Source organism: Wolbachia endosymbiont of Chrysomya megacephala, from assembly GCF_008245065.1.
Lineage (GTDB): Bacteria > Pseudomonadota > Alphaproteobacteria > Rickettsiales > Anaplasmataceae > Wolbachia.
Genome location: NZ_CP021120.1, coordinates 288,356 through 346,026, shown reverse-complemented (window position 1 = coordinate 346,026; position 57,671 = coordinate 288,356). Strand labels below are relative to the sequence as shown.

Annotated in this window: 47 protein-coding genes, 2 tRNA genes and 1 pseudogene (2 of these 50 running past the window's edge); 18 read left to right on the top strand and 32 right to left on the bottom strand. The window is 33.7% G+C overall.

The genetic code is table 11. The annotated features are described in order from the left end of the window. A protein-coding gene (locus CAI20_RS01565) for a hypothetical protein (RefSeq protein ID WP_149168719.1) crosses the window boundary here: on the top strand, positions 1–636 show its 3' portion. 42 nt of this gene lie to the left of the window's left edge; 636 of the gene's 678 nt are visible here — the last part of the coding sequence; the start codon falls outside the window, past its left edge; it ends in the stop codon at positions 634–636. Positions 637–690: 54 nt separating this feature from the next. On the opposite strand, the gene ribD is transcribed toward CAI20_RS01565, so the two are convergent. Together ribD and CAI20_RS01555 are read right to left on the bottom strand one after the other, a co-directional pair. After that, the gene (gene ribD / locus CAI20_RS01560) at positions 691–1,941 is read right to left on the bottom strand and encodes a bifunctional diaminohydroxyphosphoribosylaminopyrimidine deaminase/5-amino-6-(5-phosphoribosylamino)uracil reductase RibD (RefSeq protein WP_149168718.1); all 1,251 of its coding nucleotides are present in this window, start codon (positions 1,939–1,941) and stop codon (positions 691–693) included. Continuing rightward, positions 1,941–3,122 (bottom strand): deoxyguanosinetriphosphate triphosphohydrolase, encoded by a 1,182-nt coding sequence (locus tag CAI20_RS01555; protein ID WP_149168717.1) that lies wholly within the window; start codon positions 3,120–3,122, stop codon positions 1,941–1,943. The genes ribD and CAI20_RS01555 overlap by 1 nt, the downstream gene beginning before the upstream one ends. 47 nt (positions 3,123–3,169) lie before the next feature. Here CAI20_RS01555 and CAI20_RS01550 point away from each other — a divergent pair, with 47 nt between their 5' ends. Further along, complete coding sequence (locus CAI20_RS01550; protein ID WP_019236790.1) at positions 3,170–3,616, top strand: HesB/IscA family protein; 447 nt, start codon at positions 3,170–3,172, stop codon at positions 3,614–3,616. Positions 3,617–3,642: 26 nt separating this feature from the next. Beyond that, positions 3,643–4,317: an ABC transporter ATP-binding protein gene (locus tag CAI20_RS01545; RefSeq protein WP_019236789.1), complete on the top strand. Its 675-nt coding sequence runs from the start codon at positions 3,643–3,645 to the stop codon at positions 4,315–4,317. Positions 4,318–4,564: 247 nt separating this feature from the next. Here the strand turns inward: CAI20_RS01545 and CAI20_RS01535 are convergent, their stop codons facing one another. After that, a complete protein-coding gene (locus CAI20_RS01535; protein WP_007302230.1) occupies positions 4,565–5,263 on the bottom strand; it encodes an alpha/beta hydrolase in 699 nt (232 codons plus the stop codon). A 135-nt stretch (positions 5,264–5,398) separates the two neighbouring features. On the opposite strand from CAI20_RS01535, the gene CAI20_RS01530 reads away from it, so the two are divergent. The 3 genes from CAI20_RS01530 to CAI20_RS01520 all read left to right on the top strand — a co-directional run bounded on the left by CAI20_RS01530 (position 5,399) and on the right by CAI20_RS01520 (position 8,047). Continuing rightward, positions 5,399–6,586, top strand: coding sequence for a cysteine desulfurase family protein (locus CAI20_RS01530; RefSeq protein WP_007302229.1), 1,188 nt, complete (start codon positions 5,399–5,401; stop codon positions 6,584–6,586). Positions 6,587–6,787: 201 nt separating this feature from the next. Beyond that, positions 6,788–7,510: a Bax inhibitor-1/YccA family protein gene (locus CAI20_RS01525; protein ID WP_007302228.1), complete on the top strand. Its 723-nt coding sequence runs from the start codon at positions 6,788–6,790 to the stop codon at positions 7,508–7,510. Next, complete coding sequence (locus CAI20_RS01520) at positions 7,511–8,047, top strand: cytochrome c oxidase assembly protein (RefSeq protein WP_010407017.1); 537 nt, start codon at positions 7,511–7,513, stop codon at positions 8,045–8,047. A 44-nt stretch (positions 8,048–8,091) separates the two neighbouring features. Here CAI20_RS01520 and CAI20_RS01515 read toward each other — a convergent pair whose 3' ends face one another. After that, on the bottom strand, positions 8,092–8,793 hold the full coding sequence (locus CAI20_RS01515; protein WP_019236787.1) for an ankyrin repeat domain-containing protein: 702 nt from the start codon (positions 8,791–8,793) through the stop codon (positions 8,092–8,094). Positions 8,794–8,913: 120 nt separating this feature from the next. Between CAI20_RS01515 and CAI20_RS01505 the strand changes: the two genes are divergently transcribed. Beyond that, complete coding sequence (locus CAI20_RS01505) at positions 8,914–9,891, top strand: quinone oxidoreductase family protein (RefSeq protein WP_007302226.1); 978 nt, start codon at positions 8,914–8,916, stop codon at positions 9,889–9,891. Between the two features lie 127 nt (positions 9,892–10,018). Here the strand turns inward: CAI20_RS01505 and dapA are convergent, their stop codons facing one another. The 9 genes from dapA to elbB form a co-directional block, all read right to left on the bottom strand. Continuing rightward, positions 10,019–10,900: a 4-hydroxy-tetrahydrodipicolinate synthase gene (dapA, locus tag CAI20_RS01500; RefSeq protein WP_012481921.1), complete on the bottom strand. Its 882-nt coding sequence runs from the start codon at positions 10,898–10,900 to the stop codon at positions 10,019–10,021. Between the two features lie 9 nt (positions 10,901–10,909). Further along, positions 10,910–11,392 (bottom strand): single-stranded DNA-binding protein, encoded by a 483-nt coding sequence (ssb, locus tag CAI20_RS01495; protein WP_149168716.1) that lies wholly within the window; start codon positions 11,390–11,392, stop codon positions 10,910–10,912. 68 nt (positions 11,393–11,460) lie between these two features. Next, positions 11,461–11,534: transfer RNA gene (locus tag CAI20_RS01490), tRNA-Arg, on the bottom strand. Between the two features lie 12 nt (positions 11,535–11,546). Continuing rightward, a complete protein-coding gene (locus tag CAI20_RS01485) occupies positions 11,547–12,335 on the bottom strand; it encodes a hypothetical protein (protein ID WP_052264933.1) in 789 nt (262 codons plus the stop codon). Continuing rightward, positions 12,332–12,940 carry a hypothetical protein gene (locus CAI20_RS01480; protein WP_007302223.1) on the bottom strand — a complete coding sequence of 203 codons (609 nt, stop codon included), beginning with the start codon at positions 12,938–12,940 and terminating at the stop codon, positions 12,332–12,334. The genes CAI20_RS01485 and CAI20_RS01480 overlap by 4 nt, the downstream gene beginning before the upstream one ends. A gap of 4 nt (positions 12,941–12,944) precedes the next feature. Beyond that, positions 12,945–14,384, bottom strand: a complete 1,440-nt coding sequence (locus tag CAI20_RS01475; RefSeq protein ID WP_019236785.1) for a hypothetical protein — start codon at positions 14,382–14,384, stop codon at positions 12,945–12,947. Positions 14,385–14,654: 270 nt separating this feature from the next. Beyond that, entirely contained in the window at positions 14,655–15,581 is a 927-nt protein-coding gene (ispH, locus tag CAI20_RS01470; RefSeq protein ID WP_007302221.1) for a 4-hydroxy-3-methylbut-2-enyl diphosphate reductase, read from the bottom strand. A gap of 58 nt (positions 15,582–15,639) precedes the next feature. Then, positions 15,640–15,948 carry a hypothetical protein gene (locus tag CAI20_RS01465; protein ID WP_007302220.1) on the bottom strand — a complete coding sequence of 103 codons (309 nt, stop codon included), beginning with the start codon at positions 15,946–15,948 and terminating at the stop codon, positions 15,640–15,642. Between the two features lie 129 nt (positions 15,949–16,077). Further along, positions 16,078–16,776 carry an isoprenoid biosynthesis glyoxalase ElbB gene (gene elbB, locus CAI20_RS01460; RefSeq protein WP_007302219.1) on the bottom strand — a complete coding sequence of 233 codons (699 nt, stop codon included), beginning with the start codon at positions 16,774–16,776 and terminating at the stop codon, positions 16,078–16,080. A 141-nt stretch (positions 16,777–16,917) separates the two neighbouring features. Between elbB and CAI20_RS01455 the strand changes: the two genes are divergently transcribed. Continuing rightward, the gene (locus tag CAI20_RS01455; protein WP_149168715.1) at positions 16,918–17,931 is read left to right on the top strand and encodes a hypothetical protein; all 1,014 of its coding nucleotides are present in this window, start codon (positions 16,918–16,920) and stop codon (positions 17,929–17,931) included. Between the two features lie 578 nt (positions 17,932–18,509). On the opposite strand, the gene CAI20_RS01445 is transcribed toward CAI20_RS01455, so the two are convergent. The 9 genes from CAI20_RS01445 to CAI20_RS01405 all read right to left on the bottom strand — a co-directional run bounded on the left by CAI20_RS01445 (position 18,510) and on the right by CAI20_RS01405 (position 27,205). Continuing rightward, the gene (locus CAI20_RS01445) at positions 18,510–19,061 is read right to left on the bottom strand and encodes a 5-formyltetrahydrofolate cyclo-ligase (RefSeq protein ID WP_019236783.1); all 552 of its coding nucleotides are present in this window, start codon (positions 19,059–19,061) and stop codon (positions 18,510–18,512) included. Next, on the bottom strand, positions 19,045–19,674 hold the full coding sequence (locus CAI20_RS01440) for a ferredoxin reductase domain-containing protein (RefSeq protein ID WP_007302215.1): 630 nt from the start codon (positions 19,672–19,674) through the stop codon (positions 19,045–19,047). Before CAI20_RS01440 ends, CAI20_RS01445 begins: the two co-directional genes overlap by 17 nt. 33 nt (positions 19,675–19,707) lie before the next feature. Then, the gene (locus tag CAI20_RS01435; protein WP_012481918.1) at positions 19,708–20,835 is read right to left on the bottom strand and encodes a SurA N-terminal domain-containing protein; all 1,128 of its coding nucleotides are present in this window, start codon (positions 20,833–20,835) and stop codon (positions 19,708–19,710) included. 118 nt (positions 20,836–20,953) lie between these two features. Beyond that, positions 20,954–21,044, bottom strand: a tRNA-Ser gene (locus CAI20_RS01430). A 330-nt stretch (positions 21,045–21,374) separates the two neighbouring features. Next, a complete protein-coding gene (ppa, locus tag CAI20_RS01425; RefSeq protein ID WP_019236780.1) occupies positions 21,375–21,881 on the bottom strand; it encodes an inorganic diphosphatase in 507 nt (168 codons plus the stop codon). A gap of 80 nt (positions 21,882–21,961) precedes the next feature. Further along, entirely contained in the window at positions 21,962–23,260 is a 1,299-nt protein-coding gene (locus CAI20_RS01420) for a WD1261 family protein (protein WP_149168714.1), read from the bottom strand. 112 nt (positions 23,261–23,372) lie between these two features. Continuing rightward, positions 23,373–24,479 (bottom strand): tRNA 2-thiouridine(34) synthase MnmA, encoded by a 1,107-nt coding sequence (mnmA, locus tag CAI20_RS01415; protein WP_149168713.1) that lies wholly within the window; start codon positions 24,477–24,479, stop codon positions 23,373–23,375. A gap of 219 nt (positions 24,480–24,698) precedes the next feature. Further along, positions 24,699–25,766: a rod shape-determining protein gene (locus CAI20_RS01410; RefSeq protein WP_007302210.1), complete on the bottom strand. Its 1,068-nt coding sequence runs from the start codon at positions 25,764–25,766 to the stop codon at positions 24,699–24,701. Between the two features lie 20 nt (positions 25,767–25,786). Further along, positions 25,787–27,205 carry a gluzincin family metallopeptidase gene (locus CAI20_RS01405; RefSeq protein ID WP_007302209.1) on the bottom strand — a complete coding sequence of 473 codons (1,419 nt, stop codon included), beginning with the start codon at positions 27,203–27,205 and terminating at the stop codon, positions 25,787–25,789. Between the two features lie 274 nt (positions 27,206–27,479). Between CAI20_RS01405 and CAI20_RS01400 the strand changes: the two genes are divergently transcribed. The 3 genes from CAI20_RS01400 to ftsH all read left to right on the top strand — a co-directional run bounded on the left by CAI20_RS01400 (position 27,480) and on the right by ftsH (position 31,236). Further along, positions 27,480–27,959 (top strand): OmpA family protein, encoded by a 480-nt coding sequence (locus CAI20_RS01400; protein ID WP_007302208.1) that lies wholly within the window; start codon positions 27,480–27,482, stop codon positions 27,957–27,959. A gap of 142 nt (positions 27,960–28,101) precedes the next feature. Beyond that, positions 28,102–29,394 (top strand): tRNA lysidine(34) synthetase TilS, encoded by a 1,293-nt coding sequence (gene tilS / locus CAI20_RS01395; RefSeq protein WP_149168712.1) that lies wholly within the window; start codon positions 28,102–28,104, stop codon positions 29,392–29,394. Positions 29,395–29,406: 12 nt separating this feature from the next. Next, the gene (ftsH, locus tag CAI20_RS01390; RefSeq protein ID WP_149168711.1) at positions 29,407–31,236 is read left to right on the top strand and encodes an ATP-dependent zinc metalloprotease FtsH; all 1,830 of its coding nucleotides are present in this window, start codon (positions 29,407–29,409) and stop codon (positions 31,234–31,236) included. A gap of 124 nt (positions 31,237–31,360) precedes the next feature. On the opposite strand, the pseudogene CAI20_RS01385 reads toward ftsH, so the two are convergent. Beyond that, positions 31,361–32,231, bottom strand: a pseudogene (locus tag CAI20_RS01385) (hypothetical protein). A 236-nt stretch (positions 32,232–32,467) separates the two neighbouring features. Here CAI20_RS01385 and CAI20_RS01380 point away from each other — a divergent pair. The 3 genes from CAI20_RS01380 (at position 32,468) to CAI20_RS01370 (ending at position 35,328) form a co-directional block, all read left to right on the top strand. Further along, the gene (locus CAI20_RS01380; protein ID WP_149168710.1) at positions 32,468–32,962 is read left to right on the top strand and encodes a WBM0748 family T4SS-associated protein; all 495 of its coding nucleotides are present in this window, start codon (positions 32,468–32,470) and stop codon (positions 32,960–32,962) included. A 284-nt stretch (positions 32,963–33,246) separates the two neighbouring features. Continuing rightward, the gene (locus CAI20_RS01375; protein WP_007302203.1) at positions 33,247–34,509 is read left to right on the top strand and encodes a pyruvate dehydrogenase complex dihydrolipoamide acetyltransferase; all 1,263 of its coding nucleotides are present in this window, start codon (positions 33,247–33,249) and stop codon (positions 34,507–34,509) included. A 57-nt stretch (positions 34,510–34,566) separates the two neighbouring features. Beyond that, on the top strand, positions 34,567–35,328 hold the full coding sequence (locus CAI20_RS01370; RefSeq protein ID WP_007302202.1) for a hypothetical protein: 762 nt from the start codon (positions 34,567–34,569) through the stop codon (positions 35,326–35,328). A gap of 99 nt (positions 35,329–35,427) precedes the next feature. Here the strand turns inward: CAI20_RS01370 and CAI20_RS01365 are convergent, their stop codons facing one another. From CAI20_RS01365 to CAI20_RS01345, 5 genes are all read right to left on the bottom strand, one after another. Further along, positions 35,428–37,173, bottom strand: coding sequence for a type I secretion system permease/ATPase (locus CAI20_RS01365; protein WP_017532259.1), 1,746 nt, complete (start codon positions 37,171–37,173; stop codon positions 35,428–35,430). A 284-nt stretch (positions 37,174–37,457) separates the two neighbouring features. Further along, positions 37,458–41,084, bottom strand: coding sequence for an ankyrin repeat domain-containing protein (locus tag CAI20_RS01360; protein ID WP_149168709.1), 3,627 nt, complete (start codon positions 41,082–41,084; stop codon positions 37,458–37,460). Positions 41,085–41,195: 111 nt separating this feature from the next. Further along, positions 41,196–42,206, bottom strand: coding sequence for a tRNA (adenosine(37)-N6)-threonylcarbamoyltransferase complex transferase subunit TsaD (gene tsaD / locus CAI20_RS01355; protein ID WP_007302199.1), 1,011 nt, complete (start codon positions 42,204–42,206; stop codon positions 41,196–41,198). 72 nt (positions 42,207–42,278) lie between these two features. Next, on the bottom strand, positions 42,279–43,016 hold the full coding sequence (locus tag CAI20_RS01350) for a WD_0702 family putative metalloprotease (protein ID WP_012481913.1): 738 nt from the start codon (positions 43,014–43,016) through the stop codon (positions 42,279–42,281). A 176-nt stretch (positions 43,017–43,192) separates the two neighbouring features. Beyond that, positions 43,193–44,620 (bottom strand): sensor histidine kinase, encoded by a 1,428-nt coding sequence (locus CAI20_RS01345; protein ID WP_149168708.1) that lies wholly within the window; start codon positions 44,618–44,620, stop codon positions 43,193–43,195. 64 nt (positions 44,621–44,684) lie between these two features. Here CAI20_RS01345 and CAI20_RS01340 point away from each other — a divergent pair, with 64 nt between their 5' ends. After that, positions 44,685–45,854, top strand: coding sequence for an aspartate aminotransferase family protein (locus CAI20_RS01340; protein WP_052264687.1), 1,170 nt, complete (start codon positions 44,685–44,687; stop codon positions 45,852–45,854). On the opposite strand, the gene CAI20_RS01335 is transcribed toward CAI20_RS01340, so the two are convergent. Next, on the bottom strand, positions 45,851–49,501 hold the full coding sequence (locus CAI20_RS01335) for a DEAD/DEAH box helicase (RefSeq protein ID WP_149168707.1): 3,651 nt from the start codon (positions 49,499–49,501) through the stop codon (positions 45,851–45,853). The genes CAI20_RS01340 and CAI20_RS01335 overlap by 4 nt on opposite strands. 97 nt (positions 49,502–49,598) lie before the next feature. On the opposite strand from CAI20_RS01335, the gene rimM reads away from it, so the two are divergent. From rimM to CAI20_RS01320, 3 genes are read left to right on the top strand one after another with little or no spacing between them, the layout of a single operon-like run. Further along, complete coding sequence (rimM, locus tag CAI20_RS01330; RefSeq protein WP_019236768.1) at positions 49,599–50,099, top strand: ribosome maturation factor RimM; 501 nt, start codon at positions 49,599–49,601, stop codon at positions 50,097–50,099. A 59-nt stretch (positions 50,100–50,158) separates the two neighbouring features. Continuing rightward, positions 50,159–50,725, top strand: coding sequence for an elongation factor P (gene efp, locus CAI20_RS01325; protein ID WP_149168706.1), 567 nt, complete (start codon positions 50,159–50,161; stop codon positions 50,723–50,725). Next, positions 50,726–51,418: an inositol monophosphatase family protein gene (locus CAI20_RS01320; protein WP_007302192.1), complete on the top strand. Its 693-nt coding sequence runs from the start codon at positions 50,726–50,728 to the stop codon at positions 51,416–51,418. It abuts the gene before it with no gap. Positions 51,419–51,698: 280 nt separating this feature from the next. Here the strand turns inward: CAI20_RS01320 and hemA are convergent, their stop codons facing one another. From hemA to CAI20_RS01300, 3 genes are all read right to left on the bottom strand, one after another. Beyond that, positions 51,699–52,895 (bottom strand): 5-aminolevulinate synthase, encoded by a 1,197-nt coding sequence (gene hemA, locus CAI20_RS01315; RefSeq protein ID WP_007302191.1) that lies wholly within the window; start codon positions 52,893–52,895, stop codon positions 51,699–51,701. 64 nt (positions 52,896–52,959) lie between these two features. Next, positions 52,960–54,795, bottom strand: a complete 1,836-nt coding sequence (locus CAI20_RS06620; RefSeq protein ID WP_019236765.1) for an ankyrin repeat domain-containing protein — start codon at positions 54,793–54,795, stop codon at positions 52,960–52,962. A 150-nt stretch (positions 54,796–54,945) separates the two neighbouring features. Next, on the bottom strand, positions 54,946–57,671 hold the 3' portion of the coding sequence (locus tag CAI20_RS01300; protein ID WP_149168705.1) for an ankyrin repeat domain-containing protein. It continues 451 nt past the right edge of the window; 2,726 of the gene's 3,177 nt are visible here — the last part of the coding sequence; its start codon lies beyond the right edge, outside the window; its stop codon occupies positions 54,946–54,948.

Sequence of the window (57,671 nt, the reverse complement as noted above, 5' to 3'; positions counted from 1 at the left end):
AAAATGAGTATTGAAAGTACAGTTGCAACTGCATCTTTAGCAGCAGCAATAACAACATTATTGATTGCTACTAAAGTAATTGCTGGACCTGCGTCTTTAGCACTTATTGCTAGCCCTGCTGGAATTGCAGTTCTGTTTATTGTCGCTGTATATTTTGCCGCAGCAGCTTATGCTTCATATCAGCAAATGCATAAGAATGAAGAAATAGGAGTGAATGTTAAAGATACAGATTTCTTTGTTCTTCTTGGTGATATGGTAAAGAGTGGTGAAGTTGTTGAAGAAAATCAGAAATTAAATCTGAAACTTTCAAAAGATGATTATGAAGCATTAACAAATGGTAAAAATGTTGGTGATGAAGTAACTCTGAATGTGTTGCTAAAAAATAAATCAGTTGAAGTTAAATTTAAACACGTTGCTGTTGCTAACGATAATGATAACTATAAATTGGAATTAATTAGCGTAGATGGTGAAGGTCAGCTTGCTGAAATGAAAGAAAGGTTAGCTATGGCTCCTGATTCTAAGTCATTAACAGTTGCGGTAGGTGATAAAGATCCTGAAGCTTTAAAGAATGAAGTTCAAGCTAAATTAGGAGAGGTTGCAGTAAATGCAGCTCTATCAAAAATTGCTCAGAAGTAAGCAGTTTTAAATCGAGAAAAAAAGAGGTAGAGTTATCTCTACTTCTTTTCTCTATCATTTAGGTACGTAAGATCTATCCCACACCTCAACTACATCCTCACTGAACTCTATTATCTTTACTTTTTTGAATTTATGGCAGTTGTTTATGGATTGAATCCCTAGATCTCCTATAAAAGGAGTGGCATCATTGCCTAGAATTTTACCACTGCGACAGATTATTAATCTATCAATCAAATTATGCTTTAATAGCTCTGTAATTAATATTCCTCCACCTTCAACTAATAACCTTGTTATGCCAATTTCTGAAACAAGTTTTGATGCCATGTCTTTTAGGCAGACTTTATCGATAATGTCAGGCTCCGATGTCATTCCAGCGCGTGACCAGTTTTCATTATGCAATTGCTTGAAGTTTTCTGGATCCCAGTGTCTGGGCACTGGGATGACAGGAGAAGGTATTGGAATGACAGGAGAGTGTGTTGGGGTAACATCTGGAATAACAGGAGGTTTGTGATTTGAATTGACTATCAAATAATTAATGTTTTTTATTTTTTTCTCTATTTCTCTGTTTGTAATCACCCAAGTTGTTATTTTGTCTGCAGTTTTTGCAATATTATGCTCTTCCTTCAATTTCCCTTGGCTATCGATAATTAGCCTTATTGGCGACCTGTCTTCGAGTCCTGGTAATCTGCAAGTTAAGAGAGGATCGTCATTGATAAGGGTACTACTGCCAATCATAATTGCATCATATTTTGCTCTGAGCTCATGTACCCAATTTCTCGTATCTTCACTTGTTATCCATTTGCTATCACCTGTAAATGTTGCGATTTTTCCGTCAAGAGTTGTTGCGATTTTGCAAGCTATGAATGGTCTATGAAATTCTTTAGTGGTGAAAAAACCGACATTCAATACTTCTGCCTCTTTTTGCATAATACCTTGCTCAACTTCAATTCCTGCTTCTTTCAGAGCTTTAATTCCTCCACCTGAAACTCTACTATCTGGATCAATTGCTGCAATTACTACTCTTTTTATTCCTGATTTTATGATTTCTGCAGTGCAAGGTTCTGTAACTCCAAAGTGGCAGCATGGTTCAAGAGTGACGTACATAGTTGCACCATGAGTTAAATCTTTAGCATTTTGCAAAGCAACTACTTCTGCATGTGGACGTCCACCGATTCCTGTGTAGCCTTCACCGATCACCATACCGTTTTTTACAATGATACATCCAACAGCGGGATTTGGTGCAACACTTCCAAGACTTTTTTCTGCAAGTTTTAATGCGATCGACATGAAATAATCATCAGTCATTAGAAAGAAGTCATTTCGTATGAGGTATCAAAAATTCTTCTGTGCTCGTGTATGGCAAATCTATCTGTCATACCTGAGATATAATCACATATTATTACTGAACGCTGAGATTCACAAGCAAGTTTGTTCCACTCTATAGGTAATAACCCTGGGTTTTCATAAAAGCATTGAAAAAGCTCCTGTACTATACGTTTTGCTTTGTTCATTGTTCTGGTCAGTTTATAACTTCTGTATATTTTTTCCATGTTGAAATTTTTCATCTCTTTTGTGGCATTTGCAACTTCTGGTGAAAATGTGACTAGCATATTATTTAAGCTCCTTACATCTTCTACGCTTTTTATTTTGTAGTCTTTAATATTTCTTTCAGTCTGAAAAACGACATCATTTATCATAATTCCTATAGTTCTACTCAGTGATTCATGTATGAGTTTGCTTTGAGCCAATTCTGAATGTTCGCTTTTTACTTCTTTGAACATTTTGCCAATTAAAGGAACATCGAGCAAATCTTCGGTTATTACTAAATTTGCCCTGAGTGCATCATCAAGATCATGAACACTATAAGCGATGTCATCAGCAATCGAAGCAACTTGTGCTTCAATGCTTGAAAATTCTTCAAGTTTTAGATCATATTTTTCATTATATTTTAATAGCAGCTGATTATTTGTAGAAGACTCCGCGTTTTGACCAAGCAAGGGACCGTTATGCTTTGCAACACCTTCAATCACTTCCCAACTTAGATTCATGCCATTAAAGTCAGCATGTTTTTGTTCAAGATAAGTTAAAATCCTTATAGCTTGAACATTATGATCAAACTTATACTTCTCCTTATCAACTTGAACTAGAGCATCCTCACCTGTGTGACCAAATGGAGGATGACCAAGGTCATGTGCAAGCGCTATGCATTCAGTGATGTCCTCATCTAAGCCAAGTCTACGAGCAATGGATCTTGCAATTTGTGCAACTTCAAGGCTATGAGTTAGCCGAGTGCGATAGTAGTCATGCTCATAATTGATAAAAACTTGTGTTTTGTACCCCAATTTCCTAAACGCATTAGAGTGAATAATGCGGTCCCTATCACGCTGAAAGCAGCTGCGATTTTTGTCTTCTGGCTCTTTGAAATTTCTTCCTTTTGTTTTATTTGGAAAGCACGCGTAACTTAATAGAAAATTATTGTTTGACATGTAAAATTTCTACTATAATAGGTTATCAATAATGAACGGTGGTTGTTATGTCAACAGATTACAATATTAGCTTAACTGACAATGCATTAAGGAAAATCCACTCCCTTGTAGAACAGGAAGGAGATGAGAGTTCTGTTTTGCGGGTTGCAGTTTCAGGTGGTGGATGCTCTGGCTTCAAGTATAATTTTCTTATGGATCAAATAAATAAGAAGATGTCTTTGGGTGACGATTTTGACGATGATGAAGACGACGATTTTGACGATGACGAAGATAGCGAGGATTATAGAAGCCACTCCAGTTTTAGTGAAAAAGGTAAAGATATAGTAATTAATGATGAGAATGGAAACCCTGTGTTAATGGTTGATAATTGTTCAGCGAAATTTTTAAATAATTCAACTATAGATTATACTGAAGATCTAAGTGGTTCTGGTTTTCAAATCAAGAATGCTCTCGCTAAGTCTCGATGTGGGTGTGGTAACAGTTTCTCGGTCTAATTCTCCCTCCTGGATCTTTTTATAATATGGACAGTGATGTAGCACTAGAGCTAGCTTCTGTGAGTAAGAGCTTCAAAAAAAGTCCTGCTATTGTAGAAGATATCAATCTGAGTCTTACAAGAGGGCAAGTAGTTGCATTGATCGGCAGTTCAGGATCAGGAAAAACAACTATATTGCAAATTGCAGGCCTATTGGATAAGCCAACTTTAGGTGTAGTGACAATAGATGGAGTAAATTGTACGCAAGCCAGCAATAAATATAAAACTCATGTAAGAAGAAATTTTCTTAGCTTTGTTTATCAATTTCACTATTTATTACAAGAGTTATCAGTGTTGGAAAACGTTATGCTTCCTCAGCTTATTGCAAGAAGAAGCAAAGCTGAAGCAAAAAAAAAATCGCAAGCAATATTGGAAAAATTTGGTTTGGAAAGTAAAGCAAGTAGTATGGTATCTGAAATTTCTGGTGGAGAAAGGCAGAGGGTTGCAATTGCAAGAAGCATTGTAAACTCTCCAAAGCTTTTACTTGCAGATGAGCCAACGGGAAATTTAGACCCAACAAATTCTTTGAATGTATTTTTGCTGTTACATTCATATGTAAAGGAAAATAACAGCTCTATGCTTATAGTAACACACAACTATATCCTTGCAGAAAAAGCAGATCACATTTTTCAGTTAAAAAACCGATCATTAGTAAAGCTGTAAATGGAAGAAACAAGTACAATACAAAGCTACCTATAACTTGTACTTATTTAACCAATGGTCATTAACGGAGTATAATTCGCATGAAATGCTTTCATTATTTTTTATACACGGACTCTTTAACTTACGCTGTTTACTTAGAAAGCATCCTGACAGCATAAACATTGCTAAAACGAGAAATAATAATTGCCTAAACATAACAAGACTTTTTTTATTTATATTAATACGTTCATTTCTCTCATTTGTAAAGTTAGGCATATTCTTTTACCCTTATCTCTTTTTTAACTTTTTTGGAGGAAGTGACTGCACTGTTTAAGCGTAGTTTTATATAATTATCTATAATTTGAGCTACTTCCTCTTCTTTATCCCTTAAAAAGTGGTTAGTATCGTCTACTATATGGTATTCCATATGGTTATTTTTTACCGAATTTATTAACCTTTGTGCTAATTCTGTTACATCGCTTTCTTCTGAAATTGTATCATTATTACTTTGTATTATAAGTCCAGGAACTGGGCAAGGAGAGAGAAAAGAGAAATCGTACTTAGTTGCTGGAAGAGAAAGGGCAACAAAACTTACTATCTCTGGACGGCGCATTGTCAACTGCATAGCTACCCATGCTCCAAAAGAAAAACCGACTATCCAAATTGGAACGTTGTTAGAGTTATGCTCCTGAAGCCAATCAATAGCTACTGCAGCATCAGTTAATTCTCCTATACCCTTATCAAAAGTTCCGGTAGATTTTCCGACACCACGAAAATTAATTGTCAATGCAGAAAAGTTATTATCGATAAAAGATTCATATATAGTATGTATAATCTTACTATCCATACTACCACCATATTGAGGGTGATGATGTAAAATTAGCACAACTGGTGCATTGGTATCTTTGCTTTGATGATATCTACCTTCTATCTTTTTTGTTGCATTATTTAAAAAGACTTCTACCATGATTGCTCCTAATAAAAACCTGTTTTGACAGGGCTTGATAATGTAAATTATTTATTAATTATGTATTAATTTCACTGTTTTTGCAATAAATTTTTTATCGTGTTAAAGTTAACATACATAATTGGTTAATGGTAAGTGACAAATAAGCCTGTGAGTTTATTCTCTCTGGAAGAAAGTAGTTGCGTGTATGCTGATTATAATGCAACTGCTCCAGTGAGTAAAAATGTAAAAAAAAGTATACTTGAGATTTTGTCAAAACAAACACTAAATCCATCATCTCTGCATAAAAGAGGACAAGAAGCGAGGAAGATTCTTAAAGAGGTAAGAGATAACGTACGTGATGCTCTTAGCATTCCAGATGATAAAGAAATAGTTTTTACGTCTGGTGCAACTGAAGCAAACAACCTCGTCATGAGAGGAATGAAAGGCTATCTGCATGTAATTTCAGCTACAGAGCATCCTTCAATTCTTAATTCTGCATGTAATCCACATATAATACCCGTTAATCAAGAGGGTATTGTTGACTTTTTAGAGCTAGAGAAAATTCTAAGCGAACTTGAAGGGAATAAAGTAATAATTTCAGTGATGATGGCTAATAACGAAACTGGAGTTATCCAGCCTGTTAAGGAAATAGCTAAAATAGCACATAAATTCGGGGCAATCTGTCACACTGACGCTGCTCAAAGTGTTGGGAAAATCAAAGTAAATATGGAAGATTTAGGAGTGGATTTACTTACTTTATCTGCTCACAAATTTGGTGGTATAGCAGGTAGTGGAGTTTTAATATTTGACAAAAAGCTTGTAATAGAACCTACTATAATAGGTGGTGGGCAAGAAAGAGGATTGCGTGGTGGTACAGAAAACATTGTTGCAATTGCAGGTCTTTCTGCTGCATTGCAAAACATTCCAGATCTTCTATCAAAAATGAATGAAGTGGAGAAGCTGCGTGATCAATTGGAGTGTGAATTATTAAGTCTTGTCAGTGATATCAAGATCTTTGGCAGAAATTCTGAAAGATTGCCAAATACAAGTTTTATTTATATGCCGAGGGTAAAGAATGATCTGCAGCTCATGCATTTTGACTTAAATAATATTGCAGTCAGCAATGGTTCTGCATGCTCTTCTGGAAAAGTTGGGCCTTCTCATGTTTTGCTTGCAATGGGAGCAACAAAAGAGCAAGCAGAATGTTCAATTAGAATCAGTATAGGTCCGGAGGTTAAACCGCGAGACATAGAAAAAATAGTGGATTGTTGGTATAGTATCTATAAGAAGAATGCTTTAGTAAATGCAAAAACTACTTTCACCATTCCCCTTAAATCATGATAGAGGGAATGGTGAAAGTAATTTCTATTGCCAGAGGTTGTTATAATAGTTAAATGCTGCTGAAAACCGATTTGCTTATAGTTATGGAAGAAATTCTCTAATTGCATACCACACCATTCAATTGTAGTATGTCATTTTATACTTGATAAAAACGCTGTATTGTATTATAATATATCATCAAGAGATAATAAGGAGTTACATATGTCTTATATGAAAAACGAACAGGATATTCGCTCTCAGGGCGTTTATTATAGTGCTGGACTCAGGAGTTACCTAACTAAAGTATACAATTATATGGCTTTAGCTTTAGGTGTTACAGGGCTTGTTGCGTTTTTAACAGTGTTTTCTGGTCTTTTCCAGGTGATTTATTCCAATCCTGTTCTATCGCTTGTGGTAATGCTATCTCCAGTTGCATTGGTGTTTTATATGTCTTTTAGGCTTCAACACCTAAGTGCTCAGTCAACACTTACTGTATTTTTTCTATTCTCAGTTTTAATGGGAATTTCTTTATCTCATATTTTTATAATTTATACTGCAGAAAATATAGCGAGAGCATTTTTCATTACATCGATCATGTTTGGTTCTATGGCTTTATATGGTAATACTACAAAAAAAGATCTTACCAGCATGGGTTCTTTTTTGATTATGGGAATCTGGGGGTTAATCATTGCATCTATAGTTAATCTGTTTCTTGGAAGCAGTCCTCTCTATTTTGCAATATCGTTTGTATCAGTGATAGTGTTTACTTTAATGACCGCATACGATGCTCAGAGAATCAAAGATGTTTATTATAGATATAATGATGGCTCAGAAGTTGCAACTACTAAGCTGGCAATACTTGGTGCAACTAATCTTTACTTTGACTTCATCAATATATTCCTCAATTTACTCAGGTTACTTAACTTGTTCAACAATAAGGATTAGATGATTTCCTTTTTAAGGGGAAACAATAAAAGTTCTATAGTTTTCCTCCTAATATCTTTAGTGGTATTGATGCTGTGTCTTGCATATGCTTCAGTACCGTTGTATAGCATCTTTTGTAAAGCTACTGGATATGGTGGCACAACGAGAAAAGTAACTAATGCAACAATAAATGCAACTGACCAAAAAATCAGGGTTCACCTTAATGCTGATATAATATCAGGTCTGCCTTGGGAATTTAAATCAGAAACTAACTACATCGATACAAATATAGGGCAACAAAGTTTAGTATTTTATTATGCAAAAAATTTATCTGATCAGCCTTCTTTTGGAATGGCAGTGTATAATGTCACACCTTTTAAAGCAGGTAAATATTTCAATAAAGTTGCATGCTTTTGTTTTGAAGAGCAAATGCTGCTACCAAAACAAAAAGCGGCTATGCCCGTATCCTTTTACGTAGACCCTGAAATAATGCGTGACAATAGTACAAAAGATTTAAGTGAAATAACACTATCATATACGTTTTTTAAGCTTAAATAACAAACCTTTTCCTATTGTAATCCGAACAAGGTTGTACGATACATCTATTGAATTGAGCAGGAGCTCTTATTTGCTTTTTGCACACTGACTACTTGTGTTTCAGTGTTCGTTGTTGCTAATTCCCATCCTTCATTATTTGCTTCACAAGCATTCCAACATTGAGCCAACTCCTTATTATTTTTTACAGAATCTGGTATTTCTATGTTGGGTTTTTTTTCTAATGTATGCTCAATTAGAATTTTACAGCAATCCTTGGATTTCGTTGACTTATCTCTACCATATAATTTAGCAACATAGTCTAAAGCGGTATTTCCACCATAGTTTTCATTTGGGTTATCATTTACTCCCGCTTTTATGAGAGCTTTTAATATATCTGGAGAACGAGCCAAAACGCAGGCATGTAAATATCCTTTTTCATTTTGCACATTAGCTCCTGCTTTTATTAAAACTTGCGCTAAATTTGTTAAAGTGTATAATTTATAATTAATGGCAATAGAAAAAAGACTATCTATTGGAAAGCCATCATAATCTTTCAAGTCAAATTGGTGATTAATATCAAATCCTTTTTTTTCCCAAGAAGTATATAAATATTTACAATAATCTCTTTTTTTATCTGATTTTTGTATTCTATATTCTAACCTTTCTTTTATTTTTTTTATTACATTGTTAACATCCAAATCATTATCTTCATCCACTTTGCACAACACATTGAATAAAACACCATAAAGCCAAATTTCTCTGTTCATGATAATTTGTGCCTCAAAACTATTAACAATACGCTTATGTAGTGTATAAACTCTAAATAACATTTTGCAAAAATATTAATTGCTAGATAACATAATTAAAGTTTTTGTCTTACATTTATCATGGTTAGAGCTATACAAATTAAAAAAACTGGGGGGCCAGAAGTATTAGAATTTGTAGATAAGAGCATAGGTGAGCCAAAAGATGAGGAAGTCTTAATACGTCATACAACTATCGGCTTAAATCGTTATGATTTAGAACACAGAAAAGGTACACGCAAAATTAAAGATCTGCCATCAGTACTTGGAGTAGAGGCAGTAGGAGTTGTTGAAAAGCTTGGTAAAAAAATTAGTGATGGACTTAAGGTTGGAGATAGAGTTGGATATTGCACAGCTCCTCCAGGGGCATATTGTGAAAAGCGCATTGTACACCAGAAATATTTGATAAAAATTCCGAATGATATACCTGATGAAGTTGCTGCTGCAGTATTGTTTAAAGGTATGACAGCTCACTATTTAGTTAATCAATCTTATAAAATCAGGCCTGGTGCTTTTGTACTAGTTCATGGAGCTAATGGTGGTTTGGGGCAAATAATATGCCAATGGGCAAAGGATAAAAAAGGTATAGTGATAGGTTCTATAAGCTCTGACGAAAAAATGAAGATAGCTTTACAAAGTGGCTGCACATACGCAATAAACTACAATGATAAAGACTTCGTTTCTAAAATCATGGAGATTACGAAAAATAGAGGAGTAGGTGCAGTGTATGACCCTATAGGTTACGCTACAAGCAAGCTCTCTTTTGAATCTTTAGGTAAGTTTGGCATATATGTTTCCTATGGGCAGATATCAGGTAATGCTCCTATTAATTTCTCTTTACTTAGTTCGCGTTCGTTATTTGCAGCTGGAACTTCGATATATCACTACAAGCACAATAGACTTACGTTAGTGCTTACTGCAATGGAAATTTTTGAAATGATAAGAAAAAAACTTTTAATTGTACGAATTAATAAAAAATATAAATTTGATGAAATAATAGAGGCTCATCGTGACATGGAAAATAGAAAAGTAAGTGGGCTAAATATTATCAAAGTTTCTTAAATAACTTAGTAACCTAAAATAATTATTCATTAAGTCATATCAACAAGAATTTCACATGGTTAGTTTTCTTATAACAAGTTAGTTTATTTGATGCAGGTGTAGAAGTTGATGATGTGTGTTCCTAGCTTTAGCTATTAGTCAATTCTTTCCATCCAAGAATCATTTTATTAGCTTGCCTCAATGTTTCAATAGAAGGCAAGTCTTCTGTGCTTAGTGGTAGACGAACAGTTTTGTGTTCTATAAGCCCAATGTCATGCAAGAGTGCTTTAGTAGGTATTGGATTGCTGGCAGTAAATAGAGTTTTGCAAGCTTGTTGCCAACTGTCTGCCTGAGGGTTCTCGCCACTCATGCATTGCTTAACATATTCATGTACTACACTTGGCCAAACATTGGCAGCAACAGAAACCAGACCAGCCGCACCCTTAGCAGCCATATCGGGTATCATATTATCATCTCCGCAAAAGACCTCAATATTTGGTGCAACTTTCTTATACTGAGTTAAAGTATCAACGGTGCCACTTGAATCTTTGATAGCCCAAAATTTTTCGTGGCTGGATAAGTTGCGTACAGTTTCAGCGTGAAGACTCACTCCTGCTCTTGATGGAATATTGTAAAGCATGGCTGGCACATGTGCTTTTTCAAGCAGCTTTTCAAACCATAAAGTTTGCCCCATGATTCCAGGCTTTGCATAAATGGGAGTTGTCATTAGATAGCCATGAATAGGCATACCCTTGCAAAAATCAAGCCATTCAAGAGTCTGATATAGATTCACTCCTGGTACACCAATTATAATTTTCGTATTTAATTTTAGCTCACATACAAATTCAACTAATGTGCGCTTTTCAGAATCAGTAAGTGATAAGCTTTCACCTGTGCTACCTAGCAACACTACACCATTTTCAGTTTCAGCTTGCATTGTTAGTAAACGCTGCAAGCTTTGGTAATCTATACTATCTCCACTGCAATTAAAAGGAGTAACACAAGCAGTCCATAAAAATGTAGATTTCAATTGAAGTTATTAAAATGGTATTTCATCATCGATTAGTTCGTCTTTTATATCGTTGTCAAAACTTCCGTGTTTATCTTTTTGTTCTGTTTCATTTTGTTTGTATTCACTTGGCTTGTAATCAGAGTTTGACATACTGTTTCGTGAATCTAAAAGGGTAAGGACACTATTAAAGTTATATAGCACCACCTCTGTCGTATACCTTTCGCTACCATTTTGGTCAGTCCATTTTCTAGTTCTCAGAGAACCTTCAACGTAAACTTTACTACCTTTGCGCGCAAAATCCTTAACAATTTTTACTAATCCTTCACTAAAAATTACAATATTATGCCATTCTGTCTTTTCAGAGCGCGTACCAGAAAATTTGTCAGTCCAACTTTCAGACGTGGCTATTGAAAAACTTGCCATCTCTTTTCCATTTTGTGTAGTCCTAATTTCAGGATCTTTTCCTAGATTACCAACTAATATGACTTTATTTATAGTACCACTAGACATAATTATGCTTTAAAATAAATCTCTTTATTATCTTATGTGAGAGTATTATTGTCAAATTTAATTAAAAACGCGCTTGGAGGGATTCGAACCCGCGACCTTTGCCTCCGGAGGGCAACGCTCTATCCAACTGAGCTACAAGCGCAGATGTATTAGATTATTTAATAGATAAACTATCTAAATCAAATTTTTGTTCTGGATAAAGCGTAAACATAATACCTCCATGTCCAAAATGTACATTTTTAGAATTGCTTATCCGTTCTTTTGTTATCTTTTGGTTTACAGCCCATGAAAAAGTTACATAATTTTCAGTTACTGAGTGCACTTTTAAATCCTTAGTATTTATAAACAACTTTCCATTTACCCATATTTTCCATGTATCGGGGGAAAAGTATAAAATTGAATCTAAACTGACTACTTTACAATTGAAATTTTCTTCCTCTGTAACTCCTGAAGACTGTAAGTTAAACTTTTCCATCTCACTAACTATTCTATTAACCTGCTCTTCATCAAAAAAAATGCTTTTTATGCTACCATATTGCGATAAAGTACTCTCTGCTGCCTCTTTTATTATATCGTCTCGATCTATATAATAATTGTTGATAAAAAAACACTCCTTCGCACGCAAATTTGCTATATCAATGAAGTCATTTATTTCTTGATTTCCAACTTTTAAAATACTTTTTAAGTACTTCTTTTCTATAATCATTCCATCATTAGAATGATGACAGACCATTTCATCATTGCCTTGTCTTTCTATATATACACATAAATTTTCACTATTTAACCCTAATATTTTATGCTCAATAAAATCTTCATTACTAATATGCTGTTGGCAAGAATATTTTTTACAAATCCCTATATTTTCTACAAGATCTTCGCAATTGCAATATGCACTAACATTAAAAAACAGCAGCGTAAAAATAAAAAACAACTTTATATTCATCTACTTAATATGGTATACCAATCAAAAACTATACTAGCTCTCACTATCTCTATCATATTACCACTTAAAATCTGGTTTATAACTTTAGCATCTATATTTCTCTGCTTATTCAAGGTAAGAGATCTGATCATAACATAACCAGGAAGATTTGGAATAGACTGTAGAAATAAAAAAATATGCTTATCGCTAATTGAGCTTAAACTTAGAACCACTTCACTTCTTATTACTTTTGTATGTTCACTTTTATTGTGGAGTTCAGCTTCTTCAGGTATAGAAATTGATATTTCAGGTTCTAACATGTAGTGTTTTTTATATAGCTTGTTAAGCTCAAAATTTAAATTTGTAATGTATCTGCTACTATGTAAATTTGAAGAAGAAATTCTTTTCCATAAATCTAGGTTTTTATTTAGAACGACTTCTTTCTTTTGAATTTCAATGATCTGTAAATTAATAGAGCGTATTTCTTCAGCTGCAGTTTGATTTTTATTATAAACCTTTTTGTTATAGATAATAAAACACGTTGATAACCCTATTAATACAACAGATAACAATAAGTAATATATGCACTGAATTGTAGCTTTTCTTTTTAGTTGAGAGATAGTCATCAATCTACATTGCCTCTCCTATTTCAACATCAATAGATAGATTTTTCTCTTTAGTAGTAGGTAAGCTAGAAATACTAATATCATGAGTACGGAAATTATCGTTTAAATTTTTCTGTAGTTTCTCGTATTGATAAGAAATGTCTTTACCAGATTGAAAATTAAACCTTAAAGTTGTGGTAATATAACTTTTTGCCTCATTATAATTCCACTCAAATAATTGAAGCTCTACATCTGGTACTTTTAGCTTTTCTACATACTTAACTTGTGTGAGAGGAGAGTACTCTATTTTTGATAAAATATTATTGATATTAATAAAATCGTAAACTTCATCTATCTTTTTTACATTATAGCTTTGGCTAAGTTTTATTAGTTTGTTATTTAAAGCACTCCGCTTTGCAGATAAATTATCAGCAATATTAAAATTCGAATACAAATTCCGCAAACAAAAGGTGTTAATTACAATTAAAGTCAAAAGGAGGTATAGAAAAATCCGAGGAGAGTTTAAATAAAGGTAATTGAATAGATAAAATTCTTTAGTTTCTTTTGTATTAAAAACATCTGTTGGCTTATTCTTAAAGCTGTGAAACAAAATTGTAGTATCACAAAAGCTATCTTTTTCGCTTATAGCTAATTCTGCCCCCAATAGTTTACCCAGCTCATATGGAGTCAATATGTTCACACTATTCTCTGAAAAATTTATAACTGATAAACTAGATTTAATAGCTTCTGATACTATAATGCAGAGGTCGACAGGGTCATTTTTTTCAAATCCAAACTTAGTTAAAGATTGAATTGTATTTTTCACTTCCTGATATATTTCACCAGCAATGATTCCTGGTAAATTATCATTAGTAAATGGTATTAAACGTGTAAATATCATTTTGTTCTCTTTAAGAACCACTTGTCTATAGCCACCTGTTTTAGTTGCAGCAACTATAATTTTCCAGTTACTAGGATCTTTGTGTAGAATCTTTTTTGCTATACTGACTAGTTCTATAGGAAACATTAATATTCCTTTAAAGTTAGAGCCTATTTCAACAAACACGTCCAACCAATATTCTATTAAATGATTTGCTTTTGATGAAACAAATAGATACCACCAGTTTTGATTAAATTTATTCGGCTTTTCGACCAAGAGAATAGAATTTATATCGTTATTATGAGCAAAATGCTCTACTTTTGTTTTTGCTGATAGATAAGCACTAATCCTATTTACTCTTGGGATAGACTGTAGCAAATAGTTCTGATCAGTGTGATTGAGAACCAGATATAAGGGTGCTTTTTTATCTGATGAAAGACATGAAATTAAGTCAGAAACAGCTTTATTATTTTTGTCCTTAGCAAAATATCTTTTATTTAAAGTATCATTTTTAAAATATAGTAACATTGTGCCTTCTTTTCCTATAGAAAGCATAAACTTACTTTTGGGTTTTGACCCAAACATATTAACAAAGTGTATACTCATCTAGAATTAAAAAGGTAATTTATTGAAATTCATTAAACATTAGATGACAATATTACTTATATTATAAGTTTTTGATAAAATTAGTAGTAATATTAACCCTTTTGTATGATGAAGGTTTTTTATATTTGTGCTAGACACAACTTAACCTGACAAACGAGGATTAATTATATCTCAGCTTGATATTTTATTCTCCAACAGACTGAAAATTGAATTAAGCTAAAGACTTGATTTGACGCACGTTGTTGCACATTACCATTTAGTATACTTGAACTGAACATTTTCAGTGAATCCATCTGGCATGACTGAAACTTTTGTATTCATATTTATTTTTAAGTAATTTACTAGCTCATCAACTAATATATCAGGAGCAGAAGCACCTGCAGTAATTCCTATTTTTTCTGCGCCCTGCAACCAATTTTTGTTCATACATTTATAATTATCAATCAAATAGGCTCTTTTTCCTGTGGAAATGCACAGGTCTAATAAACGGTTTGAATTTGAACTGTTTTTGCTTCCTACAATTAACACTACGTCTGTAATTTTAGCCAATTTTTTAACAGCGTTCTGCCTATTTTGTGTTGCATAGCATATATCTTTTAAGTCGGGGCCTGTAATGCTTGGAAATCTGAGCTTCAGTGTAGCAATAATTTCTTTGGTATCGTCAATACTTAACGTGGTTTGTGTTACATAAGATAAATTATCTGGATCTTTGATTTGTAAATTGTATACGTCTTGCATAGTTTGCACTAGAGATATAGGATTACTTACTCTTCCTATAATTCCTTTAACTTCTGGATGATTTTCATGTCCAATTAGAATTAATTCTTTACCACTATCCTCATACCTTTTTGCCTCTTTATGTACTTTGCTAACTAATGGACATGTTGCATCAATCACTTGAACACCCTTTCTTTTTGCCTCATCCTCTATACTTTTCGACACTCCATGTGCACTGAAGATCAATATTCCTCTATTGTCTTTAATGTCTTCTATGCTGCTTACAAAAACCACTCCTTGTTTCTTAAAGCCCTCTACTATATATTTATTATGAACGATTTCGTGTAGTACATAAACTTGGCGTTCATTTTTGTATTTCTCTAAAGTGATTGCTAATATGTCTACAGCTCTTTTAACACCTGCACAGAAACCGCGTGGTTCAGCTAAGATAATCTCCATTTTTTAAGTAAGTATGTAAACATTGCTAAAAAGTAAGCTCCGCTCACTATGTTTCATATCATGACTGCTTTACTATAATTTCAAATTTATCATTACCAAGATTCTTATTAATATACCAGGAACCGTCATCTTTAATTACAAATTCGGGACTCTTGAGGTCTCTTTTTATTGTCTTTCCATCTTGGCCATCCATAGCAATATGGATATCGAATGTAACGATGTCTATATTTACCATGGCTTTTTTCCCACTGTGTGAATTTAGACTAAACTTGCCCAACATGACATCATTAATACTCACTTCTCCTGCATAAGTATCACACTGACCATCTACACAACACTCACTTTCAATATAAAAAAGATCTGACATATTTATATCTATAAAAAAAAGAACTAAACTTACATACTAAATATAGCTTATCATTAATAAGCAATTACAGATTACTTTGGCTACAACAATAATGCAACAGACATAATTAATTGTATAAGAAACTACACTTTAGAGAAATGGTTGTTTGGTTTTTTTATTAATTTTTTTCACCATACTGTCAATCATGTGTTTTATTCCTTGATATACAGAGTGTGTACTTTCATCACTACGCATATAAGCAGAGCAGGAAAATATATTATGCTTTTCGTCTTCTATTGATAGCTTTGTATCGCATGTTATATGTTCGCCGCCGAGCTTCTCTATCAACTGGTCTTTGTCGTCTCCTATAGTTACCTTAATCTTACTTTCTTCTTTACCTATTTTGCTACTTAAAATTAAAACAATAATGGCTGGAGATATACATATAGTTCCTATTGGCTTTTTTGCAACAAAGAACTCTGAGACTAATCTTTCAAACTCAGGCATTACTGTTTTATTTTCAGCTAAGTCAGATAAATTTTTCGCAACTCCATATCCACCAGGTACGACTAGCATGTCAAAATTTTCAGCTTTAGCTTCTCTTAGGTCATATATCTCACCTCTTGCGATTCTTGCTGCTTCTACAAGTACATTCCTTTTTTCTTTTACCGCCTCTTTTGTTTTGTGATCCATAACTTGTGTGATATTGATATCAGGTGCAAAACATTTAACATCCACTTCCTGCTGATCAAGCACAAGCAAACTTAAAACTGCTTCTCTCACCTCTGTGCCGTCGAGGTGGCCGCATCCTGATAACACCACAGCAGCTCTTAATTTTTTCTCACCCATAAAATACCTTGATTTCATATAATCTAGGTATTGTAATACAAATTCCATATTTGGAAAGGAGTAATTATTTTATGTCAATTATAATATAATTAATAATTAGTATATATAATTAGGCATATTTATAATTGATGGGAATTGAATATGGTACAAGGTGGTGCATTAGATACTGGTAACAGCGAGTACCTTGCTCAAGGTATATTTGAAATTATTCAAGGAGATAAAGCTTTACAGGAAGAAGCAAGAAAGTTTTTGGATCAAAATGAAGATCTGAAAAATTTAGATTCAATTAAAAAGGCAGACATAATCAGTTTATTAGAAAATGAGAAAAGCGAAAAATTTTTTACAGCTGTGTCAAAAAAATTATCAGGAAGAGAAAAATTCAAAAAACTAGCTGAGCAAGTTGGTAAAAATCTAGTAATGGAGGAAAAACTTGAAGCTTTAGGCAACCAACTGTTAGTTCAAGGAGTTATAAGTGGAGCAGCATTTACAACATTGACAGGTGCATTAGTAGGTACATTAGCAATAGGGGGAGTGGCTGGTGCATTGTTGGGTGGTGGAATAGCGTTGTTAGGGCTTTTAGCAATAGCGGCTATAGCTGCTATTGGTTATGCCATATATCAGCATAGAGATGAAATAAAAGAAAATGCAGATAAAAGTATTGGTAAAGTAAAAGAGGGTGCAATTGAATGCGGAAAAGCAGTGAAAAGTTTTGTGAAAGATGTGATCGATGAATTGACTTGGGAAAAGATTAACTTCTCTAGATTAGAGAAAGAGTTCATTGATGATATGGTATACCCTGAAAACGCTGAAAAATCAAAAGAGGCCCAGAATAAAATAAGGATCATAAAAATGCTTAAAAATGAAGAGCAACGATCTGCTATACAAGAGTTAGTAAAGAATGGAAATATTCAAAATTTTTCAGAAGCTGATATGATCAGACTTCTGGAAAAAGGCCTCAGTACTCATGAGGAAGATATGCAGAAATTGCTAAATTTGATGGAAGATTTTCTACCTGCAATTATGGACAGTGGTAATAATAAAATAGAGAAAGTGGAAAAAATAGTTGGTGATAAAGTTAAACAAATGGAGCCAAATTCTGAAGTGAAGAATCCAAGTTCTGAACGAGTTAGTGAAGAAAGGAAAGGAGTGAATTGATACATTTGAAGAGCGTTTTAATGTATCTGTCTATCTTATTTTGCCACCCTGCTAAGCGGACACAAAAAATTACTTCCGCATATTTTAAATCTCATTATAATGACAATTAGAGATATCTTTAGAGCTCAAAAATTTATCTTTGTCTGCAGACTTTTTCTATTAAACAACAAAAAAATGTAGCGTATCCTCTTCAGCGTATGTGGGTGCACACACACATACTTAATTTCTGTCGTATGTGCACTGCATTTTTTCTAATCTTTTTTTCACAGGGGGATTTTATGTTCAGAATTCCAGATATTTGACCTTTACTTTAGCTAATAAAAACCAACTGGTACCTGCGGTTTTTATAGCTACGTTTCTCAAACAAGTTTCAAATGAATAGATTTCTTGCATAACTGGAATTTAAAAGTTGATGTCATTCTAGCGCGTGACACTAGAATCCAGTCCTTTTGTGCAAAAAACGTTGTAAAGTAACTTAGTTGGATCCCAGTGTCAGCTACTCTGATGACAAGACAGGTTTCAATATTTGCATGCATCTAAACAGATAAGCAATTACTATCAGAAAGAGGTAGACTATGCTACTCCTTTCTATCCGTTTTCTTGAGCAACCTGCTTTCAAGTCTAACACACATCTCAGTAATTATAATATCCAATTTTTGATCGTGTTTTTCCACAGGTAAATTTTTACAATATTGCTTCTCATAGGCTACACCTATAAATATTTTTCCAAGTGGCCGTAATTTTTTTATCATTTCATCATACCAACCACCGCCAAAACCTAACCTATTAAAATGATCATCAAAAGCAATAACAGGAGTAATGATTGTATCGGGGATTATATCTTCATCTGCTTTATTCCATTCCTCAAATTTTAATAACTTGTTTTTATTAGGGACTGCTACTTTATAATCTAAATCGAGTAAACGATGCATCAAAGGCACAACATTAATTTCTCCGTCTGTTGGAATGTACGCTGCTATTGTTTTACCTTTAACGTAGCTTAAGTTCTGATTAAAGAGATTAATAAGGGAACTTGCTGCATAACTGGAATAACTTTCATCAACATCTTTTCTTATGGTTCTATATTGCTTCCTTAGTTCCTCTTTGTGCTGTTTAGTGTCTTTGAACATGTTCTATCCATTTTGCAGTGAGCTTTTCTTGTAAACTATTTTGCTTCAAGCGCTCACTTAAAAAATCAAAGTCAACAAGCTCCATATCCTGGTCTTGATTACTGCAACTATAAACAAAACTTATTTCTCCTGTTTCCTTATTTATGTGTTGCTGAATACATTGAGCGCAGATTTCTTTCATCATGCACTGCATAGGAGAGTTAACTGATGATATTGCTATGTGTTTTGGTTTTAGATATGGCTTTAAAATTGTTTTTCTAGCTTCATTTATAGCTTTCATCATTTTATCAGAACCAATAGTGATGATTTTATCTATAGTGTTTAAATTAATAGTAATTTTACCTAACTTTCCTTGCTGATATGAGATTATTGCATCAACTATATTACCATGAAAGGATTTATCCTGTTCTCTGCTTGTTTCTATCAATCCTTCTTCACATGCCCAAATTACTGCACTTGATGCACGTTCTATCAGTGCTCGTTTAAATACATCACTTAATTTTTTATAGCCAGCGAAATATAAAACCTTATGATTGTTTTCAAGACATGCCTTCCCTATCGAAAATAACACTGCATTTCCAACTCCACCGCCAATGAGCATTATATTCTTCATAAACTTTTTATGGAGTAGAAAACCTCTCTAACTTCAATTAAACTGATAACTAACAGCTGCATTTTTACGCATATTATCCAATAACAGGTTGCTTTGTATCATAATCTTTTGTTGATACATTTCCTGTTTGATTGCTTCTATATCCATTGCATTATTTTTGATATCACATAACATCATCAACTTTGCAGTGCTATTTTCTCTTAATTCTACTATTTCATTCATATTTGTTTTACTAAATAAAATCTGTAAATCAGGATTTAAATTTCGCATTTTTATTTCAAACTCTTTTACGCTTGGCAACTTGAAATCATCTGCTAACTTGTCAAAATTTAAACAACTGACCTTTTGCTCCTTAAAACTAGAGAGTAAACTTTCTGAACCTTCAACTACAACCTGTTTCAGTTTTAAAGTACTTTTCAGCAGTGTATGATCGAGCTGTACCTTATCTATGACTTTTATAACAGAGTAACCTTCGCTTAAACTAACCGGACCTGCTACATCACTGATTTCTAATCCTTCCAAAACGTCCTTGAGTTTACCTTTTAGCTGACTTAAATTAACGGTTGCTTTGCTCATCTTTATTGAAGATTCTGGATTATTACTGGTACGTAATTTTTTTACTAAGTCTTCAGCTATCTTCTGATCGGGAATTATGAACTCCTGAAACGTAATAAGGTAATCAGACTTCTCTTTTTGCTTTCTTGCATCATCCACTTCTTGATCGCTGATATTAATAAGCGGTACAACTCCTACTTCAATAATCTTGTTCCACAGCAGCTGACACTTTATTTGTTTTTTTAGGGTATTGAGATCTATATTATGCTTTTTTACGTATTGATCAACTTCATCAGCCTTAAGTTTTAAACTTTGAGTTAAGAATAACGTGACAGCATTATTTAACTCCTCGTTACTCAATTCTATATTCATCTTCTGTGCTTCGCTGACAATGATAATTTCGTCTATTAACTGTCTTAGAATTTGAGATTTTACCTCTTTTTGATTAATCTTCTGAGTGCCAAGCAATGAATTTATGAAGTTTATACGTCTTTCGATATCTAAATTTGAAATTGGCTCACCATTTACATCTGCAACAATTTCAATCTCAGTTGCAAGTAACCTAAGCGGCAGCATTATTAATATCAAAATTAGTATTTTATGCATATAAAATTATTTAGCTAATAACTAATTCTATAATAAATACTGAATAAACGCTAGCTAACTTTTTAATAATTAAAAAAGAGGGTGAAATTACTGTAATGAATACCTAAACAATAATATACGGAAGGAGAGGGATTCGAACCCTCGATACGACTTTTCAATCGTATAACGGTTTAGCAAACCGCCGCCTTCAGCCGCTCGGCCACCCTTCCAAATTATTACTATAATATCAAGACCTTTACTGCCTGTCTAATGCTTTTAATTGCAATATTTGTATCTGTCCAGATGCATGCAAATATTGAAACCTGTCTTGTCATCAGAGTAGCTGACACTGGGATCCAACCAAGTTACTTTACAACGTTTTTTGTGCGAAAGGACTGGATCCCAGTGTCAAGCACTGGGATGACACCATTTGTTGTAAACTCACTTTTACTCTATGGTTATACTACCTTACCGCTATCCTGAACGGATACCAATATTTACCCATTAAAAACAACAACATTTTTCCGAATAACTGTAATTTAAGGCTAAATCAACGCAAACTAATTTCTACTTTTTTCAATGATTTCTTTTGCTTTTTCCACATTAGCCCATTCTCCAACTGTCACCGTTTTTCCCTTTTCTAAATCTTTATAATGAGAAAAGAAATGAGCTATTTTATCTAGTAAGTTTTTAGATAAATCAGAATAGTTTTTTATATTGTCATAATAGCTATCAACACTGGAGATAGGTACAGCTAATATTTTTTCATCCTCTCCTTTCTCGTCTTTGGTAAGTAATGCACCTACTGGACGCACCGATATCAAAACTCCAGGCGCTAAAGGAAATTGAGTTAGCACCAAAACATCCGCAGGGTCACCATCACCTGCGCAGGTATTTGGTATAAACCCATAATTGCAAGGATAAGTCATTGAGGTAGACAAAAATCTGTCAACTTGTAACAACCCAAGCTCTTTATTAAATTCATACTTTACAGGCTCAGCATTTGCACTTATTTCAATTACTACATTTATTTCATCTGGTTTTGTTGTTACTTTGCTTAAATCCATGGATTACCTCGTTATTCAAGAGAAGATATTATATAGCATACACTTTAAAAGTGCTACATTTATCATTCATAAGTAGAGATTCATGATTGAATAGGACCATTTGCAAAACTGTTAATAGTTGTATCATTGATCGTTGAATGTGGCGGTTCTTGAGGTGATTTTAGTAGTTGAAATAAAGCATATACTATTACGATAGTAAGTACTGCAGCAACTATGAAATTGATGAGATTATTTTGTGGCAAAATATTTGTTATTGAGTTGAATAACTTTTGCTCCATAAAGAAATAATCAGCAGTATATAATCCAATAGACAATATAAACATACCTAAAGCTAATTTACAAAATGTGTTTTTATGATTTTTGTTTTTTTTGTTACTGATACTAGAGTTTAGTCTGCATTCACTTTGTGGCACTGAGTAATACGTATTCTCAGGGTTTGTTACTAATTGTTCAAATGCATCACTATTTTGGTTTTTTAGTAGTTGCTCTAGAGTACGTTTGATATTTTTAGGATATAGAGAATCTTGACTGTCTTGCTCTCTTGCAGCTGTAAATGTCCCGTTCAATTCACTTATACCTCTATAATTAAGTGTATACTTGGTGAATCCATTTCTATACGGTAACTCAATTTTTCTTAATACCTTTATTAACTGTAAGATGTAACTGTAATACAGTGGTGTGTTGATTACTCTAGCTTTCTCATTAATATATTGATTGAGTGATAAAATATCTCCATTTCCAGTACATGTAGAAAATATACTATAACTAGAAAATAGTAATGCTATGTCTTTATCTATTTTTATACTGTGAATCGAGTAATAATGATTTATTACCTCTTTACATAAGCTAAACTCTTTATCAAATTCATTTGCATAGCTTATTTTGAGTAACTTTTTAATATTATTGAGTACTTGTTTCTCAAAGTCATCATTATTGTTAAATAGAGCTTCACCTTTCGGATTTGCTAGAATATTAAAAAGCTTTAGTTTTTTTTGATCTTCTGTCAATTCTACTTGATCTACAATTTCCCTTAGCAGTTTCTTCGAAGTGTCACAAAGAGTAGGTATTTTTTTACTTTCAACTGCAGCATATATTTTATCAATTACTTCTTGAGTATTGAACTGAGCATTTTCTGCAAGAACTCTATAAGCTTGAACATAAATTAAAAACAATCCTTGTAGACTAAATTTTAAGTTAAAATATTTATCTAATGGCTCTTGTTCTTTTTTATTAATGAATTCGAATAGACCTATATGATTTCTGCAATCCATGCAATGATGTAAGTCAGCATGTTGAAAACTGCCCAAACGAATAAATGCGGCTTCTAGTAAATTGCCCTTACCAACAATTTTTATTAACTCTTCAACTTCTTTAACCATCCCTCTAGTCCACAATATAATAATTATCTTTATAGTATAAAGAATATAGGATAAAACAGCAATAAATTTTATTGTATGTTTACATTCTGCATTAAAAAATTAAACCACCAAGTTAGGAGCATATCCAACCTCCACCTATAACTTGTTCGCCCTTATATGCTACACAGGCTTGACCTGGACTGATGCCAAAGTAATCGTCGTTTAAAATTACACAGGCTTTGTTCTTTTCGTCAGTTGAATATATTGTCGCTGAGCTTCCTGCATGTGATGACCTGAGCTTCACAGTTACTTCCATGCCTTCTTTTGGTTGTTCTAACCAATTTAACTCTTTGACCAATATCTTTTTTTGCATTAGAGCATTGATCGGCCCGACTATAACCTCATTATTTTCTGTATTAATTTTTATCACATAAAGAGGTTCATTGTGTGCGATACCGAGGCCTCTTCTTTGGCCCACTGTAAAATTTACTATGCCACTGTGCTCACCTAACACTCTTCCGTTAATGTCCACTATTTTGCCTTTCTGTACAGATCGTGGAGCTAGTTTAGCTATTGTTTTGCTATAGCTTTCGGAAACGAAACATATGTCTTGGCTGTCTGGTTTTTCAGAAATTTGCAAACTAAAATACTTTGCTAGTTTTCTTATATCACTTTTATAGAACCCACCGAGTGGAAATCGCAAAAGCTTTAACTGCTCCTCAGTAGTTGCAAACAAAAAATAACTTTGATCTTTACTTTTATCAATACTTCTGCACAACTTTACCTCACCATTTTCTTCTAATCTTCTTACGTAATGTCCTGTTACGAGCACATCCGCACCAAGATTTTTTGTAACTTGCAATAGATCGCGAAATTTTACTGTTTGGTTACACCTTACGCACGGTATGGGAGTTTCTCCACGCATATAGGTATTTGCAAAATCCTCTATTACTTCCTTTTTGAATATTTCCTCGTAGTTTAAAATATAGTGGGGAAAGCCAACACTTTCAGCCACGTATTTGGCATCATAAATATCCTGTCCAGCGCAGCATGCACCCTTTCTCGCATTACCATCACTGCCATAGAGCTGAAGAGTCACACCTATCACTTCGTACCCAAGGTTATACAGCAGTGCTGCAGCAACGGAGCTATCAACTCCCCCGGACATTGCAACAATAGCCTTAGTTTGATGCGGAGCTTTATCTTTTAATAAAGGTTCAATTTCAAATTCTTTTAGCATATAATTTATAAACACAAACCTGTGTCAAGCACTGGAATCCAGTTTCTATTACACAATTTCATCGAAACAGCATACTTATTTGTAGTCAAGTTCCAGTGTCAAGCGCTGGGATGACACCCCTTCCTGCTGGAAGTTGCCTTTAAATTACTTGGTGCGTGATACTGGGATCTCATTTATATTACATAATTCCATCAAAACAATTCGATCTTCAAAAACAATTTAATCTTGCTTGAATAAAACATGGCCAAAATAGTCCATGTTTTCAAGTACTTTTCCGCTACCCAGGGCAACACAACAAAGTGGATCATCTGCAACACGAACTGGTAATTTTGTTGTTTCACTAATAACTTTACTCAAGTTGCGCAATAACCCACCTCCACCAGATAAAATTATTCCTCTATCAACTATATCAGAAGAAAGTTCGGGTGGAGTACTCTCCAGTGCAGTTCTAATAGCAGAAATTATCTGATGTACAGGCTCTATTAGGCTCTCTGCAACTTGATATTCTGATAAAAGCATTTCTTTTGGCATACCACTCACTAAATCCCTGCCTTTAATTATCATTCCCTCTTTGTTGTTTTCAACTGGCAGACTGGCTGAACCGACGTTTTTCTTAATTTTTTCAGCAGTTGTTTCGCCAATCAATAACTTATGATTTTCACGAATGTATGACTTTATTGCCTCATCCATAATATCACCACCTACTCTGGCAGAACGTGAATAAACAATTCCACCTAAAGAAATAATTGCAACTTCAGTTGTACCACCTCCTATGTCAACAATCATAGAACCTTCAGGTTCGGTAACTGGAAGTCCAGCCCCAATTGCTGCAGCCATTGGTTCTTCAATTAAGAATACTTCATTTGCACCAGCACTTTCTGCTGCATCTTGTATAGCACGCCTTTCAACTGGGGTAGATCCAGATGGAACACATATGATAATACTAGGCTTATTAACAGTGAATCTTGTGTTTGCGCTGCGTATGAAATATTTTAACATTTCTTCCGCGCTTTTAAAATCAGCAATAACTCCGTCTTTCAAGGGCCTTATCGCTTCTATTTCTCCAGGTGTTTTTCCGAGCATCATCTTAGCTTTTTTGCCAAAAGCATAAGGAACGTAACTTCCTTTTTCTTTTACTCTTGCTACAACTGAGGGTTCATCAAGCACTATCCCCTGACTTTTCTGATAAACTAAAGTATTTGCAGTACCAAGATCTATAGCAATATCGCTAGCAAATAAACCTTTGAAAGTAAAAAAATTTCTGATTAAATTCTGAACAAAACTCATACACAACTCAAGAAAACCATTTATTGAGACAAATTATACTTTTCAGATAAGTAACTAGTGTAGCACTCAATATCTAAATCCCTACCTGTTACCTTTTTTAGCTGTTCCAAAAAGCCATAATTTGCACTATATACATTTTTAGAGAACCAATCGATAAGTAAACTGAAATCTCCTTTTACTATAGAATCTAAAAATTCGTAATGATTTTTCTTAATGAAAGAAAAAAACTGCACAGCAGCGATTAACGCTATGACTTTAATAGGAAAGTAGCCTATAACACCACTTATCCAATACTCATCTTGAAAATAAGTGTCTAGCTCATTTTTAGCTTTTACTGAAATCTTGTAATGCTTCATACCTTCCAGCCATTTATCGTGTAGATCTTTAACTTCTAACGTACCATTTATTAGATCTTGTTCTAATTTAGTTCTTAGCATAATGTGAGCCAATAAACTAAATTCATCCGCATTCTTCAAAAAAGATGAAAGATTTACTTTATTGAAAATCAAATACAAATTTTCAACACTACTATTAATTTTGCCTTTTGTAGAAAGTTTCTCCTTTATGTGTGGTTGAATGAACTCAATAAATTCTCTCGATGTTCCAATGATCTTTTCCATGAATAACCCTTGAGTTTCATACATAATATGTTTTGTAATTGAGCTCTTTATAGAATTTTGCGCTAAACATTTTTGATGAATTGCATAACCAGTATGCCGTAAAAGTAAAAATAAACCATAACAAAGGTCAGATTCATCATAATCGATAGAATCGTAATAAGAAATGGAAATCTCATTTGGTGTAACACTCATTTGCTGTAAGAATAAGGAACCAAGTTCAATCTGTCTCTGAACCGTAACTTTTTGTATATTAGTAACCTTATCCTTCTTCTGCTTTTGAGTTACTTTCTCTACATTTTCACTAAAAAATTTACCTAGCTTAGGAAATATTTCCTTTATGTTCTTTTCTGTGATATTAGAGTCATAGTCAGCAAGCAATGACTCATAGTTTGAGCGCTTTAATTGCTGCGATTTTATAGAAGCTGCTTCACGAGTAAGCTTAATTAGGTTAGTAAAGCATTCTTTCAGCTTTTCTAAGTTACTAATTTCAGAATTAGTTAGCCTCCATAAGTTTTGGCATTCAATCTTAGCTTTGGACAAAGATTTTACTAAATCAACAGGAATAGCACTGCTGCTTTTGTGTATCCCCTCTATTAACTTTAGCTGCTGAATATTAGCACTCTTTTTATTCCTAAGAGCATTCGCTAATGATTCCTTTATTGCATCATGAGAGATAATTTCATGTCTGATTTCCTCTAGAAGACACATTTGTTCAACTTTGTCCTCTACATTCAATTGGCTTTTGCTTAGTAGTTTTAGTGTGTTTTCGATATTCCTTACCTTATGTAATACTTCCTCTAAAAACTTATAAGATCTCATTTTTATTCATTGCTTTGAAACATCTGCTTAATATCGTAATAGATTAATAATAAAGTTAAAAGTATATTTGCTTAAAGTACAATAAAAAATTGTATTTTTATTCTTTTATTGTACTTCATTGCTAAGAATTGAGCATCTTATCAGAAAATTAATTATAAGATTGTAAAGAAAACATTTAGTATTTTATTTCCCTTGACTCTATTCTAGTATAGAGGGATTATTAGTACTAAAATTAAAATTACGCACTATATTTTAAATTTATGGAGGTTTAGTGATGTGGAGTAGACTGATTATAATGTGTTGTTTTTGTTTACTGCTTACTGGTGTAAGTTCTTGCCCTAAAAAAGGAGTAAATACGACAAATAAAATGAATGCTGTTGTTAAGCAGATAGGTGATAAAAGAGTTTTCTTTGGTTATGATGAATCTAGTATCAGTGAAGTGAGTGCAGATGCATTACTTGACGTGATGGAAGTGTTACAAAATAATCCTGACGCAAAGGTCACTTTAACTGGTCATACTGACAATCGTGGTTCTCACGAGTATAATCTTGCACTAGGAGCTAGAAGAGCAGATGCAGCTAAAAAATTTATGGTCAGCTGTACACCTTATCTAGAAAATAGAATAAAAACTGCTTCTAAAGGTGAAACTGAGCCTTTGGTTAATGTAAAAGATGATTCTAGAAATTCTAAATATGAAAAAGAGCATGCTAAAAATCGTAGAGTGGAATTTTCATTTTCTGGAATAAAGAAGTAGTTTCTTGCATTAAAACCTGGATCCCAGTGTCAAGCACTGGGATGACAAAAGAGAGCAATTCCGCTGCTTGTTAGCGGGATCTATATATACCACAAATAAGTCGCTGTATGACGTAGAGACTATCTGGCCATCAAGAAACATAATGAAATTAGAGTTATTATTTCAAAATATAGCTAATAGTTTTGCTTTCCATAACCAAATCGCAGTTGCAGTATCAGGTGGTGTAGATAGTATAGTCTTACTGCATTTAATGACTAACTGGGCAAAAAAAAACAAGCTTTCACTTCCTATAGCATTAACAGTAAATCATGGGTTACGTTCAGAGTCTCAAAAAGAAGCTGATTTTGTTATAAGTTATGCAAAAGAACTTGGAGCAAAGGAATCGTTCATATTAAATTGGGAGAAGCAAAATATTAAAGGTAATATTCAGTTACAGGCACGAAAAGCACGATATAAGTTACTAGCAGAGTGGTGTAAAAACAATAATGTTAAATGTTTGCTCGTTGCTCATCACAAAGATGATCAAGCAGAAACGTTCTTATTAAGATTGGAGCGAGGTAGTGGAGTAGATGGATTATCATCAATGGATTACAAATCTTTCTTAAATGGTATTTATATATTTAGGCCGTTGTTAAATTTTAGTCGTAGTGAAATAGAAAAGTACGCTAATCTTCACCGGTTAAAATGGATCGAAGATAGAAGCAATTATGACTTAAAATACAGACGAACTTTATACCGTAACTTACTTAAAGCAAGTGACAATCAAGAGATTTTAACAGAGCGAATATGCCTCACAGCCCTTCATATGAAAAGAGCTGCAAAAGCGTTGATGCACTACACACGCCTTGCACTTAATGACTGCGTTAATATTCATGATCTTGGTTATATTGAAATTAAACTAGATGAACTTTATAAACTGCCAGAGGAAATAGCTTTAAGACTTCTTCTTTATTCTATAATGGCAATTGTCAACAAGCACTATAAACCAAGGTACCGTAGCCTTATCGCAATATTTAATAGAATATTGCAACAAAATAGTGATGTTAATTGCACACTCTATGGATGCAAAATAAGAAAATATGGAGAAAGTATTCTGATAATGAGAGAATCGTCAAAGATACAGGAAATTACTGTACACTTACCATTAAATGGTTCTATTGAATGGGATAACAGGTTTAGCTGCACAATATTTGGAGATCAGGAGTGTTCAGTAACTATTGCTCCACTAAAGAAAACACAAAAAATCCCTGAATTTCTAAAAAATTATGATTATTGCTCTGAAGTTTACTATTCTTTGCCTACAGTACAAAAAGATGGAAAGATGCTTGCTTATCCTGATGTAAATTATAACGGAAAAAATACCGATGATGATAAGGTTCGATTCATTATTAATAGCACGATAAAACAAAATTTGGTAAGCTTGATTAGTATTTAATTAGAAATGTAAATGAAAAAATTTTTAGAAGGCTTATTGATCTGGTTAGTGATTATTGTTCTTATTTCAGTTGCTTATATTCAATTTAGCGGAAGTATAGGTAAGAGTAAAACAACCATACCTTTTTCAGAATTTTTAACTAGACTAGAAGATAATGATATAGAAAATATTACAATAAGAAACCAAAGCATCGAAGGGAAGTTTAGGGATGGGTCAGCCTTTAACTCAAGTGGTGTTATATATAGTGACTTAATAAGAAGTTTGCATGATAGGAAAGTGAAGTTCTCCTTTTCAATTGGAGACTCTGCAATAGGTATAATTGGTGGATTACTTATTCAATGGGTTCCGACGCTTATCTTTATCGGTTTATTACTTTTCCTTTTTAAACAAACGCAAGCAGGAGGTAATAGAACTATAAGCTTTGGCAAATCAAAAGCTAGGCTTATGACTACTGGAAAAAAAGTGACATTTGATGATGTTGCTGGGATTGATGAAGCAAAAGAAGAGTTGGTTGAAATTGTTGATTTTCTTAAACAAAGGCAAAAATTTCAAGTGTTAGGTGGGAAGATACCAAAAGGATGTCTTTTAATTGGTTCCCCTGGAACTGGTAAAACTCTACTTGCTCGTGCAATTGCAGGTGAAGCTAATGTACCGTTTTTTAGTATTTCTGGATCTGATTTCGTTGAAATGTTTGTCGGTGTTGGTGCAAGCCGTGTTCGTGATATGTTTGATCAAGGTAAGAAAAATGCTCCTTGTATAATTTTCATAGACGAAATAGATGCAGTGGGTAGGCATCGCGGCATTGGTCTTGGTGGCGGTAATGATGAAAGGGAACAAACATTAAATCAATTACTGGTTGAAATGGATGGTTTCGAGTCTAATGAAGGTGTGATAATAGTTGCTGCAACTAACCGTCCAGACGTCCTAGATCCAGCACTACTTAGACCTGGTCGTTTTGACCGACAGATTACTATTTCTTTACCTGATATAAATGGGCGTGAGAGAATATTAAATACGCATATAAAGAAAATATCGATAGCACCAGATGTAAACGTAAAAACAGTTGCGAGGGGAACGCCAGGTTTTTCAGGGGCTGATCTAGCAAATTTAGTGAATGAGTCTGCGCTTATTGCTGCAAGAAGAAATAAGAAAATTGTTACCATGGATGATTTTGAGTATGCACGTGATAAAGTGATGATGGGCATGGAAAGAAGGTCCTTAGTCATTACAGAAGAAGAAAAAAAGCTTACTGCTTACCATGAAGCTGGTCATGCAGTAGTTGCAGTTAATATGCCTGCTTCTGATCCTATACACAAAGCAACAATTATTCCACGTGGTAGAGCACTCGGTTTAGTTATGAGACTACCAGAAACAGATAGAGTGTCCCTCACAAGAGAAAAGATGCTAGCAGATATAACTGTTGCAATGGGTGGACGTGTGGCAGAAGAGCTAATTTTTGGCTATGATAAAGTCACAAGCGGCGCATCTTCAGATATAAAACTAGCATCAGATTTATCACGTGCTATGGTGACAAAATGGGGAATGAGTGACAAAATAGGGCCAATATATCACAATCGTGAACAAATCACACATGATTCTGAGACAATTTCTGAAGATACGTTAAGACTTATAGATGAGGAAATAAAGAAAGTTGTATTTTCTTGCTATGAAAAAGCAAAAGACATTTTAACCAAGCGTAGGAAAGACTTGGAGCTCATTGCTGAAAATCTACTGGAGTTTGAAACTTTAACAGGAGATGAAATAAGAGACATATTAAGTGGAAAAAAAATTGTTAGAAATGAAAATGAAGGTAAAGAAGAGATAAGAAGATCCTCTCTCTAATAAGATCTGGCTTTATTTAACCGCTAAAACAAAAATTTTTAATTAATTAGCTTAAGTTATAAGATCATAGTTAAGCCGATGTATTTTATAAATGGACTTTTTTGAACATTCTTCCAATTTTTTTCTAAATAACTCTTTGCCTATTTAAATAAGTATGTTCAGTATTAGAGCTTTCCAGACCGCTACTAGGAGAAAGATTAGGTTCTTGACCTTTAAACATCTCTATTAGCTTTAATACAGGAGCAGTTCCTGCTTACAATAGCTCCTATAACAGCAGTAGCACCCATGATGAGAAGAATCGGTTCTGCAGTGGTGATTACACAAAGCTCAATACATAAACCAGCAATGACCATACCAACCATTATACCAATGAAAGCACCTACAATTATGGATGAAACTACACCAATTAATTCTCCTATTTTTGAACTAAGTGGTACTTCTCTTTCACGTCTAATACGCCTAATATAGCGTGACCTCATTTGTCCTCTCATTATTACATTTTCATCCCTGTTTCCAAAGAGATTCAATGACGCTTCTCTTTCTCTAATAAAATTTGGCCGCATTTGTTGTTCTCTTGCCCTTCTTCGCTCTCTCATTATTATGTTTTCCTCAAAGAGGTTTAGTGGTACTTCTCTCTCACCTCTAATTCTAACATGATTTAGCTGTGCTTGTTCTACTAATAACCTTATTGTACTTTTTATTTCATTTAGCGGTGCTCTTCCTCCAATATCCTTAATTGCCTTCTCAAATTTTAATAGCGACTTGTTATTTAGTCTGACATTATTCTGAGAATCACAAACAATAACCCAATCTAAAATTGGCTTTTTTTGACCACCATACTCTATATAATCATTAATGTGTTCCTTTAGTTTTTTAATTATCTCTACTGCTCTTGTTTCCATAGCTTCTATGGCGCTATCTTCACTTTCTATGAGTATATTGAAAACAATTCCTAATAACTCCTGTTGTAAATCCTTTCCTTCTTTAATATTCATAATTAGCCTCAACTTTTATATGCTATTTTGCCAAAATAATTTTACCAAATAAGTAATATATATACAATAATTCTCGTTTAAAAATTTTTTTACATTGGCTTATCTCAGTTATGTTTTAGGATGTAAAAGCTTCTTACTTTAATAATTTATTAAAGTAAACCATATATGGATTGCTATTTAGGAGCAGCTGTTGTACTTTAATCAGAAGGTACAGTAATGTAAGAAGGAGGTACTTTATGTCTTTAAAAAATGAAATTTCTGAATTGATAGAGCAACAGCTTGGCATTAAATATCATGACAATTGCTTAGCTTACACTATCCATAATTCGGCTGCAGGTGAAATATCCGATTCTATTGCTCTTTGCATAGTTGGCTGTGGCGATTGTGAGATTAAGTATCAAGGTATTGCTAATTCATTTAACATAACGAAAGAAGAAATTAACCAAAGTAATATAGAAAGCATAAAAAATAAGATAGAAAGTGAAGCTAGAAAAGAAGGTAGTGAATTTTCCGAGTTGATTTCTAGAATGGATCAATCGCTGAAAGAACAAAGTGAAAAGTCTATTATACAGATTTTAAATTCATCTGCTGAAGAGATGTTAAGGAGTTTTTGTGGTAGTTCTATACAGAGAACAGAGGATAAAGAAGTTAGTCTGTCCTCTGCTTCACATGAAGAGCCTGCTACAGAAGATTCGGAAACTACTATTAATTCTGATCTTTTATCAATTTAACCAGCTCCTCATATAAATTTTTTCTGTACCCAAGCTATATGTTTGTGAGAGGATAGTAAGCACTACATTTTTCTATTTCCATTATAACAGATTCGTCTATTTTCATGATGATCTTACTATTTGTACTCTGTCTAGGACTAAGCAATAGAAATAGTAGGATAACAGTAGTCAACCAAGATTCCAGCATCACGTACTAGGATGATATAAGTATCATAATTTACGATTAGATTGACATAGGGTAAAGAGTAAATTAAAAGTTAAATAGATCTTTTAATACAGAATAAATGCCTATAGAAATATTGATGCCTGCTCTTTCCCCAACAATGAGTAAAACTGGAGGAAAAATTGTAAAGTGGTGTAAAAAAGAACAAGATAAAGTTGAAATAGGTGATGTAATCGCTGAAATTGAGACTGATAAAGCCATAATGGAGTTTGAATCTGTCGATGAAGGAGTTTTGGCAAAAATTTTAGTGTCGGAAGGAACAAGTGGCGTGCCTGTAAATCAACTGATAGCTCTAATGTTAGAGGAAGGGGAAGATAAAAGCGCACTTGATTTAGCTTCTGCCATCAATACCAAGGTTGAGAAGGAGGTTGAAGCCGATTTTTCAGTATCATCCAACCCTTCGATTTCATCTAGCTCTTTAATGTCATCCCAGTGCGTGACACTGGGATCTAAAAAAGAGGATAGAGCAACAGAAAATAGAATAAAAGTAAGCCCCTTAGCTAAAAAAATAGCTCAAAATGAAGGTGTTGATATAAAGCGATTAAAAGGTACAGGTCCATATGGTCGTATCATCAAAGCTGATGTATTAGAATTTTTAGATCAAACTAAAAGCTATGAGAGATTTGAGGAAAATACAACAGTTGAAGTAAGTAATATGCGCCAAGTGATAGCGCAGCGCCTAGTTGAATCTAAGCAAAATATTCCACACTTTTATTTAACTGTAGACTGCCACGTTGATAAGCTAATATCGCTCAAAAATGAGGTTAATTCAGCAAATGAGAACAATAAAGTAACAATTAATGACTTAATTATAAAAGCTGTGGCTTTCAGCATGAAAAAATTTCCTGATATAAACTCATCGTGGATAGATACTAAAATAGTAAGATACTCAAATATAGATATCTCAATTGCTGTAGCGCTTGAGGATGGACTGATTACTCCTATAGTAAAAAATGCTGATGAAAAAAGTGTTTTATCTATATCAAAAGAAGTGAAAGATTTAGTAAATAGAGCAAGATCTGGAAAATTAAGGCCTGAAGAATTTCAAGGAGGAGGGTTTACCATTTCTAATTTAGGCATGTTTGGTATAAAAACTTTCAGTGCTATAATCAATCCACCACAGTCTTGCATTATGGCTGTCGGCGCATCTAAAAAACAACCAGTTGTCATAAGTGAAAAAATAGAGATAGCAGAGGTAATGACAGTTACTCTCTCTGTTGACCACAGAGCAGTTGATGGAGCACTCGGAGCAAAATTTTTAAATGCCTTTAAGTACTATATAGAAAACCCTACGGTGATGCTTCTTGAGCCTTTATTATTATAATAAAATTAATACCTCTTAGTTTATACTTTTATTAGTTAATAGGTTTAGAGGTAAAATATGACTTATAAAAAGATAGAAAAACGTAGTATATCTTTTGATGCTACAAAATCAAAATTTTCAAACGATAGGTTTCAAATAGATTCCTCATCTAATGAGTCAATAGATACCATTGGTAAAAAATTTAAGTATGAAGTGAAACTTCCAGGTGTTATTCACACTACAACAAGAAAAAATAATGTTGGAAGCGGATTAAATGAGTTGGATCTAAGAAAGAAAAATGAAAACTCTTTCAAGACACCAATAAAGAATATTGAAGAATCAGATAGTAAGAGAAACCAAAGTCATTTGCTGTTTCAGGAGGACTCATTTCCAGAACTACCAGCATGTGCATATAAGCCAGCACTGCTGCCAAAACCATCAAAAGAAAAAATAAAGGAAGCTGTAGATAAAATGCGCAATAATAGAAAAGCTCATAATTCTGCAAGTGTTGAAAATGGTGTTAGTTCAGACAGGTTCAAAGTGCGCCCGTTCTTATGTAGTGATATAGATGGATATGTAGCTCCTGACAAACGTGACCGTAATCTAGAAAGGTGTAGGGTTACACATGATAGCAGTAAGCTTGAAGCACAAATGGAAAGAAAGCATGGGTTTCAATCAGATCCAAGTGTTAAGCATGTAAAGGCTGATACTGTAGTATGTTCTATTACTAAAGGTCATGACAAAAAAGGCGTTAAATCTGATGTCTCATATACACAAGAGCCTACATCAGAAATGTCTAAGGTTAATGTGAGAGAATTAGCAAATAGGTTCCGCGGCTAATCATTATTGGATTTTTCGAATAACAATTGCTTAAGATTTTATAAACTGTGCATATAGTACTCTATAAGAGAAAGAGAAGTGTGACAACTTCTCTCTTTCTTAACCACTTGCTGAAGAACGTTTATCTTCTGTGGCATCTGGTGATGGAGCAACTAATCTACTCAAAATCTCATCTTTTGGTCCCATAGCATAAATAACCCCATCTGACATGACGATCACTGTATTGACTACAGATAGTAGCTGTAGCTTATGAGTGATGATAACAGTGGTAGTATTTTGCTCTCTTGCAACATTGATTGCATTAATCAAGCGCGCCTCTCCATTACTGTCTAAGTTAGCATTCGGTTCATCAAGCACTAAAAGCTTAGTATTACCATAAAAAGCCCTTGCAAGTCCAAGAAGCTGTTTTTGGCCACCAGAGAGTATTACTCCTCCAGGTCCTCCTATTGTTGTATCATACCCATTTGGTAAGCTCAGTATTAATTCATGTATTCCTGCAATTTTTGCTGCTTTGATTATTTCTTCAGGATTTGGATCTGGTCTCATGCGGGCAATATTAGCTTTAACGCTCGTGTTAAATAACTCAATATCTTGAGGTAAGTAACCAACATAATTACCAAAGTTCTCTCGATTCCAAGTATATACATCAGCGCCATCTAGTCTGACTACACCTGATATGGGTTTCCAAACACCAACGGTTAGTTTTGCAATGGTCGACTTACCAGAAGCACTTGCACCAATAACACCAACAACATCCCCTGGTTCTATTACAAATGAGATTCCTTTTACTGTTGGCTTATTGCTCCCATAAGGAGTAAAAAATACCCTATCAAATTCCAACTTCCCTTCAGGCTCTGGTAGAGCCATAGTTTGCTCTCTTTTTGGGGATGTTAGGATAAGTCTTTGCAGCCTGCCATATGACATCTTGGCTTGATTTAAAAATTTCCAAGTATGAACTGCTGCATCAAATGGAGCCAATACTCTACCCATCAAAATCGAGGCAGCAATAATGCTACCGGCAGTTTTGTGAGCTGTGATTGCGAGTAATGCACCTGTTCCAATTACTGAAATTTGGAGAGTCGAGCGTAAAAACTTAGTAATCCCAGTAATCACATTAGAACGATTCTGCGCTGTAACTTGCATTGCACGATTTTGATCATTCCGTTTACACCAATCAGAAACTATAAATTCTGACATACCCATAGCTTCAACCACCTCTGCATTTCGTGTTGCAACATCTATAGCATTAATATTACGTATAGTTTCTTCATTGGTTTCTCTCAATATACGCTTAGTAGCAAGTTCATTCCATACTGCCATTGAAACTAATATAATAATTCCGGCAATAGCTATAAACCCTGTAGAGGTATGTATCATAAAGATCACAACAAGGTAAATTAGCGACCATGGAGTATCGAACAGTGAAAATATACCATTTCCTGTAATGAAATTTTTTATTACTCCAAGATCTCGTATTGCTTCACCACTTGAAGTTGAGCTTTGTACTGATGTTAACCTGATTGACCTTACTATTAGATCTGGTGTTGCAGTTTTATCAATCCAATCACCAATTTTAGCCATAGCTAAATATCGACAAGTTTCAAGCATTGCAGAACATGCAAACGCAGATAAAGTAATAATCGTCAGCATAACTAGTGTTGACACACTCTCGCTCGATATCACTCGATCAAGTACCTGAGAGGTATAAAGTGGCAAAAATAACATTAACGCATTAATCCCTGAGCTAAACCAGAAAATGAACCAAAACGCACTCTTGCACTTCTCTAAACAAGTATATAGTATACTTTGCTTTAATTCCTTTTTTATTGACGGAGTGATTTCCACAATCTTCCTTTTATTTAATTATATGTACCATATATAGTTTTTATTTCAAAAGTATTAACAGTTATTGCCTTACCATATCATTAATGTAATAAAATATTAATGATATGCGAATATAAACTTTTTCATGGAAATTTAGCAAGGCTATCTAATTTCTTCTCTACTATAACCTTATACGATAGCCTTGCCAATTGTTCTACGTTTTTCTTATCTACTACTCAATGACAGTTCTTACTATCACTCCTCTGAAAGTTGATGCTATCAGAGTCAGTGACTACAATCTGCATCTATTTTCCTCTTTCTATATGATCAGGAAGTATTACATATTCCAATGATCTAGCTGTAATTGCTCTTTTTCTCACACAAGATGGACTTGAATATACCCTTGGTCTATATCTTTCGAATTTAAAACAGTCAACAGTAATCCCCTCCTCAAAGTTAGAAAGTATTAGAGATGGAGATTTACTAACTTCCTTATCACTCACAGGATTATTTGCACTACCATAACTCACATGACGCGCTGCACTATGATTGTTACCACACTCTTCTCTTGAGGTTGAACTGCTTGGATTAAAAGGAGTCGAAAATATTGAATACCCATTGGTATCACCAAATCGTTTTATCAACCCACAGTTTTCTTCATTCATTTTTGTAATATTCTCGTGATTAGCACCTTCTGATAAGCTTGATGAAGCGATAAGATCTTCTTTTTTCTTACTAAAGATATTGCCTATTTTTAGCTTAGTTGCAACATTCTTGAATTTGTTTTTCGGAGCTTTTGGTTTAATTTCTGAATTCTCATTTATAGTAATTACACATGATGGATTATCTAACTTGTCCATTGTATTTTGTACTCTACTGTTGCGTCTTGAACACAGACTAAGTTTTGCTGTTAAATCATTCAAAACAGGTGAACTTTTTTTACCTTCTAAAGACTTATTCGAACATAGTAGTGCACTACCACCCCTACTCATTTTCTGAGGAGAAATATTGAGTTTGTCTTTACTCTCTAATCTAGTTTCATGCGTAAACTTGTAAAGTTCATTTTCCAATCGTGAAATATCTTCTGCATTCTTTATTAATAGTTCCAATATTGAGTTGTATTCCTCCAAATCATGATCCCCTACTTTTGTCTTAGCTAACTTTCCTGTAGCCTCTTCAATTCTGTTCATTTTTTCAGTATAGTTTTCTATCTTACGTTTAACAGGTTCTTTTTGAAGGCCAATCACTAAGTTGTATAAGATAAGTAAAAATGATATCGAAGAGAATGCAATGGAAATCCAGGTAGGAATTTCTTCCTTTTCAGATTCTGCATCATTATACTTAATGCAAACAGAAATAATCACACTTGATATTGACATGGCCAGATTATAGTAGTCTAGAAGCTTTTTGCTTCTTTCTTGATCTTCCATATTAAGTTTATCATATTTCCTTTTTTTGTTTTCCCTTATTTCATAAAAGAAATCTAAAAATAACCTCAAGATATTTGTGTCACCATGTTTAAAAGCATAATCTAAAGCTGTTTTTTTTGCATTATCCTTTATATCAAAATTTATCTTTTCATTTAAAGTTTTCTCTCCGGTGCTGATTGTTAGGTAGAATAAGGCTTTAATAGCTTTGTCCCTTAAGTGCTCATTTTGTTTACGCTTTTCTAAAACTAACTTTTTCAAAAATTGACCTTGCTTAAAATCCTCATTTATAGTTTTTTCAAAATCATTATCACTCATTACAAGATAGTGTAATGCTGTTCTTCCAGATTTAGATACAACATTTAACATTTTCTTATTATAGGGGTAATGATTATCTTTCATAAAATATTCTATTAACTCAGCATTAAGGCTCATGGCAGCTAAATGTAGAGGTATAAGCCCTTGACTGTTTGTGTTAAAAAGTGGTACTGTGTTCCTAATAGTTGACTTAGCAATACTTTCAATAACATACTGAGAGAATTCTATGTCGTTGGCAAGAGCAGCCATGTGTAACGGTGTATTGTCATTTTCATCATATAACACTTTGATGCTAGCAGCCACCTTTTTACCTACAAGTTCTTTTGACACAAATTCAAGACATTCCTTATTGCCGCTCAAAATAGCTGCAAATAACAACTTTTTTTGTGTATTTTGTTCTAAAAAAATACCCTTTGGGCTTTTTTTTACCAAATACTTAACGCATTCTACTCTTCCACTGAGGATAGATAAGCGTAGTAAAGTTTGTCCATCCTTATTTTTCTTACTTAATATTTCTCCCACTCTCTCTTTTTTAAAAAGGTGCTCAAGGCATGATTTATTACCAACACGTGCTGCCATATGAAAGACGGTGTCACCGTTGCTATTCTCACGCAAAACCTCTTGATAAACGTCAAATTTCTTCTCTTCCAACTTTTTTTCTATCATGCTTAAAAACGATAAATCAAGTTGGGCAGCAAAATGTAAAGGGGTGTTTCCTTCATTATTACTCTTATTTACTTGCATGCTTCTGTCTATTAATAGACTCACACATTTTTTTCTTAGTTCTGTTTCTGTATTACTCGATAGAGCTAAGTGTAGGGCCATATTTCCTTTGTGTGTTTCTGTGCTTAAATCGTAATCAGGAAATTTCTTGAGTAAAGATGTTAGACAATCATACTTCCCGTACATTGCAGCTAAATGTACAAGATCTCTTCCATAATCACCTTTGGATTGAAGTATGCTATTTCCTATATTTTCATAAAATAGGTCTATACAATATGAATTACCATGTATAATAGCAATATGTAAGGGGGTGTTACCTTGTTTATTCTGAACAATTTTTGCACCTGATTGAGTAAACAATTTCATTAGCTGGTTATTTCCATGTTTTGCAGCTATATGCAATGGGGTGTTACCATCTACATTTTCTTGATTAATTTCACTTTTTAGTCTACCTAAAAATTTTAGATGCTCTATAAGAAAATTTATGGCATTTTCTTGAGTTTCTGAGTTACCTACAATCTTATGAAAAGGATTCTCATTATATTTATTTTTTAAAAATTGTACTTGATTATCAATGAAGAATTTTATGCACTCAGCATTTCCAGATTGCACAGCATAGTGTAATGCGTTATTTCCATATTTATCTGTTTTAATTTTCTCCCTATCAAAAATTCCTTTTGCTGTCAATATTTCTTTTAAATATTCTAGGAGGTTAGGACTTCCGCTTCTGGCAGCATAGTGTAACTCGGTTTTATTATTGGTAGTGCAACTAAAATCTGCTTCATTTTCTATGAGAATTTTCAAGCATTCTTTATTGCCAGATTTAGCCGCATAGTGTAGTGGTGTTTTACCATCTCTATCTTTATTCCTTACTGCTTCTTTAATGTCAAAATTAGAATTTTCTATCACAAAACATAAAATATCTTCTTTACCCGACTCAGCTAAATAATGTAGAAGTGTTTTATCATTACTATCTGCAAAATTCTCCAATTTTATAATCAATTCTCTGCCCATACTAAGAATTAGAGATACAGCTATTTCAACATGAATATCATAATTCCTATTTTTCTTTTGTTCTTTCCTAATTCTTTCAATAGCCACTGTTAATAGCGAAGAACCATCATTACTTATTATATTCCATCCATCTTGACGAAATTTTTCAGCTAATGAATCACTTATATTTTCTGCTAAAATCCTGCTTTTTATACAATCAAGATTATTAGTACATATATTATAGTTTTCTTCTTGAGTTACTTTATTAATATAATCATATATGATTATTAGGTCTTGCTTATTGACTTTATCTTCTGAATTGCCTTGTAATGAAGAGAGGTCTATCTCACTAATTGCTCTGGCCATAACAACGTTTCCCGCAACAAATAAACCTGAACTGAGTGTCTTTGCGCTTGTACTAGATTTAGCTTTGAAAACACTAATAACTGTGTCAAATTTATTTTTGAACATACTGTACCTCATAAATAATAATGCCGGTAAGGCTTTAGTAGATACCACTGTAATTTTTAAGCCTACAAAAATTCACCAGCGGCCGCATTATATAGTAGATAATTTTTTGTGCTAGTAATATTTTTCTAATTCCCACTTTGGCCTTGGTGCAAAGTCAAGAGAGTCTACATAGCTTCTCTGTAACCTTTCAATTCCTGTCCATCCAACCATCACTGCATTGTCTGTACATAAATTGCTTGGAGGAGAAAGCACGTTCAAGTCTATGTGCTTTTTTAATCTCTCTTTCAGGAAATTATTTGCTGCAACTCCACCAGTAATTACAAAATCATTGATTTTAATATTTAAAGATACAGCGATACCAATAGCATTTCTGACTCTATCGAGTAATATGTCGCTAATACACTCTTGAAACGAAGCACACATATCACACACATCCTGTTCACTCATTACAAATTCTCGTGCTAAGTTTTTTACCGCTGTTTTAATTCCAGAAAATGAAAGGTCACATCCAGAACGTTTTATCATTGCTCTTGGCAGCTTAAATCTCATACCATCACCTTTTTTAGCTAACTCTTCAATTAATGGACCTCCCGGATAGCTTAGACCCAGCGTTTTAGCGACTTTGTCAAATGCTTCTCCTAATGAGTCATCAAGCGTTTCTCCAAGTTTGATGTATTTACCTACATCCTGTGCAATTAAAAATTGGCAGTGACCACCTGATATCAGCAGGACTAAAAACGGAAATTCAACCTCATATAGTAGCCTAACAACTAACGCATGTGCTTCTAAGTGATTAACTGCAATAAACGGTTTTTGTGTTACGTGTGCAATTGCTTTAGCCATCATTGTACCAATTATTAATCCACCTATGAGTCCTGGTCCTGATGTTGCTGCAATTGCATCTAGATCACAAAAGTTAAGGTTAGATTTTTCCATAGCACTTTTTATTAAACCACTTAAATGCTTCATATGAGCACGTGATGCTATTTCAGGAATCACTCCACCGCACTTTTTGTGCTCTACCTGAGAAAGAATTTCGTTAGCAAGCACTTGCTTATCACTATTTACAATCGCAACTGCAGTTTCATCGCAACTTGTTTCAATCGCTAAAATGGTTTTCATATATATTTGAACTCTTTAAATTGCGAGAACTATAACTTGAAATGTTGAAGAAGTGAACTTTGTTCTGCTGAGCTAATTATCATCTTCAAATATAGAACCAATTTTTTTGCTTCCAGGAGAAAATTTATTAGTCCAACTGCTTTGTACTTTGTTTATATCTTTAAAAGCAGTTTTATCGCTATATTCCTTTACTTCTTTATCTATTCTCTCCATTATTTGTAGATCCAGGTAGCTCTTTTTCCATTGGTTAGTAGCAAGAAATACTCTGTTTAAATCTTGAGTGCGAATTAGATATTCTTTATCTTTAGGATAAACTTCCTGAGCCCAAGCAAACAGCTCAAAATAGCGTGCGAATAACTCAGACGCACGTGATTTTGGAGTTTGGTAAACTTGTATCTCCTTAAATATAATTTGACCAATAATTTTTTGTACCAGAATATTTGACTGCTTTAAGTTCTGCTCAATATCCTGATAAACTTTATAGAGAAATTCTTGCTCTAAGCTTAAGTTCAGTTCATTTTCAACCATATGTGAAAGTTCATGTACTATGATGTAAGGATTTGACCTTCTTAGCACAATAACATACTTATTTAAACCAGAAGAACGAATTGTCTTACACACTCCCTCTTCCATATCCACTAATCCTTCTTGATATATTTCAAACGAGAGTCTAGTTTGCTTTATTATTGACAAAGTGAGGTTTAATGTATTTCTAAACTTCTCAAATTGATAGAGATATTTGACATATTGTATTACGTTTTCACTATTTCCTACTTGAGTTGCTTGTTTTATTAAGTTCCTGATTAGCATGCTTCATTATTAAAGGAATTTTCTTTATGCTCAAGAATTATAAAGTGTTTTCAGGAAGTATAGCTAAAAAAGTTTAATTTACTTACATTCCGCTACTTATTATTAGCCAAGAGGTATCACGTCAGTATGACTTAGGAATGTACTAGATATAAAAGTGCAATATCAAATATATTTTACTAAAAATCAATCAACTTTTCACATGTTTGCTCTTCATAAAAGAAGCTCAATGTTATCGTAGTACCAAGTTTTGCTTCACTTTGAATGTTGAAAGTCCCACCCATTAACTCTACTAATTTCTTGCTTAGAGGTAATCCGATACCTGTGCCTTCGTTTCTATATCCCGAATCTGCTTGGCCAAAAACGGACATAACTTTATATATGTCCTGCTGCATTATCCCTATTCCATTATCATGAAACTCAATAGTTAATAAATTTTTTTCTATATTCTCTTTAATAATCATTCTTATTAAACCACCTTGAGGAGTGAACTTGATAGCATTTGATAACAAATTTATTATAACTTGCTTCATTCTTTTGGGATCGGCGATAACTAATAATTGTTTATCAGATATCTCTTTCTTTAAACTAATCCCTGTTTCTTTTAGTTTAGGTGATAACATTTTTAAGCACGAATCTATTATCTTATTCAGATTAAACTTCACTTTCTCTACTGTTAAACTACTTGATTCAGCTTTAGAAAAATCGAGCACATCATTAATCAAAGCAAGTAAATGTGTACCAGCATTATGTATATCGTCTACGTATTCCTTGTATTTAGAGTGATCTACCGAACCTAAAGTTTCATTTTTGATCAACTTTGCAAATCCAATAATAGCATTAAGAGGTGTACGCAACTCATGTGTAACACTTGCAAAAAATTTTATCTTATTTGCATTTTCTTGCTCTAATGCCTCTTTAACCCTTTGTAATTCAATATTAGTTTTATGCTGCTTGGCTAGCATTTGGGTATTGGAAAAGTGCAAATAAAGCATTATTAGTATTAAGATAACCAGTAATAAGCCCATTAATATTGAAAATAGACTATATACCATAATATAAGAGTCATTATAGCTTTGAATGATCTTCAAAAAAAATGAAGGCTTAATGTCATCTTCATGAAATATAGGGAAAGTAGAAGTTAATGTATTTCCTGTAGCGTAAAATATTTCTTGATTGCTTAGCAATTTATCAATTTCATCATTTGTAAGCAACTGCTCATAGTCATGACCTTGAGTATTAAAATTACTGAAAATTACTCTGGCATTTTGATCATACAGTATTAAGCTAAAATTTCTTACTTTGCTTACTGATTGTAACAATTCAGCACGCAATTTTACCAACTGGTTTATGTAATCAAAACTGTTATATTTAATATGATGTTTTTCTATTAGTAAATAATGATATTTTTTTATTATACTATTTTCCAATAGATCTTTTAAGTTTGCATTTGAATTACGGTAAAAAGAAAGAAAATTATTCTTTAATGAATAACTGCGGTATATTGTGCCCAATAAAACCACAAAAATTAATAAGAATAGCGAGATAATTTTTGTATATCTATTTGTTTTTAGTGTAGTAAAAATTAATTTACTTAATTTATACATATTCTTCTCATTGTGAAATAACGTCTTTTATGGTATTAATAAAAAATTAGCATATCATACTTTTATGACAATTTCTCCTATCTTGCCAGTTTATTCTCCTATTAACATAAATTTTTCTTATGGCAAAGGTATTTACTTGTATGATATCGATAATAAGCGCTATATAGATTTTCACTCTGGAATAGCTGTTAGCAGTTTAGGTCATGCCAACCCACGATTAACTGATGTCCTAAAATTACAAGGAGAAAAACTATGGCATATATCAAATACCTATAATATATCTACTGCCAACAAATTTGCAGAAAATTTAATAAACAACAGCTTTGCTAATACTGTATTTTTTGCAAATTCTGGATCAGAAGCAGTGGAATGTGGACTTAAAATCGCTAGGGCCTATCAAAATGGAAAAGGTAATAAAAATCGCTATAGAATTCTAACATTTCATGGTGCATTTCATGGAAGGACATTTTTAACTTGTGCAACAAACGATAGACAGAAATTTTCTGAATTACTGAATCCTTATATTGACTGGTGTGATAACATAGAGCCCAATATTGAGAGTGTAAAGAAAGCAATTTCTAATGGCATAGGTGTTATATTAATAGAACCAATACAGGGACAAGGTGGTATTAAAGTAATGAGTGAAGTCTTCATGAAAGAGCTAAGAGAACTATGTAACGAAAACGACATACTGCTATTTTTTGATTGCGTTCAGTGCGGTGCTGGCAGGACAGGAAAGTTATTTGCATCTGAACACATAGGAATTAAGCCTGACATATGTGCTCTTGCAAAAGGAATAGGAGGAGGTTTCCCTCTGGGGGCTTGTCTTGCAACTGAAAAGGTTGCTAAGTACATGGCGGTCGGTATGCATGGTTCTACTTTTGGTGGTAATCCACTTGCAACTTCAGTAGGTAATGCTGTATTGGATGAATTGCTCGGCCCTGGCTTCTTAGAAAATGTTGAAGTTAGAGGTAAGTCTTTAAAAAACAAACTAGAGGACTTAGCAAGCAAGTTTCCAATGATAGAAGAAGTGAGAGGAAAAGGGTTGATGCTAGGAATAAAAGTAAAAATGAATAACCAAAAATTTGCAGAAGAGCTAAGTCACCGTGGTTTACTCACTGTTGGAGTAACATCAGATAACGTTGTAAGAATCTTGCCTCCACTCATTATCACTGAAAAAGAGATTGATGAAGGCATTGAAATCCTCACTCAGTATTTATCTGAAAAGTTCTAGTTAAAAACTAAACCTTCCTGCTCACTAGTTGTTGGCTGTATCAAAATTGCAGATAAAGCAGTAGATACAACTTTATCAGCTACTTCATTTGTACACTTTGCCTTTTCCTGTTCTCTTATCAGTGTAAGCTCATTTATATCACTTAGTGAGTCAAATTTTGTTATATCCTCAAATATAAACGATTGCACGATGTCTTTCGGAATATTGAGAAAAGCCGAGTTACCAAGCGATAATGTCATATCTAACAAACTTTTCATTGAGCCGTTTCTCAAAACACATTTAGACAGTTCTCCTAAAAGAATTGGCACTCCAAAAATAAAAAATGCTCCTCTCACTAAATAGGTCGTTATTTCATATAACAATGCACCACACAAGAGTGCCAGTGGTCCAAATACTATAAAACCGCAAAGTAAAGGCAATTGCATGGTCTGACCTGATGGTATTCTACCTATAAGCTCCATTGAAATTATAAACCCAATAAGTAACATAGCTCTACCTAGATATGTCCTTTCTTTAGAGCGTTTGTTAAAGTTTTTCTCACGTAACTTAGAAAAATCATTATTGACTCTTACGTCAAAAATATTATGGCCATTTTTTAATTTGAGCTCCAAGTTCTCTATTCCATGACGCCACTTATGGCACCTTACAACTTCATTAATTACCATACTAATTCGATCATTGATCTTGCATAATTTGCTTTCTTGATATAAATCTCCTTGATAATACTTTTCTCTAAATTTCACACAGTCTAATTTCTTTAAATCAGATAAAAAATCTTTAATTTCTTGTGCCATTTTATCAGTATCACCTCTGTAGCCTACAGCTTTCAAAATTGCTGCTAAGTGTTCATTTTCAATTTGAGCAATTGTTCTATCTAATGCACGTATATATTGCTTGGATTGAAAATATGAGATGATTTTTTCTTTACATCTATCCTCATTGCCTTCGTACAAACTATTTCTTTTGAAACTGCTGTCATGTTCTTTGGCAATTTCTAATGCATGAACCAATACATTTTGCGCCTTCACACTACTTTCACAGTGACAGTTTCTGATTATGTGTACATACGCTCTTGCACTGGTATCTCCAGATTTATCTATATTGTACGCTTTAGCCAAAAAGACTAAATAGTCAAACCCTGCCCAAAGATAATACATTACCTTTGTTATAGCACTCCCCACAGAAAATAAAGCTGAGCGTGTGCAAGATAATTTACCGTTGTTTTTAATTCTGTTCTCATATGAACGAAGGTATGCCTCTGTACTTTTTAAAATCCTATGTAAATCTTGTTCTGTCTTTTTGACATCAAAATCATTTATATCATGAACTTTTTCATACGTTTCTTTTATCAAATCACTAGAAAACTTCTTCAGAGCTGAATCATCAATATTTCCTAATGCATCAATATTTTTACTAATATAGATTTCTATTTTTCTTCCAAGTTCTTCTCCCATTCTATTTTTTAGCAACTTATTGTATTTATTAGTAGCTGGAAACAAAACTTTCTGACAAAATTTCTGTGGTTCCTTTTTAAAATTTGCTAAGATCTTATTCACAAATAGCTCAACTTCTTCACCTGCAGCAGCGAAAAACCATGATTGTCTGCTCTCATTACGCTCTCTATTTCTTCCAAGATTCTGTAGGGCTTCAGATGGATTATTGAACTGACTAACCGAATCTGCAAATATTGATGCAACATGATTATATTCACTATCAAATCCACGACCTTTCGATCCATCTATAACCGTTGTCAACGCATATTTAGCCAATGAATCAAAATCTCTTTTTTCATAATCACAATAAATAGTTCGATATTTACCTATTTGATTACGTATTATCGCTGAAAAGGGTCTATTTTCTCCAATACCAAGATCATTTTTCCCAATTCCTGCAAAGATACATTTATTTTGTTTGCAGAAATCAATGAGACTATGTAGTATACCTTCCTCTCTTTCCATGAGGTCATGGAGCTCTTTGCTTAAGCGCCAATTATCAACTATTAAGCTGCATTGCTCATTATCACTTTTACTCAGTGCTTCAATTACTGTCTTTATTTGCAGTAAGAGCTCATCTCTAGCAAATTGCTCACTAAAGCCTTTTCTCTCTAGGTAGCTTATAATATTGTTATCATTAGTGGTGCTAACATTCTTTTTAACATCTTCTATCAATTCACTCAAACCTTCTCTTCTTTTTTTATCTAAAGTAATATTATCACACTTCATTAAATATGAGAGAGTAAGATCGATCATTGAATGCATTACTCTATATTTTAGATATTCAGCAGTACTACTGAAATCCACCTTTTCTTTTAATTCAGATATCTGCTCTTCTGTCAGACTAGGATGTTGCTTTTTAACGCAGCTTATAAAGTTCGCTTCGCGTAACTTGAGCCTATAGTCTTGATAAGAAATCCCTTCAGGCTGAAATTTATTATACACTTCATAACGTGTACTACCTTCATATACTAAATTATCTCTACCCTGCAACGCAAAGTTAAGATTAACTATACTATTTACATCATCAGCTAAAAGCAGAGCACTTTCTCCAATTGGGCTTTGCACATTCCATCTTATAGAAGTTAATAAATCATCGGTATCAACAAGCTTATTGTAATTAAAAACTTCTTCGCTCTCTTCAACATATTCATAAGCTGGGCTCGATTTTTCTCTAGTAAATAAGCTACGCACGTTAGCAAGAAATCTAGAAAGCAGTTCTTTTGACTCTACACCAGTTGCTTTAGTTAGTACCCACCAAATTGGCAACATTACTATACCAAATATAAACATAGAAATTGTATAATATAAGTTTCCAATCAAAGCAGAATACAGCCAATAATCTGAAGTTAGACCAATTACAGCAGCAACATTACTATTTATAACAGGAAATAATGTAATCATAGGTATTATAGTAACAGCAATATTCACTACAAATGCTAGAGTGAAATTTGTTCTCCTATTGGTTTTTGCAATAACACTTGCTGTTTCGATGGCGTTTGCAATACAACGTCTACTCAATCTTGTCGGGCTGATAACTTTTCCGCATCTATTTAAAATCCTTCTCTTTGGTGTTGCAGTGAGGTAAGTCGTAGGATATTTCTCATCAAGCTTGCACATGTTCTCAAAATCCTGCTGCTTATTAATACTGTCTGCTTCATCAACACTAATCCACAACTTGGTATTTTGGTCTTTTAATTTCCGATCATTTTCTTGCTGTAATAGCAGGTCATGTGTTATTATAATTATTGTAGGTTCAGTTTCCTGCAGTGCATTTTTAATTTCCTCAGCAGTTTTGGGTGTCCTAATGTTTACAGTAAATGCACTACTCATCATTTTTTTAGCTTGGTTTACTAGATCACTGTTTGGTACTGCAACCAGATGATGAAATCCTGCTTGGGTTAGTACATGACTCAGTATTCCAATGTCGTAAGTCTTACCAAATCCAGTTTCTGCATCGATCATAACATTACAGTTAGTAGTAGAAGGGTTGCGTAGATGTTCTAATACCCCTTCAACAACAGGTTTACGACGTGCTACTATTATAGATTCCTTTGTATCATCAAGTTTTATAGATTCACCTTTTAGCTTGCAGTTGATTTTTTCTAAGCTACTTATAATACTTTGCCTTTCTTGATTACTGATAGAACTCACACATTACCCGCTATAATTATTACAATATTAATTGTATGTTAATTCAGTAAATTGTCAATTCTATGGACAAAAAGCTGATTTCAACTATCATATTAATATGAATATATGCCTCGGAATAATTACTTCTCCCCATGGAATCAAAGGAGCTGTTAAGATAAAAACCTTTACTGAAAAGCCCGAAAATATTTTCCTATATGGTGAACTAATAAGCGGAAGTGAAAATTATAAAATAAGCTTGGTGTCTGTTGTCAGTAATAATTTAGTAATAGCAACAATTAGCGGTGTGAATTCCCGTAATGAAGCAGAGCTTTTAAGAAATAAAAAGTTATATATAGAAAGAGATAAGCTACCACAGTTAAATGATGAGGATGAATTTTACCAAGATGATCTTGTGAATATGGAAGTAAGACTAGAGAGTAATGAATTATATGGCTATGTGAAGTCTGTGAATAATTTCGGCTCGGGGGATATATTAGAAATTTTGGTTATCAGCACAAAAAAAAACATTATGTTATCTTTTACTAAAGAAGTATTTCCATACATCAACATGAAGGAAAGGTATATAGTAATCAACATGCCAGAATTCATTGGCCAATAAAAATTTTGATATTTGTATAAAGTTATTTATAATAATCAGACCAAATTAAAAGTGTAATTATGGCAGAAAGGGCTAATGATATCAGGCCAGGTCAGGTACTAGAACATAACGGTGGATTGTTTTCGGTTATAAGTATTATGCATACTCAACCTGGTAAGGGTGGTGCATATATACAAGCTGAAATGAAAAATATCCAAACAGGAGCAAAGTACTATGAGAGGTTTCGCTCTGATGCAACAATCAGAAGGGCAATTTTAGATGAAGAGGAATATGTTTATCTCTTTACTGAAGGGAATATCGTAAATCTTATGCATCCAAGTAATTACGAGCAGATTGTTATAAATTTAGACTTATTAGGAGAAAAGAAGTCTTATTTGCAAGATAATATGAAAATTAAAGTAGTAACTTATCAAGATAAAATAATTTCTGCACATGTGCCTGATCACGTTACACTAACTGTAAAAGAAACAGAGTCTGTTATCAAAGGGCAGACTGTTACTGCTTCTTATAAGCCTGCAATTTTGGAAAACGGAATACGCGTTAACGTGCCTCAATTTATAAAAGAAGGTGATAAAATTGTAGTACATACTCCTGATAACAGCTATTACGAAAGAGTGAAAGAGTAAATGGCAATTTCATCACCACGAATCAATGTGATGCTTGATTCTGTACGCAGTGCCTCCAAGCAGCTTATACGTGATTTTAATGAATTGCAAATTTCAAGCGTTAAGTCAGCAGACTTTATCAATAAAACTTATTCAAAATCCAAGCAACTTATATACGATTGCTTGAAAAACTACAACCAGAACTATGACTTTATTTTTGAAGACGATGTGGGCCAAGATCTAAAAGACGGCGGTTATACTTGGTTTATTATGCCTATAGAAGGCAAGGAAAACCTTTTTAGTTGTATGGTTTATTTTGCAGTATCAGTTTGTCTCATTCATAAAAACAGAGTTGTAGCAGCTGTGATTGATGCTCCAGCGCTTAGAGAAACTTTCTGGGCAGAGGAAAAGAAAGGAGCTTTTCTTGAAGATTTCAAATCTCGCCATGTAAAAATGCGGATGAAAGCTCGTGAAGGGGGAATAATAGACATAAGTGGTAATTTGTTAAATAAATTACCACTTGACAATAATAATCTACGCTCCCTTGGCTCAACGGTACTAGGTTTTGCATATCTTGCTGCCGGAAGATACAATGGAATAATTTACTCTGGAATTAATAAATATAAAACTTCACTCGGTAGGCTTTTTCTGCAAGAAAGCGGTGGGAGATTAAGGGAAGATAACGCGCTTGTCATTGCTGGAGATATAAACTAAAGTTCATTCAAAAGAGCAAAAGTCACGTAGTGAAAATAATAAATGGTCTTACCTACCCCTCATTGCAGCAGGGTAGCAAAATAAGATAGACGAGAAAAGACAACTATAGGAACAAATAGTCAGTGTGTGACAATGGCATCTAGTCCTTTTGCACAAAAAATGTTGTAAAGTAACTTAGTTGGATCCCAGTGTTAGCTACTTTCATGACAAGAAATAAAGCACTGATTTTGTACATTAACCATGCTTTTAAATAGATACCTTATTCTTGGCAACTTTAAACTCAACAACAGACACAAACAGATAATTTCTCAAAAACTTTTACAAGAGATTTTGTTAAATGCTCTATCATTTCATTTGTATGGTAAGGCGTAGGAGTAATACGGAAGCGCTCAGTCCCCTTTGAAACTGTTGGGTAATTTATATGTTGTACATATATTCCATACTCATCAAATAACAATTTTGATGCTTTTTTGGACAACTCAGGATCGCCAATTATGATTGGAATTATATGAGTTTCTGTTTGCATAAAATTCACTCCTGCATTTCTCAGTGAGTCTTTTACTTTCTCAACCACCTGCTTCTGCTTTTCTCTTTCAATGTTGCTTGATTTTAGATGCTCAACGCTTGCCTTTGCTGCTGCTGCTAAAACGGGCGACATAGCAGTAGTAAAAATAAATCCTGGGGCTGAACTTCTTATTACATCCACCAAGCTCTTTGAAGACGCTATATATCCACCCATCACTCCAAAAGCCTTTGATAATGTACCCTGAATAACAGTTATTCTATCCATCAAACCTTCTCTTTCTGCAATTCCGCCACCGCGCGGTCCATACATGCCAACTGCGTGTACCTCATCCAAATAGGTAATTGCATTATACTGATCTGCTAGATCACATATCGCTTCAAGCGGTGCTACATCACCATCCATTGAGTATACAGATTCAAGTGCTATTATTTTCGGCGTTTTTATATCTATAGACTTTAGCAACTGCTCTAAGTGATCAACATCATTATGCCTAAATATGTGCTTCGGTCTTTTTCCTGATTTTATACCTTCTATCATTGAAGAATGGTTTTTCTCATCTGAAAAAATTACCACGCCCGGAATAACAGACGATAAAGTACTAAGTGTAGTTTGGTTGGCAAGATAGCCACAAGCAAAAGTTAAAGCAGCTTCTTTTTGATGCAAGTCAGCCAAAGATTTCTCGAGCTCAACAACTTCCTTTGTTGTACCTGATATATTTCTTGTTCCTCCAGCACCAACAGATGAATTTTGAATAGCAGCAATGACACTATCGTTTTGTGACATTCCCAGATAATTATTACTGCACCAGACAATAACCTCTCTATTTCTTTCATAATCCATAATATAGGGAAGTTTGCCAGGTAATGACGCAAAATGCGTAAATTCACGATAGCGCCCTTCTTCTTTTATATCTTTGATTTTATTTAAGAATATTTTTTCGTAGTCTACCAAGTTTTTATCTATTAACAATCAATATAATTATAATAAATTATTAAATGATAGACTACTATATTTATTACTTAGACTGACATTCTTCTGTCTGCATAACCTTTTTGACCTGATTATCCTCAACTAAGCTTTTAGGTCTATAGCAGTACGTAATTGTAGCTGCAATAAGACAACAAACTGCAACTGCTACTCCTATTGCTAACATTTCCAAGTAAACTGCAACAGCTGCTCCTAAGGCAATAACAGTTATTGCAAGCGCAGAAGCAGCTACGACATACTTTTTTGTGTTTTGTGGATCATTCTTTGAATTGCTTGGTACGGTTGCTGAATAGCCTAAAGATGACATAAATTCCAAAAATCCCTTATTTCCTCGCTTTTTTGCCATATCTAAAGAGCTTCCTTTCAAAAGAGTATCTGATGGTTTATTAATAATTGGATCGTTTTCTAAATACGGGCTTGTACCATTGTCTATTAGCAATTTTGCAGATTTTTTATGCCCTTCATTTATTTTTCGATTATAAGCTATAACATGTAGCGCAGTACCAATATCCCTACTTTGTGTATTAACATACTTTTTTTTATCTTTTGCTGCACCTATCAAAATGGCAACTACATCAGAATGACCATTATCAGCAGCTAAGTGCAATGCAGTTTCACCATTATGATGTTGTAAATAAAGATCTGCCTTTTTTTTTAAAAGTAATTCCACCATTGCCGAATTACCTTCTGCAGAAGCATACATCAAAGGAGTAAGATTATATCGTTCTTTAGCATCAACTGTTGCGCCACGATCTATTAGCAATTCCGCAACATCTAAATGTCCATCGTACGCTGCTTCATGTAAAGGAGTTACTCTGCTGCCTGTACTGCTCACTGAGTTAACATTTGCACCGCTATCGAGTAAAAGCTTCACAAAATCTTTATGACCATTTCTAGCAGCTAAATGAAGTGCAGTGTCACCACCTACTTTTGTTTTTGATTTAATCTCAATATTTGCACCACATTCTAGTAAACTCCTGCCAAGCTCAACATTACCTTCTTGTGCTGCAACGTGTAAATGAATAAATCCATCATTATCATAATCTGTGAAACGTTCATTAATATCGTCTAGTAAACTTTCCCTACCAGCTTTTAATTCCTCAGGAATGATAAGTGTTACTTTACCATTTTCATACTCTACTTCACCGTTATGAAATTTAAGTGTGAATCTAAGTAAACTGTCTAATTCACATATCTTCTTTTCTGGGTTATAAGAATTGCGTACCACCATTGATGACTTATAGTTAATGCGTACATAATTCTCATCAGAACAATCGATGTACATGATCTTCTTGCAAGAATCGCTAGAAAGTACCTGATATTTTATTAATATACTATGTATTCGGATAGCAAGGAAAGCCATATACCCCGCTTGATTACAACTTGTGGTTAATTCCTCTATGAGGGAATCATTTGGAACCTCTGCTTTAGCATGTTTAAAAATTTCCGTAAAAACATACTTTGCAAACAGACGTTTATCATCTCCCTCATTATATTTATCATATAACCCTTTAATGAAACTATTATCTATAGTGCGATCATTGATTACAAAAAAATCCGTTCTATATAGGTCTTGATAAGCTGTGTTACCAGACTTTACATCTTCATTATTCTCATCTGCCTTTACTTGACCCAGCAGAGATTGTGTTAGCTGAAATTCTAACGTAGTTACTGCACTAGATTTAGTATCAGAATTATTAACGCCAGATTCCTCTTGACTTTCATTACCTGAATCCTCAGAACGACGGCGCTCTTTTTCCTCTCGTTCTAAAATTTCAAACCCTTCTTCAGTTCCCGAATCCCTAGAATCTGATTTCTTTAAAATTTTGTTTGATTCCTGTGATACAAAATCTGAACCTAACATGTTTTTCCTCACTAATTAGTAGCTAAGCTAAGTGTAGCATTAAATGGCAATTTTGTCAACTTAGCAAGCATCTCTTCGTAGTCTACCAAGTTTTTATCTATTAATAATCAATATAATTATAATAAATTATTAAATAATAGACTACTATATTTAGTATACAGACCTTTCCTTGAACACAATCTCTGCAGGCTCACCATTCTCAATTAAGCTTTTAGGTCTACAGCAGTATGTAACTGTAGCTGCAATAAGACAACAAGCTGCAACTGCTATTCCTACCGCTAACATTTCCAAGTAAACTGCAACAGCCACCCCTGAAACAATACCGGCTATTGCAAGCGCAGAAGCAGCTACAACATACTTCTTTGTATTTTGTGGATTTTTTTTGAGGCCACTTTTGCTGCTTTGCTCATTAATTCTTGGCAATTCTGTTTTTGGCTGTCCATTTCCGTTAGCAACTTGTTCTACATGCTCAGTAGGTTGATTAACGTTAATATCATTATTAACATCTTCAATTTTAATCGAAAGAAATTCATCTTCATCATCACTTGTTAATTCTACTCTTAAAGTACAAGGAACAGAATTACTAGAAACAGTACCATTAGCTGTTGCTTCAGCTTCCACTGTGTCAATTACAGATATTCTTGTTTCATGACCTTCTTCACTAATTTTTTCAAATGGAGAATTACTATTAGAGTCTGAGGAAGTTCCGGCAGAGCAATCACTTTTATTACCTTCAAGTTTAGAAAAATCATCCTCCTCAGAGCTCAGTGATGGTGAGCTTTCTTTAGACTCTACCAAAGGAGCTTCTTGGCTACTTGCAGCAGCTTCTACATTGTTGTCTACTGGTAATGTAGCAGCAGTGTGCTTGAGCTCATTTTCAAGAAATAGTATTATTTTTTCAAGAGCCTCTTTTTGCTCACCCTCTTCCAAATTTGTAATTTTGTCATTTGCTTGGTCCAAGAGCTTCTGTACAGTAGGTTCATATGTGCTGACTTCTAATTTCTTTAATAAATGTATCAAACGAGTAAGATTGATTCTATCGACAGCATTAGACAATTTTTCTCCTATAAATTTTTCATTTCCAGGCATTTTACCCTCCTCACAATTATTACCTATAGCTTCTTCTATTGAAGCCTCTTCATTATTCATAATATTCTCTACTTTATCAACAATGTTTCTTTGCGGCTGTTGATTATCAATATTTTTGGATTCTGGATCTTTTTTAATATTTAAATGCAAAGGTGTTTTATCATCTAAACCTTCAAGAAATTTTGTGATTTTTGATTCACTAGAAGATTTTTCCCTGTTTTCTTCCCTTACCAAATATAAACTTTTCGTTCCTACCAGATCTAAAGCTGTTTTGCCATCTCTATCTTGAATGTTCCAATCAGCTCCCTTGTTTACAAGTAATTTTACTATTTCAAATTTATCATGGTAAGCAGCCCAATGTAAAGCTGTTCTGCCATGCCTCTCATCTTGAATATCAATCTCAGCGCCATTTCCAATAAGCAAGCCCATTAATTCTAAATTATTACGTGCCACAGCCCAATGCAAAGGTGCATGCCCTGAATTGTCTATACTATTAATATCAGCAATTTTATGATTAATAATAGTCTTTGCTACATCTATAAAATCTTGTTGTATAGCATAGTGCAAAAATTTTTCTGACATATCAGAAACTCTAGACCTGGCTTCAGTATCTTTAAATTTATCTAATACCGCTTTCACGCATTCTTGATTACGAATAGACAACGCCCTTCGAAGTTTTTCACATATGCTATGCCAAGGTAGAATAGTACTTCGATTTTTTTCCAAATCTTCTAATAAAAGCTTAGTATAGCGCTGTCCACCAACACCAATAAGTAGCCTATCGAGACCTTCATCTTGCGTAAATAATATACTTTTATGCGTTTCTGCATACCTTTCCACAAGTGTGTCATCAGCTGCAATGGCTAGTAGTGAAAGCTCTTTTACTGAATAATTATAATAACCATTTGTTTCATCATAGCTATTATTCAACAGCACATTGTGCATATGATCAGTCAAATTAAGCTGTTGAGAGCAAAAATCCTTCAAATTACCACAATTTAAATCAGTAATAAATCTATCGCTTTCCTCTATATTATTTATAGTTTTATCTAAATCTGCATAATCACCATAATTTTTTGCTTTATTTATAACGTCTATTAATCCATCAAAGGTTAAATTTTTAGGGGTAATGGTAAATTCTTCTTCATTATGCCTTGGTTCTATATTAACCTGATCTTGAGGCCAAAATAACTCTGTTGCTACAACTGCTGTAACTTCTGCAACACCTACCAATACATTCGCAACATTACCTAAAATGCCTGGATCAGTAACTACTTTGTTTGCTACTTCACTACTATCAGATGAACTCTCAGTAATAGACAAGTCTTCAGCAGCAAATGACTTAGGTCCTTCATTCATATTTTTCTCAAGAGTCTCTGTAATTCTATTATCCTCATCTTCGAAATGCCTATTTATTTCATCTAACAAACTTTTGCCATCAACTTTGTAATTCTCTAATTGTTCAGGAATAGCAAGTGTTACTTTGCCGTTTTCATACTCTACCTTACTATCTCGAAACTTAAGGGTGAACTCTAAAATAGCATCAACCCTGCATATTTCCTTATTTGTATCAAGTTCTCTAACAGGCATACTTGGACAATACTGAATATTGAGAGAACCTTGGCTATTATATACAATACTTATCTTTCTATCGTTGGCATGAGGCAAGCTTAGTTTATGCTTAGAGAATATAGGAGAGAGCTGCATTAACAAAGAGCCATCATACCCAGCCTGATTGCAATTAGTAATTAACTCTTCTAATATATTGTCATTTGGAGTTTCTGCCT

Coding starts and splice junctions, on each gene's coding strand:
- ribD (WP_149168718.1), bottom strand. CDS start 1,941: ATGACTGATGATTATTTCATGTCGATCGCATTAAAACTTGCAGAAAAA.
- CAI20_RS01555 (WP_149168717.1), bottom strand. CDS start 3,122: ATGTCAAACAATAATTTTCTATTAAGTTACGCGTGCTTTCCAAATAAA.
- CAI20_RS01550 (WP_019236790.1), top strand. CDS start 3,170: ATGTCAACAGATTACAATATTAGCTTAACTGACAATGCATTAAGGAAA.
- CAI20_RS01545 (WP_019236789.1), top strand. CDS start 3,643: ATGGACAGTGATGTAGCACTAGAGCTAGCTTCTGTGAGTAAGAGCTTC.
- CAI20_RS01535 (WP_007302230.1), bottom strand. CDS start 5,263: ATGGTAGAAGTCTTTTTAAATAATGCAACAAAAAAGATAGAAGGTAGA.
- CAI20_RS01525 (WP_007302228.1), top strand. CDS start 6,788: ATGTCTTATATGAAAAACGAACAGGATATTCGCTCTCAGGGCGTTTAT.
- CAI20_RS01520 (WP_010407017.1), top strand. CDS start 7,511: ATGATTTCCTTTTTAAGGGGAAACAATAAAAGTTCTATAGTTTTCCTC.
- CAI20_RS01515 (WP_019236787.1), bottom strand. CDS start 8,793: ATGAACAGAGAAATTTGGCTTTATGGTGTTTTATTCAATGTGTTGTGC.
- CAI20_RS01505 (WP_007302226.1), top strand. CDS start 8,914: ATGGTTAGAGCTATACAAATTAAAAAAACTGGGGGGCCAGAAGTATTA.
- ssb (WP_149168716.1), bottom strand. CDS start 11,392: ATGTCTAGTGGTACTATAAATAAAGTCATATTAGTTGGTAATCTAGGA.
- CAI20_RS01485 (WP_052264933.1), bottom strand. CDS start 12,335: ATGAATATAAAGTTGTTTTTTATTTTTACGCTGCTGTTTTTTAATGTT.
- CAI20_RS01480 (WP_007302223.1), bottom strand. CDS start 12,940: ATGACTATCTCTCAACTAAAAAGAAAAGCTACAATTCAGTGCATATAT.
- CAI20_RS01475 (WP_019236785.1), bottom strand. CDS start 14,384: ATGTTTGGGTCAAAACCCAAAAGTAAGTTTATGCTTTCTATAGGAAAA.
- ispH (WP_007302221.1), bottom strand. CDS start 15,581: ATGGAGATTATCTTAGCTGAACCACGCGGTTTCTGTGCAGGTGTTAAA.
- CAI20_RS01465 (WP_007302220.1), bottom strand. CDS start 15,948: ATGTCAGATCTTTTTTATATTGAAAGTGAGTGTTGTGTAGATGGTCAG.
- elbB (WP_007302219.1), bottom strand. CDS start 16,776: ATGGGTGAGAAAAAATTAAGAGCTGCTGTGGTGTTATCAGGATGCGGC.
- CAI20_RS01455 (WP_149168715.1), top strand. CDS start 16,918: ATGGTACAAGGTGGTGCATTAGATACTGGTAACAGCGAGTACCTTGCT.
- CAI20_RS01445 (WP_019236783.1), bottom strand. CDS start 19,061: ATGTTCAAAGACACTAAACAGCACAAAGAGGAACTAAGGAAGCAATAT.
- CAI20_RS01440 (WP_007302215.1), bottom strand. CDS start 19,674: ATGAAGAATATAATGCTCATTGGCGGTGGAGTTGGAAATGCAGTGTTA.
- CAI20_RS01435 (WP_012481918.1), bottom strand. CDS start 20,835: ATGCATAAAATACTAATTTTGATATTAATAATGCTGCCGCTTAGGTTA.
- ppa (WP_019236780.1), bottom strand. CDS start 21,881: ATGGATTTAAGCAAAGTAACAACAAAACCAGATGAAATAAATGTAGTA.
- CAI20_RS01420 (WP_149168714.1), bottom strand. CDS start 23,260: ATGGTTAAAGAAGTTGAAGAGTTAATAAAAATTGTTGGTAAGGGCAAT.
- mnmA (WP_149168713.1), bottom strand. CDS start 24,479: ATGCTAAAAGAATTTGAAATTGAACCTTTATTAAAAGATAAAGCTCCG.
- CAI20_RS01410 (WP_007302210.1), bottom strand. CDS start 25,766: ATGAGTTTTGTTCAGAATTTAATCAGAAATTTTTTTACTTTCAAAGGT.
- CAI20_RS01405 (WP_007302209.1), bottom strand. CDS start 27,205: ATGAGATCTTATAAGTTTTTAGAGGAAGTATTACATAAGGTAAGGAAT.
- CAI20_RS01400 (WP_007302208.1), top strand. CDS start 27,480: ATGTGGAGTAGACTGATTATAATGTGTTGTTTTTGTTTACTGCTTACT.
- tilS (WP_149168712.1), top strand. CDS start 28,102: ATGAAATTAGAGTTATTATTTCAAAATATAGCTAATAGTTTTGCTTTC.
- ftsH (WP_149168711.1), top strand. CDS start 29,407: ATGAAAAAATTTTTAGAAGGCTTATTGATCTGGTTAGTGATTATTGTT.
- CAI20_RS01380 (WP_149168710.1), top strand. CDS start 32,468: ATGTCTTTAAAAAATGAAATTTCTGAATTGATAGAGCAACAGCTTGGC.
- CAI20_RS01375 (WP_007302203.1), top strand. CDS start 33,247: ATGCCTATAGAAATATTGATGCCTGCTCTTTCCCCAACAATGAGTAAA.
- CAI20_RS01370 (WP_007302202.1), top strand. CDS start 34,567: ATGACTTATAAAAAGATAGAAAAACGTAGTATATCTTTTGATGCTACA.
- CAI20_RS01360 (WP_149168709.1), bottom strand. CDS start 41,084: ATGTTCAAAAATAAATTTGACACAGTTATTAGTGTTTTCAAAGCTAAA.
- tsaD (WP_007302199.1), bottom strand. CDS start 42,206: ATGAAAACCATTTTAGCGATTGAAACAAGTTGCGATGAAACTGCAGTT.
- CAI20_RS01350 (WP_012481913.1), bottom strand. CDS start 43,016: ATGCTAATCAGGAACTTAATAAAACAAGCAACTCAAGTAGGAAATAGT.
- CAI20_RS01345 (WP_149168708.1), bottom strand. CDS start 44,620: ATGTATAAATTAAGTAAATTAATTTTTACTACACTAAAAACAAATAGA.
- CAI20_RS01340 (WP_052264687.1), top strand. CDS start 44,685: ATGACAATTTCTCCTATCTTGCCAGTTTATTCTCCTATTAACATAAAT.
- rimM (WP_019236768.1), top strand. CDS start 49,599: ATGAATATATGCCTCGGAATAATTACTTCTCCCCATGGAATCAAAGGA.
- efp (WP_149168706.1), top strand. CDS start 50,159: ATGGCAGAAAGGGCTAATGATATCAGGCCAGGTCAGGTACTAGAACAT.
- CAI20_RS01320 (WP_007302192.1), top strand. CDS start 50,726: ATGGCAATTTCATCACCACGAATCAATGTGATGCTTGATTCTGTACGC.
- CAI20_RS06620 (WP_019236765.1), bottom strand. CDS start 54,795: ATGTTAGGTTCAGATTTTGTATCACAGGAATCAAACAAAATTTTAAAG.